Raw genomic sequence first — 57,671 nt, forward strand, 5'->3', positions numbered from 1 at the left:
TCGATAGTCATGCTCATCTCTAACTCGTGAGGGTCGTCGATGTCATCGGGCGTGACCACGCACGGGCCGAGCGAACAACAGCGGTCGTAGACCTTCGCCTGCGGCAGGTACAGCGGGTTTTCGCCCTCGATCGACCGACTGCTCACGTCGTTGCCAACAGTATAGCCGACAATTTCGCCGCGCCGCAGGACGATACCGAGTTCGGGTTCGGGGACGTCCCACTGGGAGTCGTCTCTGACGCCGATGGCGCCGCCCGGTTCGACGGTCCGAGAGGGGGTGGCTTTGAAGAAAATCTCCGGCCGGTCAGCGTCGTAGACGTCGTAGTACATGTCCGGCATGGAACTCTCTTGCTCGCGGGCCTGCTCGCTGATCTGGTAAGTGACGCCCGCCGCCCAGACTTCTTCGGCGTCGACCGGGACGGTCACGTGCTGGTCGACGAACTCCTCGTCGATCACGTCGGCGTTTTCGGTGAGTTCGGCGGCGAGTCTGTCAATTGGGATTCGGGCGATAGCGGCCACCCGAGCCAGGTCCCCGAACGTCCGGAGGTCCTCGTCGGCGCTCGTGAGGTCGTACGTCGTGGAGTCGCGAGTTGCCGTGAGACAGCGCTCTCCCGACACCTCAAGCTGGTGGTACTGCATTCGAATCCTGGTTTATAACCAAATCTAATAAAATTATGTTCTGTGGTGTCTTGCACCACACGTTGTCTCCGCAGTCCGGGGGACGAACGCTCACGTTCTGAATCACAGAATAAATTTGTCCCGAATCGTCGGCTCGGCGGAACCACCTGCAACGAACTGGCAGAAAATGTCGGCTGATGCTGAAAACTGCAGTTTCGTTGCACATCCGTAAACGCGAAATCGGCTATGGATGTTAGAACGAGCATACACACACTCTCTCCCATCGGATGGCGTGGGTCTGTTAGCCGTGTCTGTGTCCGGATGTCGTTGGTTCGCGCCGTTTATCGAACCGAACACCGGTGGTTAGAACTTGATAAGACATTCTTGATTTCAGAATGAAGTGTCCCGAAACCACGCTGATCTCCTCCGTGGCAGGTCTGAATGACTCCGTTTCTGAACCAAACCATTACAATCGTAGTATTGTACGAGAAGTCTCGTTCGAACTCACAACTGGCCGTGAAGAGCCTATAGAGGACCGAAAACTCCACTTTTTAAACGACGTTCTCTAGTTTGGAACACAATCTCGAATATCGGTGTCTGTCTGTCGACGGTCGAATCACGGATCACCCTACGTGCCCCGAAGGGAACGTTCCACTTGAGAGCCAATGGTGGCCTGTGCAAATTCGGCGACGAAGGACGCGGAGCCGAAGTCGGTAGCCAAGTGCGCGGTCCGAACTGTGTGCCTGTGCCGTTGAGTTACAGCCCACTTGAGGGTGGCCACCGCGGGGACCGTCTTCGACGCGGCGACGGCGCGGACATGGTGAAAGTGTTCCCCGCCGGCACGCTCGGACCGGGTTCGTCTCGGCGCTCGGCGGTCCCCTCGGTCACATCCCGACCGTCTCGACCGGCGGGGTCGGACTGGACAACGTCGGCGAGTTCGGCGTTATCGAAGCGAACGCCCGCGCGTTCAGCGCGGCCGTCGAGGCCGCCCGAACCAAGTAAATTCGGCCGGTTTCGAGGCCGTGGTTCGTTACTGCCTCGTCGGTGCGTCACGTTCGACTACAGTGGGTGCGACCGAGTTGCAGGGTATATCGACTGACACCTCTTCCATCTGCGGGTGAGGGAATTCCGACCGTGTTTGAGATATCACGGGTTGCAGTCTCTCTCCTGTTCGTGCCACCCAACCTGTGTTGGTGTCGTCCGAGGTGCAGGGAGAGCTCTCGATGGGTCTCTGCCCCATCTGAATTGTATATCCGTAGAAATATTGTAGCGCCATTCAGAAAATCTGAATATTCCAAATAATCTAGATACTCTAAACAATTTTGTATAGTGTGGCCCCACCGAGATTATCGCTTCATCGTGTTATTTCCATGTTCTATCTAGGACTAACTATTAATTTTTGGAAATCAATACAACTCAATCAGTTCGATTCGCCATCCGACTAGGAATCTTCCCCGAACTGTTATTGCATATTTTGAGCACAATCTGATGCGTGCCTTCGGAAGCGACTGTCCAAATTCTGACGTCGGCCGTCCTCGTCGGCAACGGTCTCCGACCCCGCACGTAACCGTCTCCGATACTATTTATACCAGAAGCAATATGGAAGTGACATGAGCCGACAGCGACAGCGCAGAGTCTCAGTCGACCCCGTCCGACCGCCGAACCGACCCTCCTCGGGGGGCCAACTATGTCGTTGACGGGGGCGTTCACGAACGCGATTCTCCCGATTCTCGGCGTCGCCGTCGTCGGCTATCTCCTAGCACGAACGACGGACATCGACGTCGGGCCGATAAACACGCTCGGATTATACGTTCTCATCCCGGCGTTGGCGTTCCACAGCATCGCCACGACGACCCTGGACGGCGGTGAAGTGCTCAAACTCGGCGTCGGCGTCGTCGGCTACGCGCTCCTCATGATTGCTATCGCGTGGGGCGTCGGCCGGCTCGCGGGCGAGTCGGGGCCGCTCCTCGGCGCGCTCATGCTGGCGGCGGCGTTCCCGAACTCGGGCTTCGTCGGCATCCCGCTGTCCGGGTTCGCGTTCGGCGAGGTCGGACGAACGACCGCCGTCATCTACCTCACCATCCAGAACCTCGTGGTCTACACTCTCGGCGTCTACATCGCGTCCAACGGCTCCGACAGCGGAGTTCTCGACGCAGTCACGGAGATATTCCGTCTCCCTCTCCTGTACGCCATCATCGCCGGCGTCATCGCCCGCGCGCTCGGTCTCGTCCCGCCGGCCGATTCGGCGCTCATGGAGACCGTCGGACTCGTCGGCGACGCGTCGATTCCGGTCATGTTGCTCATCCTCGGCATCCAGCTGGCGGAGACCAACGTGTCCGTGATATCGCGGTCGCTCGCGCCGACGGCGCTGAAACTCGTCGTCGCGCCGCTCGTCGGGTTCGGACTCGCGCTCGCGTTGGGGTTCAGCGACCCGACCGTCGCGAAGGTGTTCGTCCTTGAGTGTGCCACTCCCGCCGCGGTCATCCCGCTGGCGCTCACCATCGAGTACGCCGACGAGACGGCGGTCGACGGTATCACCGCCCCCGAGTACCTCAGCACGACCATCTTTACGACCACCGTCGCCAGCGTCGCCGTCCTGACCGTTCTCGTGGCGGTCTTGCAGGCGGGGGCGCTGTTCTGAGTAACCTCGGGACGGCGGTATTCGGGCCCGTTATCGACGAACGATCTAGATTCACATTTCGAAAGCACCGTTTCTGATACCCGGTCCACTTCTCGCGTGAACCTCGAACAAGGGTCTCGCGGCGCACCACGGAGTCGCGCTGGTTGTTGTCTCGTAAACGCGGCGAGCCGTAGCGGCAGTCGCTTCTCAGGTGGGTGTCAGGAGAGTGCCAGCGCCACGAAGCCGCTCGACACTACGCGGGACGGTACAGCGTAGAACTGACTGGTGACCCCACTGCGGTCTTCTCCACGTCTCGTAAACTGCGAACGATGGCACACTGGATTACAATCATATGCCTGTAATGGAATTGTTACAGATATACGCCTGTAATCTCGACTGAATATGCGGGTCGAGCGTCGACTCCGAGGGACACCGCACTCGCGTTTGTCCGCCTCTATTCTCGATATGAAAATGAGTGTTTAGCGGCCGCCCCGCTCGTCACCACGCGACTCACTCTCGATACGAGAACGACGGTCGTGTTACCGGTCGTAATCCGCATCGCCCGCGTGAGGCGAACAGTCTCCCGGGCTCAACGAGGCGGATAATCTCCTGTACCTCGGCCTGATTACGCTCGGTCTCGGGGGCGTTCATGGTTCGGTCACCGGTGGGGACGTTCACGCTCTGCTCGGCGATTATATTGATGTATTAATAATTTACAACACGCAAACGGAGTGGTCCGGCCACGCGGGTACTGACGGTTCGAACCGGAGTGAATCGGCGTTTGAGGCTATCTGTTGCCGGTTCTGTAGCGAAACTCGCTCATTTCGGCCCCACACCGTCGTTTTCCTCTCGAAAATGCTTGGGGCCCTCGTTGGCGCTCGCCGGGCTCTCTGACCGCGTTCCGACCACCAAAATATTTAATAATTGATACTGTTTGACTCAACACGTCATGGTATCCGAAAAGCGGTTCGTCCAGGCGGACGACGTAGAGACGATTCAATTGGACTGGGGCACGCTGAAGTGGATGAACACACCCGAGGTCACCGGCTCCGAGGGGTTCAGCGCCGGCGTCGTGTTGCTCGAACCCGGGAAGGGCCACGAGCGACACACCCACCCTGATAGCGAGGAGATACTGTACATCCTCGGCGGCGAGGGCGAACAGACCATCGAGGACGAGACCCGGACGGTCGGCGCGGGCGACATGGTTCACATCCCCAGTGGCGTCGAACACAGCACCATCAACACCTCGTGGGAGCCGCTTCGGTTCCTCGCTGTGTACTGCCCGCCCGGCCCGGAAGCCGTGATTCGCGAGGACGACGACGCGACGGTCTTCCCGCCCGGCGAGTTCCCGGACAACTGATTCGCGCGGACGAGCGACTTCGTATCGACGCCATTTCGGTCGGGTCGCTCGCCCGACGCCCGGCCGCCGGTCGATTCTTCCGAAATATTAAAGTCGTATGCGATGGCCTGTCAACTCGGATGAAGTATACTCGTGCTGAATCACTCGACCGTATCGAATCCACGATCGAATCCGGCGACCCCGTCATCGGCGCCGGTGCCGGAACCGGCATCTCCGCGAAGTTCGCGGAACGCGGCGGCGTCGACCTGCTCATCATCTACAACTCGGGGCGCTACCGGATGAACGGTCGGGGCTCGCTGGCCGGTCTCCTGCCGTACGGCGACGCCAACGAAATCGTCGTCGAGATGGGCCACGAGGTCATCCCGGTCGTCGAAGACACGCCGGTGCTCGCCGGCGTCAACGGGACCGACCCCTTCCGCGAGATGAGCGTGTTCATCGAAGACCTGCGCCGTCGCGGCTTCTCCGGCGTCCAGAACTTCCCGACCGTCGGACTCATCGACGAGGACAGCAGCTACCGGAAGAACCTCGAAGAGACCGGCATGGGCTACGACAAGGAGGTCGAGATGATTCGCGAGGCGAACGAGCAGGGTATGCTGACGTGCCCGTACGTCTTCACCGAAGAGCAGGCCAAAGCGATGACCGAGGCCGGTGCCGACGTCATTGTCTCCCACATGGGGCTGACGACCTCCGGCGACATCGGCGCGGAGACGGCGCTCGACCTCGACGACGCGGCCGAGCGCGTGCAGGCGCACCACGACGCCGCCAAGTCGATCCGTGACGACGTTCACGTCATCTGCCACGGCGGCCCCATCGCGTGGCCTGACGACGCGGAGTACGTCCTCAACAACACCGAGGGCGTCGTCGGCTTCTTCGGCGCGTCGAGCATCGAGCGCCTCGCCACGGAGGAGGCCATCGAGAATCAAGCGCGCAAGTTCAAGGAAATCGACTTCTGAGGGCTTTCGAGACGTTCTCGTTCGAGCGATTGCTACCGCTGCGGTGACTAGGTCGTCGCGGAGGCGGTCTCGCGTACAGTCGGACTACTCGACCGCGTACACCTTCGCGTCGGTTCCACCGAAGTACAGTCGCCCGTCGACGAGCGCCGGGCTGGACCCGACGCCCCGCCCGTCGATTTCCATGAACCACTCTTCTTGCCCGTCGGTCGTGATGGCGTGGACGCCGACCCCGTCGCCGTCCGACTGCCGGTGCGTCCCGACGTAGAGCGTGTCCTCCGTCAGGACGGGACTGCTCCCGACCTCCAGCGCGGGCGTCTCGAAGCTCCAGTTCTCGGCGCCGCTCTCGCGGTCGAAGCGGAACACCTTCGCGTGGTTCGTCGTCGGGTCGTCGAGCGTGTTGTACGGCGTGTGACCGACGTAGACGGCTTCCTCGCCGACCGCGACAGAGCCCGAGATGTATCGGCCCGCCGTGTCGGCGAGCCACTCTCGCTCGCCCGTCGCCGCGTCGGCGGCGTGGACGTTGCCGTTCCAGTCGGTGAAGTACACGGAGCCGTAGGCGACCGCCGGGCTCGACCATATCATGTCGCGGGTCTCGTAGCGCCACTCGACCTCGCCGGTCGAGCGCGACAGCGCGTACAGCGCCTCGTCCGAGGAGCCGACGTACACGCGGTCGTCCGTGACCGCCGGACTGCTGACGACCTCGTCTCCGACCTCGTAGTGCCACTCCGTCTCGCCGGTCTCCGCGTCGAGCGCGTACACCCAGCCGCTCTCCGAGACGTTGGCCTCCTCCGCGTACCACGCGCACGCGAGGTTGTGACAGCCGACGCCGGTGTAGACCGTCCCGTCCCAGACGGTCGGGCTCCCTCGAATCAATCCGTCGAACGCTCGGGACCAGCGTTCCTCGCCGGTCTCGGCGTCGATGGCGTACAGGTGTTTGTCGTACGACCCGATGTAGACGATACCGTCGGCGTAGGCCGGCGTCCCTTCGATTCGATGGCCCGCTTCGAAGGACCAACGGTCCTCGCCGGTCTCCGCGTCGAGCGCGTACAGGGAGCTATCGGCGCTCCCGATGTAGACGGTGTCGTCGGCGACGATTGGGCTTCCCCAGAACGCCCCGTCGGCCTCGAAGGTCCACTCGACCGAGGGTTCCGAGTCGAGCGGGGACACGTCGCCGATGTAGCCGGTGTTGTACCGCCCCCCGCGGAACGTCGGCCACGAGGTGACCGGTTCGGACACGGGGTGGCTCTGCGACGTAGACGCGACTGGAGGTCGCTGACACCCCGCGGCGAACGTGAGCGCGGACGAGGAGAACGCGGCGAGAAATCGTCGTCGGTTGGTCCGTTTCATGTCCCGTGTGTTCGAGTGTCACGAAATAATATTGTCGACTGACTGACGGCGACCGGGGCGAAGAACCGACTTCGAAATGCGAGACTGAGCGCCGGGGCAGGAACCGGAACGAGAGCGGAACGAGTGCCGCGGAGCAAATCGGAACGAGAACGGACCGAAACGGAAGCGAGGTGGGAGAAAAAGAGCGCGTCCGTCGCGCCGAGGGGCGCGCGTTCGGCGCGGTCAGACGACGAGGTACTCGTCGAGGTCTTCGGATTCGAGTTCGTCCACGGTCCCTCTGTAGACGATGTCGCCCTGGTCGAGCACGTAGCCGCGGTCCGCGATTCGGAGCGCCTCGCGGACGTTCTGTTCGATGAGGAGCACCGTCAGCCCCTGGTCGGCGATTTCCGCGACGGAGTCGCCTACCGCCTTGACGATTTGGGGGGCCAGTCCCTCGGTCGGCTCGTCCAGCAACAGCAGCTTCAGGTTCGGGAGCCTGAGCGTCCGCGCGATGGAGAGCATCTGCTGTTCGCCGCCCGAGAGCGTCCCGGCCTGTTGGGTCCGCCGCTCGTCGAGCCGCGGGAACAGGTCGTACAGCTCGTCTATCGACATCGTGCTCTCGCCGCCGCCGAGGCCGCCCCGGCGGATGGTGTTCCACCAGCCGCGGGTGATTTTCGACATCTCGAGGTTCTCCTCGACCGTCAGTTCGGAGAACAGCCGACGACCCTCGGGAACGACGCCGATGCCGCCCATGGCGATGTTGTCGGCCGGCCAGTCCGTGATGTCGTCGCCGTCGAACCGAATCGACCCGGACCGAATCGCCGGCGGTTCGGTCCCGGCGATGCTGCGGACCGTCGTCGTCTTCCCCGCGCCGTTGCGGCCGAGGAGCGTGACGACCTCGCCCTCGTCGATGCCGAGCGAGACACCGCGGAGGATGTGGCTCGGTCCGTAGTAGGCGTGCACGTCGTCGAGTTCGAGCAGGCTCATTGTTCCCCACCTCCGAGGTAGGCCTCGCGAACGGCCGGATTCTCCCGAATCTCCTCGGGGGTACCCTGCGCGATGAGCCGTCCCTGATGGAGTGTGAAGATGCGGTCGGACACGTCGAAGACGATGTCCATGTCGTGTTCGACGAGGAAGATGGTCATCCCCCAGTCGGCGAGGAGGTCGTGGATGAGGTCGACCGTTATCTCGGTCTCCGTCGGCGACATGCCGGCGGTCGGCTCGTCCATGAACAGCAGGTCAGGGTCGGTCGCGAGCCCGATGGCGACCTCTAAGCGCCGCTTGTCCCCGTACGGGAGCGAACCGGCTTCCATCCGGGCCTTCGAGTCGAGGCCGATGGTCTCCAGGATGTCGTTCGTCCGCGCTTGGACCTCGTCGAACGAGTCCCGCCGGCGGAAGAAGTTGACCCGGAACGAGCCGTGTTCGGCCGCGAACGACGCGACCTGCACGTTCTCGCGCACCGTGAGTTCCGGGAGAATCGACGCCGTCTGGAACGACCGGCCGACGCCGAGCTGTGCGATTTCGAACGGCTTCATGCCGACGAGTTCGTTCCCGGCGTAGAACACCTCACCCTCGGTCGGGCGCAGCCGACCGGTGATGGTGTTGATGAGCGTGGACTTGCCAGCCCCGTTGGGGCCGATGAGGGAGACGAGTTCGCCCTCTTCGACTTCGATGTCGACGCCGTCGAGCGCCGTGAGCCCGCCGAACTCCTTGGTGAGCCCGTGGGTTTCGAGCAGCGCCATCAGTTCTCACCTCCCGAGGAGTCGCCGGTCGAGTCGCCGCCCGTGAGGGAGTCAAGCAGTTCTCTGGGTTCGCGGAGCGCGCCGGTGAAGGCGGTCGTCATCCCCCAGATACCGTCGCGGTAGACCCACACGACCGTGGTAAACGAAAGCGAGAGCAGGAGCAGCCAGTAGTTGCCGAGCGTCGGGAAGCCGTTGACGATGCCCTTGAAGTAGAAGAACACGAACGTCCCGATGACCGGGCCGGCGAGCGTGCCGAGGCCGCCGAGAACGGTCATGACGACGACGTCGCCGCTGACGGACCAGTAGAGTCGCTCGACGCCCGCGAACTGGGTGTTGACGGCCATCAGGCCGCCTGCGAGGCCGACGATGGACGCAGAGAGGAGGAACGCCGCGAACTTGTAGCGCCAGACGTCGAGACCGACGAACGCCGTCCGCGTCTCGTTCTCGCGAATCGCCTTGAAGATGAGTCCGTAGGGCGACTTACGGATGCGCGTGATGGAGGCGACGACGGCGACGAAGAAGACGCCGACGAAGAGGTAGAGGTTGTTCACGACGAGTTCGCCGAGGAGGCCGCCGTACTGGTGTTCCAGTTCGAAGAACCCGAGGACGGGCGACCGCGGCACTTCGAGGCCGTTTATGCCCTTGGTTATCTCCACGAGCGGTTCTCGGGCGAGGAAGTAGAGGAACTGGCCGATAGCCAGCGCCACGATGGAGAAGTACACCGTGTGGAGACGCAGGAGAATCAGCGCCGCGACCGCACCGAGGGCGACCGCCGCCAGCGTCGCGACGACGATAACCGCCAGCGGGTCGTTGTACACGTGAATCGCGAACAGCGCCGCAGCATAGCTCGCGGTTCCGAAGAACATGGCGTGCCCGAACGAGAGGAGGCCGGTCTGGCCCAACAGGAGGTTGAACCCGAGCGCGAATATCGACCAGATGAGGATCGTAACCGCGAGTCCGTGATACCCCTGGAAGATGTCCGAAACGACCGGTGCGCGGCCGAACGCGTACGAGAACGTCAGGACGAACAGCACCGACGACAGGAGGACGAACGACTCGGTGTGTTTGATTCCGTCCCAGGTGTCCCAGCTAATCAACGACGATTCTTCGTCTACGGTCTTGTGGATGTTGTCCGTGCTCATTGTCCGACCTCCGCCGAGGGGAAGATACCGCTCGGCCTAATCGTCAGCACCACGATGGCCAGCAGATAGATACTGGCCTGCGTCATGCTCGGTTCGAGTTCCGTCGCCACCGCGAAGGTGAGCCCGGCGAGGAGCGCGCCGACAACGGTCCCGCGCAAACTGCCGACGCCGCCCATGATGACGATGACCAGCGACGGGATAATTATCTCCATGCCGATTTCGGAAGTCACGTTGAACAGCGACCCGCCGAGGACGCCGGCGAGTCCCGCGTAGGCGGCACCGACGGCGAATATCAGGAGGAACGGCCTGCCGACGCGGATGCCGAGCATCTGCGTCATCTCGGAGTCTTCGGTGCCCGCCCGCACGGCCAACCCGTAGTCGGTGTATTTGAAGAACGCGAAGATGCCGGCGACGAGCAACAGCGTGAGCGCGACGACGAGGACGCGTATCGTCGAGGCCGCGCTCATCCCCGGCGGCGTGCCGATGAGGGGAAGCGAAATCGCGCCCGTGAGCCACTCGGGCCGGGGGTAGATGGTCCCCGTCCGGCCGAAGAGGATGGCGACTAACTCTTGAGCGGCGATGAGGATTCCGAATGTCACCAAAAGCTGGTCGAGAAGTTCTCGCTCGTAGAACGGTTTTGCGATCCAACGCTCCATCGCGACGCCGAGGACGAAGATGACGACCGGCGTCAACACGAGCGCGGGTATGAACCCCCAATCGAGTCCGACCTGTCCGAAGTCGCTCAACAGTCCGCCGTACTGTTCGCTCGACGCGATGAGGAGCCCGATGTACGCGCCGCTCAAGTAGAGGACGCCGTGGGCCATATTCACGTATTTGAGCGACCCGAACACGATGGACAGGCCGACCGCGACGAGCAGGTACAGCGACGCGACGCTCAGCGCGATGAAGAGGAACCCGACGATGCTGTCGATATTCATCGTTTCCACCTCGGTACAGATGTGAGTAAGCACTTCATGGTGTGCACGATTATTCATGAATTCTTCAGTATGTTAATCTTGTGTTTCGCTGACTTCTGGCATGCCAGCGGGCCGCTCTCCGGGTTCGTCGGGGGCGGTCCCGGATGTCGGCGCGGCGCGAATGCAGTCGAGTGGGAGAATGGCGTGCGCGCGGCCGAGAACGCCGATGGCCGCTCGCGGATTATCGACTGCAGAAAATGGGAGTAAGGTACGTCGTATCGAGGCTTGGTCCGGCCGTTACTCGTCTCCGTACTCGTTGTCGCCCATGGCGCAGTTCGACGCCGGGAACTCGCTGCACTCGTAGACGAGCGGGTCGGTCGTCTCGACGATTTCCGTCCGGATACCGAGTTCTTCGGCGCGGTCGTCGCCGACGCCGCGGACCATGTACCACGGGCGCTCGACCTGGTGGTCGCAGGTCCGGTACGAGGAGTCGCCCCACGCGAGGCTCCACTCGAACTCTTCGAGCGTTCGAACCACCGTCGGCGGGTGGAACGTGCCGGCCTCTTCGACGGCGGCCGCGTACACCATCATCGATTCGTAGGTGTGCAGCGAACTCTGGTTGGGCGTCTCGTCGTACTCGGCCTGATAGGCTTCGACGAACGTCTGGCTCGCCTCGTTGTCGGCGTTCGGGTTCCACGGCTCCATGCCGAGGACACCTTCTGCGTCCGCGCCGAGCGGGTCGAGGGTGAACGCGCTGACGTGCGGGATGATGACGTCGATGTCGTCGGTCAGGCCGGCGTCTCGCAGTTGCGCGAGGCCGCTGGCGGCGAAGTTGCCGAAGCTGGAGAAGTACAGCGTGTCGGCACCGGAGTCTTCGAGCGCCTGAATCTGGGAGCTGTGGTCGGTCTCGCCCTCCGCGATGGCGGCACCGCCGGCGTCCTCCCACGGACCCTGTTCGGTGAGGTACTTGCGGGCGGCGTCGCGGTTCGACTGCCCGTAGGAGTAGTCCATGTAGATGTGGAACAGCGAGCGGTCCTCGCCGAGGACCGAGGGCGCGGCCTCGCCCATCGCCATCCCGATAATCTCCGCGTGGAACGTCGGGTGGAAGTAGTATCGCGAGCAGTTCTCCCCGGAGATGCCGGCGGACGTTGAGTTCCCGCCCATGAACGGAACTTTCTCTCGCTGGGCGACGTTCTGCATCGCCATCGTCACCGTACTGGACATGCCACCCGTCCAGAACTGGATGTTGTCCCGCTGAATCATCCGCTCGATGTTGTCCTGTGCCGTGTCGGCGCTCCCGGCGGTGTCGGCCTTCGTCGGCTCGACCTGGTAGCCCATGATGCCGTCGCCGCTCAGTCGGTCCCAGTAGTCGACGAGGCCGCCGCCCTCGTTCAGGTGTTTGACCGCGAGGTCGAAGCCCTTCTCTTGGTCTTGGCCGTCGGGGCCCAACGCGCCGGAAGTCGGCCCGTTGAATCCGATGCTCACGGAGCTTCCCTCGGGCGGGAAGTTCCCGATAGCCTCGTAGTCCTCGCCGCTGTCGTCGCCGCCGGACGTGTCCCCGCCAGAGGAGTCGTCGCCTCCGCCGCCGTCGGTGTTCTCGGTCTCGGAACCGCCCCCACCGGTACAACCCGCGAGACCGGCCGTGAGTCCGGCCGTCCCGATTGCTTTCAGATAGCGTCGCCTGGATTCGTCAGTTAGCGCTGGTTGATCAGTCATGTTTCTTCGGAACGCTGGTAGTGACATGGTGTCATGGTATAGTTAAACTTTGTGATTATCCGGGTAGAAATCAGGTCACCCGGCCGGCCCGCGAGCGCGAACTCCCCCTCGTCGGCGCTCAGCACGTCGTCGGCAGCGGGGGCGACCCCCGAGTCCCGTTCTCGATTCGGAAACGCCCGGGTTAGGCCGCCGCCCGCATGCGGCGGTCGATGGCCTTCGCGAGCGTGAGCGCGAACTCCTCGTCGTTGATGTTGGCCGACGACTCGATGACCTCCACGTGGTCGTCGAGGTGCTCGCGCAGCGCGTCGAACAGCGCCTCGTCGGCCTCGGGGTCGTAGAACTCCTCGCCTTCGGCGTCGAGCATCGAGACGCCGCCGAGCGGGAGCGCGAGCGTGGTCGGCCCGGTCGCGGTGTTGAGCTTCTCCGCGATGATTCGGCCGAGTTCGGCGTTCTCCTCTGGGGTCGTCCGCATCAGCGTCACCTGCGGGTTGTGGACGTGGAACTGCCGGCCGTCGAACTCGTCTGAGATGGAGTCTTTCGGCCCGAAGTTGACCATGTCGAGCGCGCCGGTCGAGACGACCTGCGGGATGCCGCGCTCGGCCGCGGCGTCGAGCCGGTCCGGACCCGCCGCCAGGACGCCGCCGACCAGTTCGTCGGCCCACTCGGTCGTCGTGACGTCGAGCACGCCGTCGATAACGCCCTCTTCGACGAGCGACTCCATCGCCCGGCCGCCGGTCCCGGTCGCGTGGAAGACGATAGTCTCGTACCCGCGCGCTTCGAGCCAGTCGCGCGCCGTCTGGACGCACGGCGTGGTGACGCCGAACATCGTGATTCCGATGGTCGGTTTGTCCTCGGTCTCGACGGCCGGCTCGTTCGACACCATGCCGACCATCGCGAGTGCCGCGTTGGAGATGACGGTCCGCGAGAGTTGGTTGAGCCCCTCGATGTCGGCGACCGAGTACATCATCGCGATGTCGTGGTAGCCGATGTACGGCTCCGTGTCCCCCGAGGCCATCGTCGAGAGCATCAGTTTGGGGACCCCCATCGGAAGCGCGCGCATCGCGGCCGTCGCGACCGACGTGTTCCCCCCGCCGCCCAGACCGAGGACGCCGTCGAGTTGGCCCTCCGCGTGGAGTCGCGATGTGACGACGGCCGCACCGTCGCCCATGGTTTCGATGGCCTTGCCGCGGTCGCCGGCCTCCCGAAGCGCTTCGAGGGTGCTGCCGCCCGCCTCGGCCACGGCCGCGGCGTCGGTGTCCGGTTCGATTTCGGGCGCTCCCATCACGCCGACGTCGACGAGGTGAACCTCGATTCCCTGCCCTTCGAGCACGTCGCGGGCGAACCCTATCTCCTCGCCCTTGGTATCGAGTGTGCCGACGATGACGACGCTCATCGGTCACCCGCGGTGGACCGCTCGCGTCGGGTCGGTCCGCACCCGTCGTTCGAAACCTCGACGCCGCGCGGCGTCGCCGCCGATGCGACTGATTGTGTGCATGCGCGGTTCATACTTGCAATCGTGGCAACACTACAGACTGTAATTAATATTGGGGTCAGTCCAACGTTCACCGGCTAGTGAAGCATCGAGACATGCGGACACGACTTGCCGCTGGACAGTACATTCAAGTAATGTTAGTTCATGAGATTTGGTAGCCCAAATCAATGAGCCGACGGGAATAATGGCTATACTTCCGTTACACCTCGCCTGTCAGTTGGGTGGGAACGCGGGAGTGAGAGCCGCCCGTTCGGCGAATTGGCCGGGTACACGGCTGGGTTGCGGTTCGCGAGAGCAGCGCAGTCCTGTAATCGCACGGTAACCAACGACGACAGCGGTCGACGCAACACACTATGACACACGACGACGACACGACACGGGAATCGAATCCCGACGACGGCGACAGCGAGGGACTGAACATCAACCGACGCAACTTCATGAAAGTGAGCGGCGTCGGGGCGGCGAACTTCCTCGGGGCCAGCGGCGTCGCACAGGCGAAACAGCTCACCACCGACGACACGATTCGCCTCGTCGCGACGGAGGGAGACATTCTCGCGGCGTACACGAACGAGGAGTCGGTTATCGAGGGTTCGGGTCTCGCCGACGCGATATCCGACTGGCGTCAGGGCGACCTGACGACGAACTCCCTGCTGAAGGGAATCAACAGTTGGCGCAACGGGACGGAGATAGAGACCTCGGCGGACTCGTTCTCGTGGGTCGCGACCGCGCCCTCCGAGATGGAGGATACGACCAACCCGACGCTCGTCATGCACGAGGGCGAGGAGTACGAAATCGAACTCTCGAACGCCATGGACGAGGACATCACGTTCATGCTCGCGGACCCGACCGGCGAGGTGATGGAGTCGTTCTCGACGATGCAGGGGTCTGGCGACTCACAGACGGTCAGCTTCACCGCCGAGTCGTCGATGGCGATGTACTACGCCGAAGAGCACCCCGAGGAGATGCGGGGGAGCGTCGAGATAACGCCGCCTCCGGCCGAAGACAACATCAGCGTCCTCATGATGGGCGGCCCGCAGGGCGGCAGTCACAACGCGCCGGCCCGGCAGGTCCAGCTCACCGAGTACATGCTGGACCGCGGCATCGAGGTCCAGTACACCGACCGGCTCGCCGACCTCGAACCCGACGTGCTCCACCGCTACGACGCGTGGATCATGATGGACAACCGCGGCGCGAACTACGGCCAAGAGCTGACTCCGGAACAGGAGCAGTCCATCGTCGAGTTCGTCGAGAACGGCGGCGGCTTCATCCCGATACACAGCGCTTCGGCGTGTTTCACCGGCTCGGACGCCTACATGAACCTCGTCGGCGGCCAGTTCGCCGCTCACAACTTCGGCGAGATGACGACGAGCTTCGCCCAGCCGAGCCATCCGATTCTGTCGACCCTCGACCCCATCACGGTCGAAGACGAGACGTACCGCCACATGAACCTCAACGACGATATCAACGTGCTCGCCTACGCGCAGTTCCCCGACGGCGACAGCATCCCCGAGTACGACGACGGCCGCGAACAGGGCGAGCCGTGGTCGTGGACTCGCACACAGGGCGACGGGCGCATCTTCTACACCGCGTGGGGCCACGGCAGAGCCCCGTGGGCGACCGACGGCTTCAAAGCGCTCATCGAGAACGCGATTCGCTGGGTCACGAAGAACGAAGACACCATCGCTGAGGACACCAAGGTCCTCAACGACCTGGAGTTCATCGACGCCGACATCCCGTACTATCCGCCGCCGGAGGGGAGCCTCCTGGCGCCGGAGGTCCCCGAGGAGGTCGGCAGCGGAACGAGTTGGAACAAGATGCAGCGGGCGTTGAACCCCAGCGAGACGGTCCGGCGGACGATTACGCCGGAAGGGTTCGACCTCAAGCCGTTCGTCACCGAGGGCGACCTACCTGACGACGCGAAGGGGAACATCCTCGACGCGAAGTTCGACGCGCAGGGTCGCGTCTGGCTGTCGGTCACCCGCGACTATCCGAACGAGCTAGGCCAGGACCGCGACAAAATCGTCGTCTGCGAAGACACGGACGGCGACGGACAGGCCGACGAGTTCACCATCTTCGCGGACGGCCTCTCGGTGCCGGTCAGTATGGTTGTCGTCGAAGACGGCGTCGTCGTCGCCGACCTCGACGACCCCAGCGAGAGCGGGAAGATGGTCCACCTCGTCGACACGGACGGGGACGGGCAGGCTGACGAGCGAAACGTCCTGTTCTCCGGGTTCGGTAACGGCGACACCCACGCCGGCCCCAACGAACTGGCCCACGGCATCGATAACTGGATTTGGGGACAGGTCGGGTACGGCGGTTTCAGCGGCAACATCGCCGGCGAGGAGCGAAACTTCAGTTCCTCGGTCTACCGATTCAAGTTAGAAGACGGCTCGGTCACCGACTTCGAAATCGTCGGCGCACTGCCGGGGAACCAGGCGGGCCTCGGTTTCACCGAGGAGGGTCTCGCCTTCGGTTCGGCCGCGACCTCCGGGCGACCGAGCAACTACTTCGCTATCCCGCATCAGTACTACGACCTCATCGAGGGAACGGGACCGAACGACTTCGGTGCGGCGTCTGATTCGAACCGGTTCCTCCCGGTCACCGACCGCGTCCGGCAGGTCGACCTCCACGGCGGGTACACCGCGGCGACCGGCCACACCATCTACACGGCGCGCGAGTACCCCCAGAAGTACTGGAACAACACCGGCTTCGTCGGCGACGGCACGGGTCACATCCTCGGGTCGTTCTTCCTCTCGCAGGACGGTGCGGGCTACAACACCCACTACGCCCACAACATCGCCGGCGGCACCGACGCGTGGTTCGCGCCGTCGTACTCCTCCGTCGGCCCGGACGGCATGCTGTGGTTCATCGACTGGTACAACTACATCTACCAGCACAACCCGACGCCCGGTGGCTTCGAGAACGGCCCCGGCAACGCGTACATGACCGAGGTACGCGACCACGCAACTGCCCGGCTCTTCCGCGTCGTCTACGGCGACGACGACGGCTACGAGCCGACCGACCTCGCGGACGCGAGCGTCTCGGAACTCGTCGACACGCTGTCGAGCACGAACATGTTCTGGCGGCGGACGGCCCAGCGGCTGTTGGTCGAACGCAACGAGACGGGCGCGCTCTCGTCGCTCGTCGACCTCGTCACGACGGAGACGCTCGACGAAATCAACCTCGACCCGGCGGCGATTCACGCGCTGTGGACGATGCACGGCCTCGGCGCGCTCGACGCCGACACTGGAAACAGCACCGCGATTCAGGCCGCACTCGGCGCGCTGACGCACTCTTCGCCGGGCGTCAGGCTCACCGCACTCCGCGTCCTGCCGTCGACGACGGACACGCGACAGGCGATTCTCGACAACGACCTCCTCAACGACGAGGACGGTCGGGTCGCCATGTGGGCGCTCGTCGCGCTCGCGCAGACGCCGTCCGACGACGCGTCCGGCGAGGCGGTCTACGAGATGATTAGCGCCGAATCGAACTATCAGGACACGGTCCTCGTCGACGCGGCGTCGCTCGCCGGCGCGACCCACGCCGACGGGTTCATCCCGGCGTACGAGGCCAACGAGGACACGAGCGACGGTGGGGACGACACCGGCGACCTGCCGAACCTCCTCGAAAACCCCTCGTTCGAGACGCCCGCCGGTGGCGACACCGGGGGTGACTCAGACCCGATGCCGGCCGGCTGGTCGACCACCCCGTACACCGGTTCACCGGAGTTCGCGTACGCCGAGACGGGCTACGAGGGTGACCGGAGCGTCCAAGTGTCGTCCACCGAGGGAGCCGACGCCTCGTGGAACACGACGGTCGCGGTCGACCCGAACACCGAGTACACTCTCTCCGCGTACGTCAAGACCGATAGCGTCCAACTCGTCGACGGTACCTCGATCGGTGAGGGCCCGCTCGGGGCGACTATCAGCGTCGAGCAGATAGCGAACACGGACTCGGGAACCCAGTGGGACACAATTCCGTCCGGACTGACCGGCACCAACGACTGGACGGAGGTGAGCATCACCATCAACAGCGGCGACCTCGAAGAACTCCAGATCAACTGCCTGTTCGGTGGCTACGGCGAGGCGACCGGCACGGCGTGGTTCGACAGCGTCTCGCTGACCGACCCCGACGGCACCGACGTGCTCTCGAACGGTTCCTTCGAAGAGAGCACCGGCAGCAGCGAGCCCGCGATGCCCGCCGACTGGACGACGAACACGTTCGCGGGCACCGCAGAGTACACCTACGCGGACGCGGGTCAAGACGGCAGCCAGAGCGTCCAAATCTCGTCCGCGGAGGGCGCGGACGCGGTCTGGCTCACCGACGGCATCTCGGTCCAGCCCGAGACGGAGTACACCCTCAGCGGCTGGATAAAGACCGAGAACGTCCAGGTGAGCGACTCGGCCCGCGGTGCGCTGTTCAACGTCCACAGTACGGACTTCGAGACGGGCCCGCTGACTGGCACCAACGACTGGACGGAGGTGAGCACCACGTTCACGACGGGTGCCGACACCACGACGGTCCAAATCAACTGCCTGTTCGGCGGCTACGGTAACGCGACCGGCACGGCGTGGTTCGATAACGTCTCGCTGACCGACCCTGACGGGAACAACGTCCTGCCGAACGCGTCGTTCGAAGAGGCCGCGAGCACCGACTCGTCGTCGGACCCCGAGGGCCCGGCGAACTGGGAGGGAACCACTTACGGCGGCACGGCTGAGTTCACCTACACCTCGGACGTGGCGCGGACGGGCGACTACAGCGTCCGGGTCGACTCAACGGAGGGTGCGGACGCGTCGTGGACGCAGTTCCGCGACGACCTCGAACCGAACTCCGAGTACCGCTTCCGAGCGTGGGTCAAGACCTCGGACGACTTCAGCAACTCCGAGGACGGCTTCGGTGAAATCGGAAGCTCCTACGGCGTCACCATCAACATCCACTCACTCGGACAGGGCTCCGTCACGGACTACTACACGGACCCCGTCGAGGACTGGCAACTGCTCGAAACGACGTTCTCGACCGGCGCGTCGCCCGGCGAGTTCCAGTTCAACCTGTTGTTCGGCGGCTGGGGCAACGCCACCGGTACCGCGTGGTTCGACGACACCGAACTCAAGCGCATCGGCGGCTCCGGCAACGGGCTGGAACTCGTCTACGACCGCGTCACCGAACACGTCGAGGCGACCAGTGGTGACGGGAGCGACGACGGCGGCAGCGACGACGGCGGCAGCGACGTCATCCCGTCGGGGTCGACCATCGAACTCGAAGCCGAGAGCAACGAGGGCTGGACCGGCGTCTCGCCGTCCGGTATCGCGGACGCGACGAACCCGACGCTCACCCTCGAAGCCGGCGGCGAGTACACGGTCACGTGGACGAACCGCAACGGCGCGCCTCACAACTTCGAGGTCGTCAACGGCGACGACACCGTCGTGAACGACATCTCCACGTCGTACCTCGCGACGCAGGGCGAGTCACAGAGCGTCACGTTCACCGTCACCGACTCGATGGCGGAGTACGTCTGTCGCGCCCACAGCTTCCGGATGCGCGGCACCATCGAAATCGCGAGCTCGGGAGGTAACTGAGCGGGCGAGACGCGTTCCGACCGCGGTCCGTGGCGTCTTTTCTTTCGTATCGAACTTGAGCCGAGCGACGCGGAAAATCAGCACTTCGGGCGCGTCGCGGCGATGCCCGGACTACACCTACACCTGCGGGCCGGCGAACAGCGACGGGCGCTCGAACGCGAGCGACACGTCGTCAGCGATGCCGAGCAGGTCCGCGACCGTCGGGGCGAACCGCCGGGCGTCGACGATTCGGTCGGACGAGCCGTCGGGGGCCGCCGGCCCGCCGAAGCCGTAGAAGCCGCGCGTCTCGGGGTCGACGCGACCGTGCGACCCGGACACCTTCGTCGGGTCGAGCGTCACGAGCCCTTCGTCGCCGAGAAACAGTTCGCACGGGTCGAAGCCGGGCTTGGCGTGGATGTCCATCTCCGTCGCGTACGACGGCGCGTCGGCGTCGTCGGTCCACCAGTAGTACTGGAACCACGCGTCCGCGTCGGCGACGGCGACGAGGTCGCCGGCGTTCGGGTGGTTCGCGTCGCCCCGCGCTTCGCCTTCGACCACGGCGTCGACGCCGGGGAGCGATTCGAGAACCTCTCGGGCGGCCGCCGGCCGGTCGGTGTACACGTGCGCGATTTGGTGGTCGACCATCGCGAACGCCGACGACGCGGCGATATCGACCTCCTCGCCGCCCTCGCCGTCGTCGCGCACCGAGAGCAGCCCCGCGTCGCGGAGCGCCCGGTTCGGGAACGCCGGCGTGTCGACCGCGTTGAAGCCGTACTCGTTGACGACGCCGACCGCCGTTTCGGACCAACGGGGCGTCGCTTCGAGCCAGTCGAGGAACTCGCCGACGAGGTCGTCGACGACGCCGACGGCCTCCCGAAGTTCCGGGGAGTCGGGACCGTGCCGCTGCGCGTCGTAGTCGAGGTGCGGCACGTACACCCACAGCAGGTCCAGGTCGTACCGCGCTATCGACTCCCGCGCGGTCGCGAGAATCCACTCGCTGCTGCGCTCGTCGGCGACCGGCCCCCAGTAGTTGTGCAGCGGGAAGTGGCCGTACTCCTCGCGGAGGTCGTCGTAGAACTCGTCGGGATTCGTCCAGCAGTCCATCTCCATGAGGTTGTTGTCCTCGTCTTCGATGGGCGACGGCGTGACGGCCACGTCGGCGCTCGTGCCGATGAGGTGTTGGAAGAACAGCGCGCCCGTCGTGAGGCCCGCCTCGTCGCTCGCGGCCTCCCACAGCCGCGTTCGCGTTCCTCGGTCGCGCTCCCAGAACTCGGCGACCTGTCGGTCGCGGTCGAACTCGCCGCTGGACACGTCGCCGTGGGCGGCGGGCGACTGCCCGGTCGAGAGAGTCGTCTGTGCGGGCACCGTGACGCTCGGAAACGGCGGTTCGAGCGCCCCGGACGGCTTTCCGGCAAGTAGGTCGGCGATATTCGGTGCCAATCCCTCGTCGAGATGTTCTTGTTGGAGTCCGACGACGTCGAGGACGACGACGCGCCCGGCACCGGACGTGGTCGCGTCCGAGGTCCTTCGAGCCGTCACGTTCCCTCCGCGTGGCGCTCCGCGTAGTCGTAGAGGAGTCGGAACTGTTCGGACAGTTCGTGTCTGTCGACGCCCTCGGGGGACTTGAAGAAGGACGCGAGGTGCGGCATCGTCCCGCCCTCGCCGCGCTCGTCGGCGAAGGCGGCCAGCCGGACCATGTCGAGGACGAGCGGGGCGGCGAGCGCCGAGTCGGCCCCCTCCCACGTGAACTGCATCTTCATCTTCGTCCCGAGGAAGCCCTCGAAGTGGACGTGGTCCCACGCGGTCTTCCAGTCGCCGAGCGACGGCGTGTAGTCGATGCGGACGGCGTTGTGGGTCTCGTACCCGAGGATGTCGTCCAGCAGGCTGCCCTTGCTCTCGATCTTCCCCGCCTTGTTGGCGTCGTCTTCGAGGACGAGACCGTCGCTGTTGCCGAGGATGTTGTGACCCTCCCACGAGAGGACGCGCAGGTTCCGCCCCGCGAACATCGGCCCGAGCGCGGACTTCATCAGCGTCTCGCCGGTTTTCCCGTCGCGGCCCATGTGCGGCACCTCGTTTCGCTCCGCGAGTTCGCGGAGCCCACCGAGCGAAGAGCCGGTACTGGGGGTGAAGTTGATGTACGGGTGGCCGTCGAGGAGCGCCGCGTACGCGTACAGGGCGCTCGCGGGGAGGTTCGGGTCGTCGCGCTCGACCGCCGTCTCGAACGCCGCCAGCGTGTCGTAGTCGCCGGGCGTCGGAATCGGCGGCTCGGTCGACGCGGCGTTCACGACGACCAGTCGGTCGACGTCCTGCGAGTCGGCGAAGGCGGCGTAGTCGGCCCGTATCTCCTCGACGATGTCGGCGACGGCCACGTCGTTACTCTCCGTCTCCGAGGACATCCCCTCGACCGCCTCGCCGCACCGGCGCGCGGTTCCGAGTTCGACGCGCTCGTCGATTTCGCGGAGGTCCTCGCGGACCGCGTCGAGGGTGTCGGGTGCCACGACGCCGCCGTGGCCCGCCATCTCCTCGGCGGTCTCCTCGATTCGCTGGGCCCGGATGTCGTGGCCCCCGAACACGAGGTCGTTGACGGCGGGGAGGTCCAGCGCGGCCACCGGTTCGTTGGCCGTCACCATCCCGGTCGTGTCCGCGACGCCGCGGGCGATTGCGCGCGCGCCGGTCATCGAGACGCTCGCGACGTTACCTCTGGCTCCGATAATCCAAACTCCGACTGTCATCGACTCACGATTGCGGTGTGCGATGAAGAATCTTGTCCTTCAATCATGTTGTTTCTGTGTCGGTCCCGGTTGGAGGGAACTCACCAGTCGCGGGAGGTGTCAGCGTCCCGTCTGTCGAGTTGGTCGCCGTGTTTGCTGAAGTCGAGGTTCCGGTCGAGGACCGTCTCTTCGGGGTGCCGCCACGTCTCGTCGCAGTCGACGCAGCGCCACTCCTCGTAGGGGCGACCCTCTTCGGGCGTGACGCGGTTCGATTCTATCGGCTCACCGCAGAACGGACAGTGTTCAGGCATGCGACTACGGAGTCTGCACGGACGAGTAAATAGCTGTCTCCGCCGTCGGTCGCGGCCGCTGCGGTCGGGCGGTGCGCGCTCGTCCCGCGGCCGTCACCGAATCCACCGAAACAATGATTAACTACCATCAGAGAGGTAGGTCACATGTCGATACCAATTATCGACCCGCACATGCACATGGTGTCTCGCTCGACGAGCGACTACGAGCGCGCCCGGCTTGCGGGCGTGGAATGTTGCGTCGAACCCGCGTTCTGGAGTGGGACGGACAAGCAGCACGCGGCGTCGTTCTTCGACTACTTCGAACAGATAATCGAGTTCGAGACCGACCGGGCCGAGCGTGCGGCGGGCATCGACCACTACGTCACCGTCGGCCTCGAACCGAAGGAGGCGAACTACCCCGAGATGGCGGAGGCCGTGATGGACGGGCTCCCCGAGTACCTCGACCGCGAGCACGTCGTCGGACTCGGCGAAATCGGACTCGACCAGGGGACCGAAGCCGAGGAGTACGCGTTCAGACGACAGCTCAGAATGGCGGAAGAGCGCGAACTGCCGGTCATCATCCACACCCCGCACACCCAGAAGCCAGAGGGGACCGAGCGACTCGTCGAGATGATTCAGGACGAAGACGTGACCGAAGAGCGAATCGTCATCGACCACAACACCGAGAACACGGTCGATATCTCGCTGCAGACCGACTGTTGGCTCGGCTTCACCCTCTACCCCGGAAAGATAGACGCCGAGACGACCATCGACATCCTCGAGGAGTACGGCACCGACAAGATGCTGCTCAACAGCGCCGCCGACTGGGACCCGTCTGACCCGCTCGCGGTCCCGAAGGCCCGAGACAAGATGCTCGACCGCGGCTGGGACCGAGACGAGGTCCGGAAGGTCGTCTACGACAACCCCCGGGAGTTCTTCGGCCAGTCGCCGAACTTCCACTACGAGGTGTGACCGATGGAGTTTGGCTTCTCGATGAACGCGTTCCGGCAGCGAACGCTTACCGAAGGCGTCGAAGCAATCGCCGACGCCGGCTACGACGGCGTCGAAATCCTGCTTGACGACCCGCACCTGTTCCCGGGGACGGCCGACGGCGACGACCTCGAACGCGCTCGCTCGCTCCTCGACGACTGCGGCATCGAAGTCAGCAACTGTAACGCCTTCATGCTCAGCGCCATCGAGCCCTCCGCGGAGAGTCGGGCGGCGACGTTCAACCGCGACACCGAGGCGTTCCACCACCCCTCGTTCGTCGAACTCGCGGCCGAGGACCGACAGGCGCGGGTCGACCACACGAAGAACGCGCTCGCCACCGCGGCCGCGCTCGGCTCGGAGAGCATCTCGATTCCGCCGGGTGGCCCGGTCCCGGAACGCATGTCGCGGGCGGACGCGCTCGACGCGTTCGTCTGGGGGCTCCGCGACGTCGCCGACGCCGCGGAGAAACTCGGCGTCGACGTGCTGGTCGAACCCGAACCGCACCTGCTCATCGAGACCTCCGAGGACTTCCTCGACCTCGTCGACCGCGTGGACTCACCCCGAATCGGCTGTAACTTCGACGCGGGACACTTCTACTCGGTCGGCGAGGACCCGGTCGAACTGGTGGAGCCGCTCGCGCCCCACACGCCGCACTACCACCTCGAAGACATCCCGGGCGACCGCACCCACGAACACACCCAACTCGGCGAGGGTGCGATGGACATCGACGGCTTCCTCGAAGCGGTCGAAGCGACCGGCTACGACGGCTACGTCACGGTCGAACTGTACCCCTACCAGGAGACCGCGGCGGAGACGGCCCGAACCGCGATGGAGTACCTCGAAGCCCATGGGTGGGCCTGACCGCGCGGGTCGGAAACGAGAGCCAGACCGACCGACGAACCGACGATGAACCGAACGAACGCGACACCCTCGACCGGCGGTCTTCGACGCTCGCTCGCGAGTCTCGCCAGACTCGTCCGCGTCCCGAACCTGTTCACCGCGCCGCCCGACGTCATCCTCGGGGCGGTGTTGGTCAGCGGCGGCCGCCCGTCGGTTCCGCTCTCGTCGCTCGCCGGCGTCGCGCTCGCCTCGGTGCTGCTGTACGCGGCCGGCACGACGCTCAACGACTACGTCGACGCCGACGAGGACGCGCAGTTCCGTCCGGAGCGCCCGATACCGTCGGGAGACGTGTCGCGCACGCGAGCTCGGAACCTCGGCGTCGCGCTCCTCTGTGCCGGCGTCGTCGTCGCCGCGGCCGCCGGGGGGCCGACCGCCGGCGTCGTCGCCGTCGTCCTCGGCTCGTTCATCGCACTCTACGACGGCGCGCTCAAGGGGACGCCGCTCGGCTTCGCGGCGATGGGCGGTTGCCGGGGAGCGAACGTCGCCCTCGGCATGGCGGTCGTGGCGGGAGCTCCCTCGTCGCTGTCGGCTCCGACGTGGGTCTACGTCGTGCCGGTCGTCGTCGCGCTCTACATCGCCGGCGTCACGTACATGGCCGAGCGGGAGACCGGCGCGGGCGACTCGGGGGCGGTGCTGGTCGGGATGGCCGGCGTCGGACTCGCCGTCGGGTCGGTCGTCGCGGCTGGCGCGGCCGTCGGCGTCGACTCGACCGACTCCGCGACGGTCGTCGTGGCCGGCGGACTCCTCGTCTGGTTCGCGGCGTGGACCGGCCGCGACCTCCTGACCGCCTACGCCGACCCCCGGCCGGGCACCATCGGCCCCGCGGTCGGCACGTGCGTCCTCGCGCTCGTCGTGTTGAACGCGGCGGTCGCCGGGCTTCTGAGTCCCGCGTGGGGTATTGTCGCGGCGGCGTTCGTCGCCCCCGCGGTCGGTCTCTCGTCCGCGTTCGACGTGTCGTGAACCGACGCGGCGCGTCGGTCCGTTGGCGCGTCGGGTTCCATCCCGAACGATTGGCAGTACCAAAACAATTATTCATGTGTGACTGTACCACGACGTATGGTACAGTTAGCCTTCTCTACGAACGCGTACACGCGTTTCGACCTGCCAGAGGCGATCAGGCGAATCGCCGACCACGGCTACGACGGGGTCGAGCTACTGGCGGACGTGCCGCACGCGTTTCTCGCCGACTTCGACGAGACCGACCGCGAGCGCGTCCTGACGGCGCTGGACGAGACGGGACTCTCCGTGTCGAACATCAACGCGAACACGACTTGCGGCTACTACGACGACGCGCCGCCGTCGGCGTTCTTCGACCCGACGCTCATCTCGGCCGACGAGGAAGACCGCCGGTGGCGCATCGAGTACACGAAGGCCGCCATCGACTTCGCCGCGCTGGTCGACGCGCCCGCGGCGTGCGTCGCCAGCGGGTCGTCGCTTCCCGGGACGCCGCCGAGCGAGGCTTACGAGTACCTGCTCGAATCGCTCGACGAACTCACGGCGTACGCCGAGGACGTCGGGGTCGACCTCGGCATCGAGTTCGAACCGGAACTCCTCGTCGAGTGCACCGAGGAGGTGTTGACGCTCATCGACGACGTGGGGAGCGACGCGCTCGGCGTCAACTTCGACGTCGGCCACTCGGCCGTCTACGGCGAGGACCCCGCCGAGAGCATCCGGCAGTGCGCCGGCCACATCACCGGTATCCACCTCGAAGACATCGAGGGCGGCCGCCGCGGGAAACACTACCACCTCATCCCCGGCGAGGGCGACATCGACTTCGAGCCCGTCTTCGGCGCGCTCGATGACATCGGCTACGACGGCTTCGCGACGTTCGAACTGTACACGTACCCCGACGAACCCGACGACGCGGCCCGGCGCGCGCGAGAAGAACTGGCCGAATACGCCCGCTGAAGCGCCGCGGTTCGGCAGGAATTCGCGACGAGAAGCGCACCGAACACCGCCGCTGACGGCATCGATTCCCGCGAGCGACGTCGCGTGAGTGGCCTCGCGGTCCGCACGCTCGGAAACGGTTCTCAGATAATCGTTAACTATTTGCATGGAGCTTTCGATTCACACGCTGATTGCATGCTTTCCAGCGAGAGCGAGCTATCCCCATCCAGAGGTAGCGCGCGCACGAGACGTCAGTCTCCTGTCCGACGAGTCGAACAGACACCGCCGGCGGTCGCGTCCCGCCGAGGCGAGGCGAAGCGGCAGACCGCCGCTTCGCGCTCCGTTCGCGGAACCACTGCTCCATCGAACTCCGACCTGACCACCGCGTCATGAGACCGAGCATACCACGTCCGGGGCGGTCGACGGAACTCCGGAACGCGCTCCCGGTCGTCGCGATGGCGGTCCTCTTGGTGCTCGGCTCGCTCGGTCTGGGCGCGGCTATCGCGCCGGTCGCCGCGGACGCCCACGGCGGGACGCTCACCCGGACAGTCGATGACACGACGCTCGCACCGGGCGAGTCCACCACCGTCACGGTCGAAGTGAACGCCTCCGAACGGGGGAACTTCACCGTGGTCGAAGAGCTGAGTCCGGGCTTCGAATCGGTCGAAATCGTCGACGCCGACGGCGCGGACTTCTCTGGCGTGCGGAACGCCGACGACGAACTGTTCGCCACCTACGGCGACCGCGAGAGCGTCACGCTCGTTTACGAGGTGACCACGGCCGACGACGCGAACGCGACGACCCACGAACTCACCGGATACGGCGACTTCGGCCTCGAAGACATCCGGGCCTCGACGACCGGTGACGGTGAAATCAACGTCTCGACCGACGACGGCGCGAGCGTGGTCCGTTCGGTCGACGACGCGACCCTCGCGCCCGGCGAGTCGGCGACGGTCTGGGTCGCCGTCGAACGGGACGAGGCGGCGAACTTCACGCTCGTCGAGGAGTTCAGCCCCGCCTTCGGCTCGGTCGAAATCGTGGACGCCGACGGTGCGGACTTCTCGGGCGTCCGTGACGCCAACGACGAACTGTTCGCCACCTACGGCGACCGAAAGCTCGCCACACTCGTCTACGAGGTGACCGCGGCCGACGACGCGACGACCGGCACGGTCTACGAGCTCGACGGCTTCTCGGACGCGAACGGCTCGCAGTCGGCGACTGACGGGACCAGCGAACTCAGCGTGCAGGAGTCGAGCGATGACGACCTCGCGGCCGTCCGGTCGGTCGACGACGCGACCCTCGCGCCGGGTGAATCGACCACGGTCCGGGTCGCCTTCGACCGCGACCGGGCGACGAACTTCACGCTCGTCGAGGAGTTCAGTCCGGCGTTCGGCTCGGTCGAAATCGTCGACGCTGACGGCGCGGACTTCTCGGCCGTACGCGACGCCAACGACGAGCTGTTCGCCACCTACGGCGACCGCGAGTTGGCCACGCTCGTCTACGAGGTGACCGCCGACAACGACGCGACTGCCAGTACGGTCTACGAGTTCGACGGCTTCTCGGACGTGAACGGCTCGCAGTCGGCGACTGGCGGGACCAGCGAACTCAGCGTCCAGGCGTCGGACGACGATGACTCCGGCGCGGTTCGTTCGGTCGACGACGAGACGCTCGCCCCGGGCGAATCCACCACCGTCACGGTCGAGGTCGACCGGGACGAGGCGGCGAACTTCACGCTCATCGAGGAGTTCAATCCCGCGTTCGCGTCGGTCGAAATCGTCGACGACGACGGGGCTGACTTCTCGGGCGTGCGGAACGCTAACGACGAACTGTTCGCCACCTACGGCGACCGCGAGAGCGTCACCCTCCAGTACCGCGTGACCGCCGGTGACGACGTGGACGCCGGAACGGCCTATCAGTTCGACGGCTTCACCGACGTGAACGGCTCGGAGGTGACGACCGGCGGCACCGACGAACTCGACGTTCAGAGCGAGTCCGACGACGACAACTGGGACCTCACCCGGTCGGCCGACGACGCGACACTCGAACCCGGTGAATCGACCGTCGTCTCGGTGGAAATCACCGGCAGCGAGGCGACGAACTTCACCGTCATCGAGGAGTTCAACCCCGGATTCGCGTCGGTCGAAATCGTCGATGACGACGGGGCTGACTTCTCGGGCGTGCGGAACGCCAACGACGAGCTGTTCGCCACCTACGGTGACCGCGAGAGCGTCACCCTCCAGTACCGCGTGACCGCCGGCGAGGACATGGACGAGGACGCCTCGTACGAACTCAGCGGATTCGCGCAGTTCGACGCCGACGACAAGGAGATGAGCGTCGACGGCCTCGAATCGCTCTCTGTCGGCGCTGACGGTGACAGCGGTGACGACGGTTCCTCCGACGACGGCAGCGACGACGGAGATGACGGAGACGACAGTAACGACGGCGACGGTGGTGATGACAACGACGGCGACGACGATGGTGATGACAACGACGGCGACGACGGCGACGATGGTGATGACAACGACGGCGACGACGGCGACGATGGTGACGACAACGACGGCGACGACGGCGACGATGGCGACGGTGGTGACGACAACGACGATAGCAACGGAGACGACGACGGCGACGACTCGGACGACGGAACGACCGAGACGACGACCGCCGACCCCAACACGCCCGCGACGACCACGACTGACACGCCCGTTCCCGGGTTCGGTGTCTCGGTCGCGCTCGCCGCGCTCGTGATGGGCTCGGTCCTCCTCGCGCGCCGGCGAACGACCTAACGAGGCGACTCGTCTTCCCGCAACCTCGAACGTCCTCGAATCCCCTCCGCTCCCGCTTTCGGCTCTAACTCGGTCATTCAGAAGATTTAATATAACAACTCCCAAGTCGTAGTTCAGGGTCCATCATGACAGACTGGTCTAGGCGGCGGTTTCTACAGACAGGCGCAGCCCTCGGCATCGCCGGAACGCTCCCGCAGACGACGACGAACGTGTCCGCGGCGTCACCGGCGTTGGATAAGTTCGTGCAACCGCTTCCGGTTCCATCGGTCCGGGAACCGGACGGGCAGCGAGACGGCGCGGACGCCTACGAGATATCGGTCACCGAATTCAGCCAACAGCTCCATCCGGACCTCCCGGAGACGACGGTCTGGGGGTTCGACGGGTCGTATCCCGGCCCGACCATCGAGGCGGACGCCGGGAGTCCGGTCCACGTTCGCTTCGACAACAGCGAACTCCCGAACGACCACCTGTTCACCGTCGACGAGCGAATCGGCGGCACGACCACGGAGAACCACGCCGGCTACGACGGTCCGGTCCCGGAAGTTCGGACCGTCACCCACTTCCACGGCCTCGAAATCGACCCCGCGAACGACGGGCAGTCCGACATGTGGACCTCGCCGAGCGGGGTCGAGGGGCCGCGGTTCGACTCGGAGTGGCAGGAGCTACCGATGGAGCAGGGTCGGACGACCTCGACGTACCACGACCACACGCTGGGCATCACCCGGCTCAACGCTTACGCCGGGCTCCTCGGTCTCTACTCGATTACGACCGACGCCGAGCGGGAACTCGGCCTCCCGTCCGGCGACTACGACATCCCGCTGTTGCTGCAGGACAAGGAGTTCAACGACGACGGCTCGCTGCACTACCCCGACGAGTTCGTCTCGGCGTTCCTCGGCGACACCGCCGTCGTCAACGGGGCCGTGTGGCCGTACGTCGAGGTCGAACCGCGGCGGTACCGCTTCCGCATCCTGAACGGCGCAAACCACCGGTCGTTCGACCTCCAACTGGAGAGCGAAAGCGGGTCGGGCGCCCCGACGATGTACCAGTTCGCCCCCGGTCACGGCTTCCTCGAATCAGTCGTTCCCATCGGTCCGGGCGGCGACCTCGACTCGCTCTTGCTCACGCCCTTCGAGCGCGGCGAACTCATCGTCGACTTCTCCGACCACGCGGGCGAGACGCTCACGCTCACCAACGGGGCCAACATGGGCCCCGAGTTGACCGACCTCGTCCAGTTCCGCGTCTCGGACCCCGAGACGCCGCCTGAGGACCCGAGCCCCGACCCGACGAACCTGTCGCTTCCCGCACCGACCTCGTACGACGAGAGCGACGCGCGGGTGACCCGCGAGATGACGCTGGGTACCACGGTCGACGTGGAAAACAACCTCATCACGCACACGCTGAACGGATACGTCTTCGGCGACGAGGACGCGCCCGTCTACCCGCAACTCGGGTCGACCGAGATATGGGAACTCCAGAACGAGTCGGGCGGGAGACACCCGATTCACCTGCATCTGGTCACCTTCAGGGTCATCGGCCGCGGCCCCGACGGAACGCAACCGCCGGACCCCAACGAGCTGGGGCCGAAAGACACCGTCCGCGTCGACCCCGACGAGCGCGTGCGGATAATCGTCAAGTTCGAGGGGTACACCGGGCAGTTCCCGTGGCATTGCCACATGCTCGAACACGAGGACAACAAGATGATGATTCCGTTCGTCGTCGAGAACCCCATCGCGGACTATGCGAACGAAAGCGACATCGTGGACGCGACGGGGCTGACGGACGCGGTCGGCGACTGGCGGAACGACGACCTCGAAACCGAGGTCCTCCTCGAAGTCATCGACCAGTGGCGAAGCGGCGACGAGGTCGCCTGACTCCGGTATCGCCGAGTTACTGCACCGGTTCGGCCGAGCGGTCCGAGAACCACCGACTCCGGACGACGTACGCGACGAGGACGACCGCGGTGGCGACGCCGATGATCGAGTACACGTCGACCTCGGTGAGCGACCGGGCGGCCTCGCCGAGATAGACCGCGAGCAGCGCTTCGATGGTGTACCGACCGCCGCGGCCGAGCACCGATGCCGCCAGATACGTCCGGAGGTCGAGGTCGAACACGCCCGACCCGATAGAGAGTAGTTCGTACCCCTCGGGAATCGGCGCGAACGCCCCGAACGCGACCGTCACGAACCCGGAGCGCTCGAAGTATCGCTCGACCTTGTGAACCCGCTCGCCGGCGAACCGCGAGTCCAGCGCGCGCCGGCCACCCTTCTTCCCCATGAGGAAGCCGACCAGCCCCGCCGACACCGACCCGACGGTCGCGACGGCCGCGTACAGGAGCGCGAACTCGGGGTTCGCCGCCGACAGCGGGACGAGCACCAAGTCCGGCGGGACAGGGAGCAAAAAGAATTCCAGGAACGCCACGAGCAGCAGCCCCGGCGCGCCGAGCGAGGCGAAAAACGCGGTCGATAGTTCGACAGTCTCCAGTACGTCTAGCATCGTCGTCTCTACGCAGCCGCTACTGTCAGTAATAAGTATCGCTGTTCGTGAATCTCGACTCCGCGAGCGGAGGGCTGCGAAACGAAGAGTCGCCGCGGGTGCAAAGCGGCGGGTTCGGTGGTGGTTCGCGGGTCGCGTCAGGTCGGTTGGTTCGTGAGTCGCGTCAGGCTATCGGCTGTCGGCTATCGGGTCAGTCGAGGGCTTCGGCCATCTTCTCGATGGGGTGCGGCGGGCGGGACTCGCCGGGTCTGTCGCCGAGTTGGGAGCGACACGACGCACCGGGTGCCGTGACGACGTCGCCGGGGCTCTCGTCGACCTGACCGAACAGGATTTCGCCGATGCCCTTCGAGAGTTCGTAGTGCTCTTCTTCGTAGCCGAACGACCCGGCCATCCCGCAGCAACTGGAGTCGAGCGGGTCGACGGCGTAACCGGAGCGACGGAGGACGCCCACCGCGTGGTGGTCCTTGTTCGTCGCCTTCTGGTTGCAGTGGCCGTGGTACGTCAGCGTCTCGGCGGGGGCGTCGAAGTCGAGGTGGTCGTCGGCGCGCGCGACGTCGAGGTACTCCATGATGCCGTAGGCCGACCCCGAGACGAGTTCGACGCCCGTCCCGTCGAGGAGGTCGAGGTACTCGTCTTGGAACATCACCGCGTCGGAGGGCTCGACGAAGACGACCGACCAACCGTCGTCGATGTAGGGGCGGAGCCGCCCGACGTTGTGCTGCGCTCGGTCGCGGGCCGTGTCGAGCATCCCCATCGAGAACGCGGCGCGGCCGCTCGCTTCGAGGTCACTCGGAATCCGCACGTGGACGTTCGCGGCTTCGAGGACCTCCACGGCGGCCTTGCCGGGTTCGGGGTAGTTGTAGTTGGTGTAGGTGTCGGGGAAGAGAAGCACCTTCCCTCGGGCGTCGGCGGGCGACACGGACGACCCGCCCCGAGCCTCGAACCACTCCTCGAGCGACTCGCTGCTGAAGCTCGGAAGCTCGCGCTCGCTGGAGATACCGAGGACCTTCTCCATCACGAGTCGGCTCCCCGGAAGCTCCGCGGCGGCGTTCGAAAGCGGGGCGAGTTTGCTCCCGATTTTCGACAGGGTGTCGATGTTGCCGAACACCCGCGAGCGGAGGCTGGTGCCTTCCTTCTGGTGGTACTGGTGTTTCACCTCGGACTTCAGCTTCGCCATGTCGACGCCGGTCGGGCAGTCACTCTTACAGCCCTTACAGCCGACACAGAGGTCCAACACCTCGGTCTGGAAGCGCTCGGAGTACAGTTCGTCCTCGGGGAGTTCGCCCGAGATGGCGGCCCGAAGCATGTTCGCGCGTCCGCGAGTCGTCTGGACTTCCTCCTTCGAGGCGCGGTAAGTCGGGCACATGGTGTTCGAGTCGGTCTGCCGGCAGGTGCCACAGCCGTTACAGAGCTCGACGAGGTGCGAGAAGCCGCCCTCGTCGTCGAAGTCGATGGCGGTCTGTGGCTCGACGGACTGGTAGTCCGGGCCGTACCGGAGGTTCTCGCGCATGTCCGCGCCAACGCCGCGGTCGCCCTCCGGACCCGGGTCGGAGGGGCCGTCTCGGTAGACGACGTTCCCGGGGTTGAACATCCAGTCGGGGTCGAACGCCGTTTTCAGCTCCTTGAACGCGCCCCAGAGTTCGGGGCCGTACATCTTCGGATTGAACTCGGTTCGGGCCATCCCGTCGCCGTGCTCACCGGAGAACGCGCCGTGGTGCTCGACGACGAGGTCGGTCACGTCGTCGGTGATGGAGTGCATCTTCTCGATGCCCTCGTTCTCTTTGAGATTCAGAATCGGGCGGATGTGGAGCGTTCCCGACCCGGCGTGGGCGAAGTACGCGGCGGAGGTGCCGTGGTCTTCCAGCACCTCCTCGAACTTCTGGACGTACTCCGCGAGTTCCTCGGGTGGGACGGTCGCGTCCTCGATGAACGGGTACGGTTTCGGGTCGCCTTCGAGGCTCATCAACAGCGGAATCGCCGCCTTGCGGAGCTTCCACAGTCGGCCCTGGCTCTCTTCGGAGTAGGCTTCGAGCACGTCGAACGCCGCGCCCGAGTCGACGAAGTGGGCGTTCGTGTCGGCGACTGCGGCTTCGAAGTCGTCGACGAGTTCGTCGTCCCACTCCAGCATCAGCGCCGCTTTCGCCCCTTCGGGGATGGGTTCGGCGTACTCGGCGTAGCCCTCCGACTCGCGGGCGAGTCGGAACACCTCGTCGTCCATGAGTTCGACGGCGCTGACTGGGAATTCGAGTGCCTCCGGGACGGCCTCCATCGCGTCCACGAGGTCGTCGAAGCAGTACAGCGCGAGCGCCGTCTCGTCCGGCTTGGTAACGAGCGAGACGGTGGCCTCGACGATGACGCCGAGGGTCCCCTCCGCACCGACGAACAGCTTCGAGAGGTTGATGACCTCCTCGCCGTCGTCGTTCTCGTAGATGACCTTCTGGAGGTTATACCCCGACACCGAGCGCTTGAGCGACGGATACTTGTTCTCTATTTCCCCCTCGTGGTTCTCGACGAGTTCCCGAACCGTCCGGTAGATGTTCGCCTCTAAGTCGTCTTGGGCGAGGATGGATTCGTGCTCGTCGCTGTCGAGGACGACTTCGCGGGTGTGTACCAGCGAGCCGTCGGCCAGAATCACCTGCAACTCCTCGGTGTAGGCGTCGGTGATGCCGTAGCGGACCGAGTGCGCGCCCGTGGAGTTGTTGCCGATGCCGCCGCCGACGGTCGAGCGATTCGACGAGGCGGGGTCCGGCGCGAACTTCAGTCCATGTTCCGCGAGCGCGGCGTCGAGGTGGTCCTGGACGCACCCCGGTTGGACGGTCGCGCGCTTCGCTGACGGGTCGATATCAACGATATCGTCCATGTACTTCGTGAAGTCGATGACGACGCAGCCCCGTCCGACGGTCTGGCCGCCCAACGAGGAACCCGTTCCGCGTGGCAGAACGGGGACGCCGTGGCTCGTCGCGGTCTCGACGGCGGCGCGGACGTCGTCTACGTCCCTCGGCAAGACGACCCCCGCGGGTCGCGCCTGATAGATACTGCCGTCGGTCGCGTACAGCACCTGCGCGTACTCGTCGAACTTCACCTCTCCGTCGACGCGGGAGCGTAACTCCGTCGCCAACGCCGAATACTCCGCGGCGTCCGGCCGGTCGAGGTCTAACGTCGTCGCCGATGTCTCTCTTCCCCGAGGGGAGTCGAGCGTGTCTTCGACTGCCATCATCATTGATACACATACGCACGGATTAAATGCTCTGGTGTTGCGACACGTCTCCGCCCCCGAACGGTCCGTCGCGACCGACGTGGGGATTTATATTCACGTCCTCGGTACGTAACGACATTCATGGTCAGGTCACCGAACTGGAATCAAACTGACGTGGCACGCGCTGTCCCGACAGCATCGGAAACGGAGGTCGACCAACTACTCGCGAGCCTCCAGCGACTGACCGGTATTGGCGTGTGGTCGTACGACGTCTCGCGCGAGGAACTGTGGTGGAGCGACGAGGCAAAGCGGATACACGGCTTCGACGCGTCGGCGACGCCAACCGTCTCGGACGTCGTCGAACAGTACGCCGAAGGCGACCAAGACGAGGTGCTCGCCTACCTCGCGGACGCAATCGAACACGGCGAGTCTTTCTCCGTCGACGTGCGGTACGCGAGCGAGCGGACGACCGAGCGCTCGATACGGCTGGCCTGTGAACCGCTGGTCGAAGACGGTCGGACAGTCGACCTCCACGGCGTCGTACAGGACGTGACCGACACCAAGCGTCAGGAACAGCGCATCGAGATTCTCCGACGGACGAGCCAGGAACTTCGGAACGCGAGTTCGAAGGCGGAAGTCGCCGAGATACTCGCCGACGCGGCGAAGAACGTCCTCGGCCTCGTCAACACGACCGTTCGGCTGGTCGACGAGAACCGGAGCATGCTCCAGACTATCGAGGCGACGGAGGAGTGTCTGGAACGCGCCGGCGACCGACCGAACTACTCGGTCAGCGAGGACACGCCGGCGGCACGGACGTACCGGACGGGTGAACCGGTCATCCACGCGAACCACGAGCACACCGAAGACGACCACAGTCGGGGGGCCCTCCAGTCCGGGCTGTACGTTCCCATCGGAAGCCACGGCGTGCTCAGCGCCGGCGACGTCGTCGTCAACGCGTTCGAAGAACACGACCTCGAAGCCGCGAGTCTCCTCGGCCAACTCGGCGCGGAGGCAATCACGCGCATCGGCTGGGTGAAACGGTCGCGGGCGATTTGACGCACACTGAACGCTCTCCTCGTCACGAAGTTCGACGCTGCCAGAGGCGAACCGTGAGTTCGCGACGCGCTGTTTGTTCCCGGGGTAGTCGGATAGAAACATATCCGAATTGACAGGGCTGGCTCGCCAGTTCAGTTGATTTACATTATGGCAACAGTTATCAACCATCAACATAATAGTTGAGGTATGATTGAGAACGTGACCGGGCGACGGCTCAAGACGACCCAAGCCTCGTTGGAGATTCTCAGCCTCATTTTGGAACACGACGGCCTCACGCTCGCCGAACTGGACTCCATGGTCGACAGTTCGAAGAGCTCCATCTGCAGTCACCTCAACACGCTCTTGGAGAGCCGATACTTGGTCAAGCGCGACGGCGTGTACCACGTCAGCTTCAGGGTGGCGCTGTTGGGCGAACGCGCTCGACACCGCTATCCGAACGACGAGGTCGTCGAGCGGGTCGTCGACGAACTGGCTCGCGCGACCGACCAAGAGGCGAACTTCACGATTTTCGAACACGGTCGGCTGCTCATGTGTTACGGGTCGTCGACCGAGGAGGGGAGAGACGCGAACGGCACGCGGTACCGGTCGGAGTATCACCTGCACAACACGGCCGCGGGGAAGGCCATCCTGGCGGAACTGGACCGCGACGAGGTCGAGTCGATAATCGACTACTGGGGCCTGCCGCGGGAGTCGGAGGGCACGATTACGAACCCCAACCAACTGTTCGACGCGCTGGACGAAATCGCGACCCAGAAGTATGCCGTCGTCGACGAGGAGTTCGCGCCGAACCTCATCGCCATCGGTGCGCCGGTCCACGACGGTGACGGGCGCATCGTCGGCGGGCTCAGCGTCGGCGGACCGAAGTATCAGGTGGACATGACGCGACTCGAACGCGAGTTCGCCGACAAGCTACTGAACGCCGTCGAGTCGCTGGAATCGACGCTCGCGTGACCGACACCGTCTCGCGGATCTCACGGGGTACCGAAGCTTTCGCTCGCGGTCGAGTCGGACGTCGCGCGAAAAGGACAGACGCGGTTGGTTGGACTTGTCTGGGTGGCTGACTGACCGGGTGCGTTAGTCGTCTGTCCCGACTGCCATCGCGCGCTCGACGATGTCGGTGCCGTACATCTCTTCGAGCGCGTCGTGTTGGTCCGGGCGGTGCTCGTACACGTCTTGGAACAGGGCGACGGGCGTCATCGCGGCCTGATAGGTCGCCTCGTCCCACATGCGGTCCTTGGCGATGTCGACTTCGACGCCGTCGATGACGAGCGTCGTCGCTTGCGTCATCGCAATCGCGCCCTTGCCGGCTTCCTTGGCCGCCTCGAACTCCTCCATGGAGTCGACGATGTCGTCCATGCTCGGGACGTAGGTGGTCAGGTCGAGGAGCTCCTCGTGGAGTTCCTCGCCGTCGAGTTCCTGTTCTTCGCCGTCGACGCGGAGCACGTAGCTGTCGTCGCCGACCTGTTCGAGCGAGAGTTCGTCGCCGTCGTACACCTCGGCCCCGTCCTCGGACGCGAGTTCGATTTCGTCGTCGTCGAGTTCGAGGAGCCAACTGCCGGTCTTCGGCGGCAGGGGTGCCTCGTTGGCGGTGACGACCTGTCCGGGCGTGAGCGCCCAGATGCCCGTCATCCCCATGGCGCGGTTCTCGACCATGCGCTCGCGGTAGCCTTCGACGTCGCGGATGTCGTCGTACGGGCCGTCGACGGCGATGCAGTTGGCGGCGCTCGCGCCGCGGGAGGTGTTGTGTCGCAGTTCGGCCCACGCCGGAAGCTCGCCGGTCGGCGTCATGGCGCGCATGTCCTTCGTGTAGTCGACCTGCCCGTCGACGAGGAGGAACAGCCGTTCGAGGTTGTTGGACGGCTTACCCTTCTCCGCGCGGAGGTCGCTCATCGCGAGTTCGGCTTCACCGCTCTCGATGATGACCGACATCGACAGGCTTCCCTCTTCGAGGCCGTGTTCGTTCTCGATGATGGTGAAGAACTCGTCGGCCTTCTTCCAGTCGTCGAGGTCGCCGACCTCGGGGATGACGAAGCCGTCGATGTGCTCGACCGCACCGTTTTCTGGGTCGGTGATTTCGAGCATCTGCTTGAAGCCCTCGTAGCGAGTCGAGGGGTCGTCGCGGTGCCACACGACGCGGGGGTGAATCTCGCCGGGGAAGTCGGCTCCGTGCTCGGAGACGACCTCGACGAGGTTCTGGACGCCCTCGGCCCGCATCGACGGCGCGGTGGCGTCTTCGTTGTCCGGAATCCAGGTGTCGGGGGCCTGCATCCCCCGCAGTTGTGCCGCGCTCTGCAACATCTTCGCCGAGTTCTCGCCGCCGACCGCCGTCGGCGAGGTGAAGAACGTACGTACGAACTCTCGTTCGTAGTTTCTGTCGCTACTCATATCGACAGTGGAAACGTCTCTTCCGAAACATATTAAATATTTAGACTCGCCCAATCGGAGGCTTGCGATTCGACGGTCGCCGGCGGTTCAGATATCGGAAGTCATCTCGCTGACCGAGGTCGGCGAACGTCTCCACCGATGGAGAGATGCTCCGGATATCACTAACTTACATTATGTAAATGACTGCAATGTCATGTGTTCACATTATACAGATATGTGGAATTAAATCGGTTTGTGTTACAGGCATAGCTCTGTAATTCTAGTTGGGGGTCACCCACAACAACACGCGACGTTCGGATTATGTAAATGAGCTCGCCGCCTCTCGGTTCTCACGGTCCTCTCGATATCGGAAATTCGTGAGCGTCGACCGTCGTCCGACAGCGCCCCGAAGTCCTTTCGTGTTCGACTCGGTTCGACGAGTTCGGATGGACACCGTGGTCAGTTATATCAGATGGTAATAATAGTTTGAATACTGGTATTTACTTGGTGGCTCTCTTTTCACTCATTACGTCCTGTTGTGTAGTTATTTATGAACGTCACCCGAGAAAAATTTTGCATTCTCTTGTTGATTTCGTTTAGAAATTCTAAGATAGGTGAGTTTGTATCGGTTCAGGTGGGCGGAGGTGTTCCTGAGAGATATCTACACTCCCGCGTTATACGCGGCTTACCGCTGGTATTGATGGAATATGTATTGGCACCTTCATCTCAGCGACCGACAAATAAATTAGTATTAAGAACATTCGATAAAATCATCTAATAACTGATAATTCTGGTTCGCCGCAATCGCGGCGTCCGCGCGTGGCTGCAGCGCCGTTCGGCCGCGGCCGGCCGGGGCTTTCGAGCCGTCGGTTACCACTCGTACGCTCGGTGAATCTGCCGGGCTTCCTCGTTCAGCACCGGGCCGACTACCTCGGTGACGCCGTCGAGAATCGCCGCCGACCGGACGCCGGGGCTCGAACCCGTGAACTCTCCGATTTCGTCGCCGCTGACGCCGTACACGACGCGCGCGAAGCCGGCGGTCGCCATCCCGCCGGCGCACATCGGGCAGGGCTCCGTGCTGGTGTACATCACCGTCTCCGCCCGCTCGTCGGGGTCGTACTCTCGGCATGCCCGATAGGCGAGCTGTAACTCGGGGTGCCGACGAATGTCAGACTCCGTCACGATGCGGTTCGAGTCGCGCATGACGACCTCGTCGTCGCGGACGAGGACGGAGCCGAACGGTTCGTCGCCGCGGGCGGCGGCCTCGCGGGCGAGTTCGAAACTCTCGCGCATGTGCGCCTCGTGGTCGAAGTCGTCGAGGTGAGTCGTCACGTCGCCTACGGTCTCCACGCCGAGCGGCTTAAATCGAACGACGACCGTGCCCTCGCGCGGTTACTCAATTGCCGTCCGTCGGTTGCGCATCGCTCCTCCGCAGTCCGGGCAGCGTAGCGGGTTGTGTTCGGTGAGGACGATACCGCCACACTCGAAGCATTCGTACGTTCCTTCCTCGCCGGGGGTGGATTCGACATCTCTCATGGTTCGCGAGCGCCGGTCGTGTCCCGGACGCTCTGCCCATGCGTAATAGGTGTACAAGGGAATATGAGGTAGTTACACACCAAACCAGTCGAGGGAATACCGGCTAGATAACGAACCTACCCGCCTCTTCCGGTGGCGGAACCGGAGTGCTCGTCGAACAGCGTCGCGAACAGTTTCCGCTGGACGGTCCGCACGTGTTTGTAGAACGCCGGCGGGGAGATACCGAGTGTCGCGGCGACGTCTTCGCCCGTGTTCTCCCGTGGCGATTCGAAGTAGCCGCTGTAGTAGGCCGTCTGGAGCACCTCGAGCTGTCGCTCTGTCAGCTTGTCGAGGAACCGCGAGAAGAGGTCGCGCTCGGTCGAGCGGTCGAGCGTCTGTTTGGTGCGGAGTTCGACGCCGGCGAACGCTTCGTCGACGAGGTGCGTGACGTTCCGAACGTCGATGCTCTCGGGGACGTCGACGACGAGCGTCGTCTCCTCGGGGGTCGCTCGCACCTCGCCGAGGACGGCACCGTGGTCCGCAAGCTCCGGTGCGAGAAACGGCTGGGTCAAGCGTAGGCGCAGGACGCCGGCGTCCCCGTCGGTGCTTATCCGTCGTACGTCGGCGACGGCGACCAGTTCGTCGGCCGCGGCCGCGACGGATTCGACCGCCCCGTCTTCGACGGTGACGAACACGTAGTTTCCTTCGGCGGACTGTTGGACCCCTCCACGGTAGGTGAGCGTGCACCCCGCGTCGCGGGCGAGTCGCGAGAGGACGAACGTGGGGTCGTCGACGGCGAACCCGACGCGGGTGACGGCCGTGGTGAGCAGTGCGTTCTTCCGTTCGAGGGCGCTCAGCGCCGACGCGATGGTCTCGCCGAGTTCGGCCAAGACGGCGGTCGCCGTCTCGTCGAAGGCGTCGTGCGTCGTCGCGTACACCGTCAACACGCCGTGCGAGAGGTCGTTATAGACGAGCGGGATGCTGAGCACCGACAGGTAGTCTCGGGTGAGCGCGCCCTTCCGCCAGGGTTCGTCCCGGAAACCGGACGCGACGTTGGGAACGGTAGTCACCTCTCCGGTCGCCGCCGTGCGTCCCGCCGGTTCGACCGACGACGCCGCGACTTCGAACGTCGTGCTGTCGAGATAGCCCCGTTCGTCGCCGGCCCACGCGCGGGGCTCGACAGTCTCGCCGATGGGGTCGACGGAACCGACCCACGCGAACGCGAACCGGTCGGCGGCGGTCAGTAGCTCGCAGACGGTGTAGTCTATCTCTTCGCGCGTCTGGGCTCCGACGAGCGCTTGGTCGATTTCGCGGATGGTCTCGTTGATTCGGTTTAGCTCGGTGAGCCGGTCGTTCTGTCGCTGGAGCGTCCGGTCTTGTTCGCGGAGTCGGGATTCGCGCGTGACGCGGTCGAGCGCCGCCTCGGCGGTCACCGCGAGCAGGTCGGTCAGTTCCCGCGCCACCGCGTCGAAGGCTCCGACCTCGGTCGAGCCGGCGACGAACACGCCGTGGTCTCCGAGTGGGACGTACGCGACGCTCCGGAGACCGGTCACGGAGTTCTCCAACCGGTCGGCCTCGTGCACGTCGTCGAAGTACAGCGCACTGTCCTCGACGAAACTGTGGCTCGGGAGCGTCTCCCCGTCCGCGGGCACTGTCGGGAGCGGGCCGTGGGCCTCGCGCATCGCCGGCGAGTACGCCGCCGGTCTGAGCGCGTTGGCGTCAGCGTCGAAGAGGTAGACGGCGCTCGCATCGAGCGCGAGCACGCCGGGCGTATCGTCGACGACGCGCTGGGCGATTTGTCGGTGAGTCCCCGTGTAGAGGAACTCGCGAGCCGTCTCGTGGAGCGTCGTCAGCGCGTCCTCGCGCTGCTTGCGCTTCGTGATGTCGCGGCAACTGAAAAGCAGCGTTCCGTCCCGAATCGAGACCTCACGGACGTTGACGAGAAGGGTGTGCTCGCGGCCGGCCTTGTCGGTCACCGTACTCTCGATGTTTTTCAGGACGCCGCGCTCCGCGAGTTCGTCGCGGTCGAAGAGGTCCTCCCCCAGCAGTTCGTCGATGGGGACCCGTTCGCGCAACTCGTCTGCGGTGTAGCCGAAGATGAAGTGGACGTTTGGACAGACGTAGGTGTAGGCCCCCGACTCGTCGGTGATGAGGACCGTATCGGTCATGTTGTTGAGCGTGACGCGGTGGAGTTCCTCGGAGCGGCGGAGGTCTCGTTCGAGGGACACCCGCGCTGTGATGTCGATACCCTCGACCACGACCGACGCGACCTCCCCACGCTCGTCGGTCACGGGGCGGACCGATAGCTCGACGATGCGTCGTCTTCCGGTCTCCGACGGCTGTGGGACCACCGCGTTCCCGGCCGTCCCTCCGAGCGCGTCCTCGACGAGCCGTCGCACGTCGTCGCTCGTCGGGTCGTCTCCGTTCGACCACCACGGGAGTGACCAGAAGGCCCCGCCGACGAGCGGGTCGACGGGCGCGTCGAGGAACTCCCGCGCCGTCCGGTTCGCCCGAGTCAGCGACCCCTCTCCGTCGAGCACCCACGTCGCCGTCCGTTCGTCGTCGAACATCGCGTCGAACTGCCTGGCGCGTTCGCGCTCGCCGGCCGACTGTCGCGCCGACCGGAGCGCCCGTCCGGTCCGCGCGAGGAGTGTTTCGACGTCCGGCGAGTCTGCGTCAAGCGCGACGTAGTCAGTCGCGCCCGCACCGAGGACCTCGCTAGCGAGGACGTCGCTCCCGCCGTCCGCGGCGACGACCACTGGAAGGGTCGCGACCGTCGAGCGAACGTCTGTGAGGAGGTCGACGACGGTCGCGTCCGCGAGGTCGGCGTCGACGACGACGCAGTCGACCTCGTCCGCTTCGACTGCGCGGAGTGCCGCCGCCTTCGTCTCGGCTTTCAGTACGGTGACGCCGGGTCGCGAATCGAGTCCCTCGGCGAACCGCGTCACCCAGTCGCTCTCGCCGACGACCAGCACGCTGCCAGAATCGGAGACACCGGACATGGCTAGAGACCAAACCCCCGTTGACAAAGGCGTTCGCTATCTTACCATCGCAACCTTGAGTAATTTAGATACCCTCGATTTTCCAAGTTCATCAGATTATGTGGATATTTTGAATATTCTAGATTTGTCAGGGAATGTGGGTTCTTCCAACTACGCAGGTTGTCCGCGGTCGCTCTCTCCTGTGCACCACGTGGAGTAGCCGAGTTGCTCAAACTATGTGTGTGTCTTCGACTATTCAACTAATCCAGATAATTTAGATTTCTCACACGTTGTCACCACCGCACGTTACCGACCTCACAGAGATTCTACGCGAGATGTGGATTATTCAGATAACCACGAGAATCTAAGCGACCCACACGACTCGGGTTCGGTGCATATGTGGATAACTGGAACTACGCGGGTAGCCTCGATAACGACGACTTTTCCACTAGCTGGAGCTCTCAGTACTGCGGTTACGGTGCTCTTTTGACCGTGTCTCTCCGTCGGATACAAGTGAGACAGCCCGTCTTCGACCGCTCCGAGGGTCGAACCAGACACAGTAAATAATCCACCTAATCTAAATTTCTCGGAGTGTGATGCTGTTCTGGGTCGTGCTTCTCGACGGCCATCTTCGCAGTACCGACATTGTTAGGATACTGTGAGTATCTTGACGAACCTCCATTACCAGAAGAACCCAGCAAATCTGAATTATCTGGAATATCTGGGTCACCTGAATAGTTCAATTAATATCAAATACGCCGCGTCAGTTCTCCGGCGCGGGGAGTCTGAGTTCGACCGTCGACCCGCCCTCGGCGCGGTCCAAGATAGACACCTCGCCGTCGAACTGCGTGACGAACCAGTGGACGGTCCACAGCCCCATTCCGCTTCCGTGCGTCAGGGGGGTCTCTTTCCCGCGTTTCAGAATCTCCCGCTCGGTCTGCGGGATACCGGGGCCGTTGTCCTCGACCGCGATTGCGACCCGCTCGCCTGAGAGGCGTCGCGACCAGACCGCGACGACGGGGCGGTCCCTGTCGTTGTGGACGATGGCGTTCTGTACGAGTTCGTCGAGCGCGAGGTACAGCGAGTGCGTGCTCGCGAGCACGGTCTGTTCGCTCGGTCCGATTTGAACCTCCGCCTCGGGGTGCTTCCGTTCGTACGTCCGTTTGAGATCGGCGAAGACGTCGCTGACGCCGACCGGGTGTCTGTCCGTGCTCCCCTCCACGGCGTTCTCGAACTGCCGGGCTTTCTCGCCGGTCGACACGAGGCTGTCGGCGTTCTCGATGATTCGGTCCGTCTTCGAGACCATCGCCTCCGTCGAGAATCGGCTCGCCGCGGCGACCAGCGTGTCGAGCGTCCGCAGTTCCGAATCGATACCTCTGGTCGTCTCGCTGAGTTTCGCCAGCGTCTCGTGCAACCGCTCGTAGTCGTCTTCGTCTATCGACGGGCTGTCGAGCGCTTCGAGGTCCCGTTTCAGCTCGCTCGCGTACCCGCTGACGACGTTGAGGTTGTTCCGAAGGTTGTGGCGAAGCACTCGGTTCAACACCATGAGCCGCTCTTCGCGCTCTTTCCTGTCCGAGATGTCGCGCACCGCGCCGCGGACGTTGGCGCCGCTGTCAGTCGGCTCACCGCGAACTTGCACCCATCGCGTTCGCCCCGTGGCCGTTACTACCCGCATTTCGACGTCAAAGGGGTCGCCGTTGACCCGCGCACTCTCGATGGCCTCGTCGATGACAGCGCGGTCGTCCTCGTGAAAGAAGTCCCCGAGTCCGTCGAGCGTCACCTCCGCGTCGGACGGGATATCGACCAGCCGTTTGGTCCCATCAGTCAGTCGTAGCTCGCCGGTCTCGTAGTCGACCTCCCATCCGCCGATGTCGGCCAGTTGTTCGGTGCGTTCGAGGCGGTCGCGGTTCCGCTCTAACTCCTGTCGGTACTCGTAGGTCTCGGTGACGTCTCGGACGATTTTCGTGAAGCCTCTGAGCTCCCCGTCGTCGCCGCTCAGCGCGCGGACGATTACGTGCGCGAGGATGCGCGACCCGTCCTTCCGGACCCGCCACCCGCGTTCCTCGTAGCTTCCCTCGGACTCGGCGATTGAGAGCACCGTCTCGGGAGACTCGCCGTCCCCGTCGGTGGGATAAAAGACAGACAGGTGACGACCGATAATCTCGTCTCGCTCGTAGCCCTTTATCCGTCTCGCACCCTCGTTCCACGTCGCCACGAACCCGTCCGCATCGAGGAGAAATATCGCGTATTCGGTCACCTCCTGAAAGAACTCTCGAAGAATGAGGTCGGACTCGATGTGTTCGAACAGTTCGCTCCGCTCACATGACATTACTGGTTGAGTACCATCCACATGCTGATAAACTGCTCGGCGATTCGGACGGCGAACGGACGAGAGAGCGTCGCTGCTCGGGCGGTGAGTCACCCGTCAACGAACCGACCGACGAGCGTCGTCTCGGCGACGAACGCCAGATAGCCAGCGAGCGCGACCGACCCGACGACGGGAATCGCCGGCACGACGACCGACGAGCCGAGGAACACCGAGACGCCGACGACGGCGAGGGCGAGCGTCACAAGTCCAACCGCGAGCGACAGCGAGAGCGCCGACACCAGGAGCAGGACGAGGTACTCGCGCGCTCGGTCGCCCGCGCGGTCGCCTTCTGTCCGGGCGTAGCCGGCGGCGGCACCGACGCACGCGGCCGCGACGATTCCGGCACCGCCATTGAGACTGTAGTTCGTCTGCGTCGCCAGAAGATACCACGAGTAGACGACGAAGCCGAACACCCCGACCAGCACGCCGGTACAGCCGCCCGCGGCCCCGCCGACGAGTCGGTTTCGCCGCTTTCGGTACCACCCCGCCTCGGCGCGGTAGGCGAGGAGCGACGCGCCCGCGAAGACCGAAAGCGCCGTGAGCGTCGGGAGGACGAAGTACGGGACCGTGAACAGACGCTCGTCGAGGACCAACTGAAACACAGCGGTCGGGACGATAGCCAGCGCCCAGCCGACGAACAGCGCCCCGACGAAAACGACCCGCTTGCGGTGTGCCGACGCCGACGCGGCCGATCGTCCACTCGTCACCCAGCGATAGCCGCCGAAGCCGCCGACGAGGAGGCCGAGTGGGGCGGCGAACTGAATCGAGACCACCCAGTCGGGTGGGAACGCGACACCCGTCGTCGCGCGGTAGTAGTTCCGAAGGAATCGGCCGAGTGTGTCGAGGACGAACGCTTGGACGAGTCCCCACTGGAAGGCGCAGAGCCACGCCTGCCTTCGGGTTGCGGAGCTAGTGGAGGGCGACATGTCCCGGCCATCTCACCCGCGAAGGGAGTAGCTATCGGTCCGCTCGGGTTTCGAACGCCCCCGTCGTCCAGAAGTATTTAGCCGTCGGCCCCCCGACACGCAGTCGAACTCCCTGTCAGAGTGCTCCCAGTATGACTCGCCCTCCACTCCGACCCAACCGACGTACACTCGCCGTGTTCGTGCTCGTCGCCGTCGCGCTCCCCGCGGTCCTCTGGACGACGGGCGGCGCGATAGGCGACGCGAGCCCCTCGGTCGACGCGAACGTAACCGAGCGCTACCGCGCAACCGACGCGCTCACCGGAACGCAGACGGTCGAGATTCGAACCGATGGAACGGTCACGTCTCGCACCGTCGCCGACGTGACGCTCGTCCCGGAGACGGAACGGAAGCGCGTTCACTTTCGGAACGCGGCGAACCGACAGTACGACCGGCAGGTCTCGAACGGCTCGACGCTCTGGCTTCACGACACTGACCGGGACACCGTGACCGCCATCGAGCTGACGGGCCCACCGACCGAGTCGCGGACGGCCGAGCGACTCCAACTCCTCGTCGCGGCCGCGGGGCTGACCGACGACGCCGGTCGCCCGCAGTCAATCGGCGTGTCGCCGCTACCCGTCGTACCGCGACATGCCGGTGCCGCCCCGCAGGCTGACGCGAATCACAGCTACGTCGTCGAATTCGTCGAGACCGACACCGTCGACGGGCGCGAGGCGTACGTCATCGATATCGCGCCCGAGGCGAATCGAAGCGAGGCGGGCTACCACCAGCGGCTGTGGCTCGACGCCGAGCGGTTCTACCCGCTTCGCAAACAGACGTCGTGGACGGCAGACGGGTCCCGACGCTCTGTGACGACCACGTACACGAACGTCACGTTCGATGCAGCCGTGTCGGCGGACGCGTTCCGGCCGGAAATCGGTGCGAACACGACCGTCGAGCGACCGAACACGCCGAACACGGAGTGGTTCCGGAGCAGGGCCGACCTGGAAGCGCGGAGTTCGGTTTCGGTCCCCGAGCCGACGGTCCCGCCCGCGTTCGAACTGGTCTACGCCACGCGGACCACCGGTCGCATCGACGGGGTCGGACTCCGCTACGCCGCCGGCGGCCGCGAACTCACGGTCGCGAAGTTCAACTACACGCTGGACATCGACGCCGACGAGCGCGACGCGACGGTGGGCGGCCAGCCGGCGACTATCGACTACGGTCCGACCACCTCGGTGTCGTGGAACTGCGACGGCTACGGCTACACCGTTCGCGGGACCGGCGTCGAGACGGACCGCCTCGTCGAAGTCGGTCGCTCGGTCGGCTGTCCCGCCTGAAACCGCGCGAGTTTCTGGGTCAGAAACTGGCCCCCTTTTTATATTATCTCCCGGCGCATCGGTTGAACTGCGATGGGCCCCGCCGAACCGACACCGTACTGCCCTCCCGAGCAGTACCGTTCTGTGCCCTCTGACAGCACTCCGGCACCCATCGCGGTCATCGCTGACGCGACAGTCCCTCCACAGCATCGCCGTACTGCCCCGCAGTATCCCCGCGCTAACCCGCAGCCCCACCGTGCTATCCCGACAGCCCCATCGTACACCCGTCCCGAATCGGTCGCCGCGACCAACAGGGGTGGAAACCCATGGGCCTATTAGTCCGACGAGCAGTCATTCGACCACCGTGAGTGAGGAACCGGCGCTGGGCGATATTCTCGACCTCCTCAGCGACGAGTACGCCCGGGACATCCTCGCAGCGACGAGTACCAAACCAATGTCCGCACAAGAGCTTGCCGACGAGTGTGAGATGTCCAAACCGACGGTCTACCGTCGGGTGGAACGATTACAAGCGTACGGACTCCTCGACGAACAGACCGAGATTCGAACCAGTAACAACCACTACAGCGTCTACGCCGCCACGCTCTCCGAGTTCTCCGTGGAACTAGACGACGGGTCGTTCGAGTCGTCGCTGACGCGCACCGACGACGAGTCGTTCCCCGGCCAGGTGGAGACCGACACCGCAGACCGGTTCAAACGGATGTGGGAGGACCTCTGAGATGACGACGCTATCCGCGGTCCTCGACTGGCTCATCGTCTCGCTCGCTCTCGGGTCGACGCTCGTCGGGAGCTACGTCGGCTATCAGGCCTATCGCGGCTACCGCCGTCACGACAGCCGGACGATGCGGTCGCTCTCCGCGGGTCTGTTCCTCCTCACGGCCGTCGCGTTCGGCGTCGCCTTCGTCGGGTCGGTGTTCCTGCGCGAGGGCTACATCGGCCTCCAGTACCAACAGCCGCTCACGCTCGTCACGCGGCTGTTTCAGTTCTGTGGCGTCGTGCTCATCGCCTACTCGTTACATTCGCGAGGGTAGTCCGTCCCCGGGTCGTCTCGGGCGGCCTCGTCGGGGCTCTACTCGTTCACTCACGCGTCTTCTTCTCCGCACTTTTTGGTTCGCTCACAAACCGCTCTGGTCGTCTCGCCTCACGAGTGCGCGAGCTTCCAGAACCCCTTGGGGACGATGGCGAAAACCGGGAACAGGAACAGCGCGGGCAACCAACTCGTGGACGGACCGAGCGGGGTGACAATCACGGTGACGACGCCGATCGCGGTGAGGACGACCGAAGCGATGGCGGCCCCGACGAACCGGCGGTCGAGCGGCGGGAGGTCGGTCGAGCCGACCGGGAGGTCGAGCGCTTCGACGAACGCCCCGGCGTCAGCAACAGGCCCGAGCGTGCGTTCCGTCTCGTCGTCGCCCCAGCCGACCGTCGCCGCGATGGTTCGCGTTCCGAGGTAGCGGTCGGTGGGTCGAGTCGCCACGACCTCGGCGTCGCGGAGGTCGCCGACCGCCGTCGCCCACTGCGACTCGTTCGTCAGGCGGTCGTGAACGACGAGGCGGTCGCCGAAACGTCGGTAGGTCAGCCACCCGCTCGCGAGCACGCTCTCGACGATATCGCCGACGAGCATGAACGCGAGGAGGCAGAGCCCGAAGAGACCGAACCCGACCCAGACCGCGAGCGAGGTGGTCCCCTCGACGACGAACGCGGTCCCGCCGATCCAGACCATCGCGGCCATGGTGACGTAGAACGGTCCCGTCGTGGTGACTGCGCGCCAGACCGCGGCCGCGACCACCGCGCGACGGTCCGCGTCGATTGCGACCGAGGGGCGGCCGCTGGGAACGTTGACCTCGTCGCGGGTCGCGTCGCTGTCGGGGCCGGAGAGCCAACTCGTAAGCCGGCCGCCGCCGCCCTGCTCTGCGCGGAAGCCAGACCACTCGAAGAGTACTTTCACGAACACGAACCCCACGAGCGCGACTGTCGCGCCGCCGAGGATGACGACGAACAGGAAACACGCGAGAAACATCGCTTGCCGGGCGGGAATCTCGACGAGGGCGTACGGAGAGCGCTCCGCGTATCGGTTCCCCCGGAGGAACGTGGCGGTGGTCTCGCCGGCCTGCCCGACGACGAGCGCGGCGACGCTGACGACCGCCTCCGGGCGGGCGAGTACGTCGAGCACCGAGATGACCTCCGAGAGCGGCGCGAGGAGGAAGACGCCGACCCACGCGCCGCCGCCGATGACGGCGGTCGAAAAGGGGACGTTACGCGGGTACACCGGCGGGAGCCGGTCGTGGATGGTGACGCTTCCGCGCTTGTCGATGAGGTCGTTTTCCGACAGGCTGAAGACGCCGTCCTCGCGGGACGAGGTCGGCGGCCGGCCGGCGAACAGCGCCTTCACGCCCGAAAGCGGGAACAAAAACAGCAGTTCGAGGACGTAGACCGCGAGGAGCGTCCCGGGATTCCAGCCGAACCACAGCACACCGGCGAGCGGGAGGAGATTTGCCGAGAGCACCGGGAGGAACCCGATGCCGGCGGATAGAGACGAAGTCGGGGCGTCGCCGTACCGTGGAGGGGCCATCGGATGTGTCGTTTCGGTCATCCGGTCATATATCTGATGAAACCCGTCCTCCAACCGCCTCGACGGCGCGCCACTACTCGGGGAGCGACTCGTAGTCGGCGACCGTGAGCGCCTGTCCGAAGAACATCAGACCGATTCCGGTGATTCCAGCCGGGACCGAGAGGGAGAGCAGCAGCGAGAAACTGAGCGCGCCGATGCCGCCCCCGAGCGCACCCCGCTTTCGGTCGCTCCAGCGTTGGTCTCCGAACCGGAAGAGTCGCTTCCACCCGTCGCGGTGACGGAGGACGAGCGCGGTCGTCGCCGCGTACAGCGGAGCGATTGCCACGGGAAACAATCCCGGCGCGTTGGGGGCCGAGACGGCCACACCGGCGACAACGAGGCCGACGACGAGGGAGGCGAGGTATCGAATGGAGGGACGCACGCGTTCTAGATAATTTGTTGACAACATCAATCTTTTTTCCGGGCGCGGAAACGCGGTTCCGACCGCCCGACGCGAGTCAGACCACCTAACTGCCCCGAGGGAAATGTCTCTCTATCAACAATGCTCACACCCAGCGAGAGACGACGAGCGAAGGTGGCGGTGTTGATGGCGGTCAACGCCGTCCCGCTCGTCGGCGTGCTCGCGCTCGACTGGTCGCTCGTGGCGCTGTTGGCGGTCTACTGGGTCGAACTCGGCGCGTGCCTCGTCGGTGCCGCGGTGAAAGCGCTGTTCGCGGAGGGCAAGCCGACTTACAACGCGGACGGCTTCTCGTGGCTCGTGTTCGGTGCCCTGTCGGAAAAGCGCGGGCGAATCAGTCTCCCCGTCCTACCGCTGTCGATTCAGGTCGCGAATCTCCCGGCCATCCTGATGACCCTCGCCATCGGCAGCGTGGGTTGGGCCCTCTTCGGTGCAATCGGGGTCGGCGGCGTCGGCGAGACAACGGGCGCGACGCTCACCGACGCCGAGTCGGTCTCCGTCGGGTTGGGCGTGCTCGCCGTCGTCGTCGGCCGGGCCGTGGACGTGGGCCGCTACCTCCTCGGCGGGGCCTACGCGTCGGTCCCGCCGCAGCAGCCGCTTCGGTCGGCGCTCACGTCGATGGCCGGGACCGGCTCGGCGCTCCTCATCGGCGGGGGGTTCGTCATCGCGGGTGCACCCCCGCCGTTCGTGCTGGCGTTCGTGCTCGCGGTGAAACTGCTCGCCGACATCGTCGGCGTCTACCGCGACCGACTGGAGGCGTTCGACGAGCGCACGTCGGTCGAACTCGGATTCGCTCCCGACACTCCCGAGTGGGAGCGAATCGAGAGCTCGCGGGACGGGTCCGAAATCGTCCGACCGAAGCCCGCGGCCGTCGTCGTGGGCGGGGTCGTCCGCGGGCTCCGCTCCCCGCTCGCGCTCGTACTGGGCGGGGCGCTGACGCTGTTCGGCCTGCTCAGTACCGCGACGACCGACGGCGTCGCGGTCGAACTGCTCGGTGGAGCGGTGGTAGTCGCTGGGGCGTTCACCGCGCTGGGCGTCTTCGACTGGTCGTTCCGGTATCTGGCGATGGAGTACCGCACCGCCAGCGAAGAAATCGGGGGTGAGAAACTCGTCGGCTACGACCGACTGCTCGGGCCACAATGGCGACTCTCCCGCGAGTCGCGCGCCGAGATGGAGCGCGCTCGGACCGTCACCGACCGACTGTTCGGAACCGAGACGCTCCGGGTGGAACGCGACGGTCGAGAGTACCGACTTCCCCACCTCCCGCCGGACGCCGCGGGAATTGGCGGGCAGTCGCCGAGTGTCGCCCGAGAGTTCCGCTTGGTGTCGGAGCCCTCGAAACCGCACGCGGGGAACGAGGGTCGGGGGTGAAGTAGATTAGTCAACCAGAAAATAATTAACAGTAGACATTTTTTGGTTACACGAATGCGGAACGTAGCCCTCCACCACAACTCCAAACGGCACCGTACGAAACAGGGTGCCGCGTTAGTCGCATCGACCGCTGAGTCCCCGAACTACCCCTCATCGAGAGGGAGTGTATGAGACGAACACGAGTCGTTTCGCTCGCGCTGCTGCTCGCCGTCGTCGTGAACGCCGGCGTCGCCTCCGTCGGTCTCACCTCGGCCGAGCAGGCGAAGGCGTCGATATCCGGCGCTTACGTCTCGACGGAGAACCCTTCGCCGGGACAGCAGTTCACCGTGACGACGAACGTCACGAACGTCGCGACGAGTTCCGATAGCATCACGCTGACCGACATGTACGTGCGCTCCGTCAGCGGCACGGAAGAACACGCTCGGGTCGAGGATGTCGGGTCGATATCTCCCGGGAACACGCTCTCCGTGCCCCTCTCGCTCTCGCTTTCGGACGTCGGTACCCACAATCTCCGGGTTCACGCCGTCGTCAGGTCCGACAGCGGTGACACCCAGCATCTGAAGTACCCGCTTTTGATCACCGTCACGAAGCGGAGTTCGGTCATGGTCTCGGTGCAGGCGTCCGAGCCGACGGCCAACACCGACACGCCGGTCAACGTGACGGTTGCCAACGGCGATTCCAACGCGATTTCGACCGTTCGGCTGCAGCTCTCCGGCAACGGGTCCGTCGTGGACCCCGAACGAGTGACCGGTTCTATCGACCCCGGTGTCGACCGGACGTTCCGATACAACGTGACGTTCGAAGAGGCCGGACCGAAGACGCTCAACGCGACGGCGACCTACACCACGAACGACGGGTCTCCGAAGACAGTCTCCGACGAAACCGTGTTCAGCGTGGTCAACGAGTCCAACGAGGACCAACTCGAAGGGAGAATCCAACTCGTCGGCGTCGAGACGTCGGGTGACGGCATCGTCACGATCCAGGGCGACGCCGCCAACGTCGGCGGGACGAACGTCAAGTCCGTCCTGTTGCGCGTCGAGGACACGGCGTCAGTGAGTCCGATGGGCGCGTCCGGCGAGTACTTCGTCGGCGCGGTCAACGACAGTAAATTCGATACGTTCGAGCTGATAACGCGAACGAAGAGCGACGCGACGGAGGTCCCGATTCGCGTTCGGTATCTCGTCGACGGCGAGCGCCGGACCGACACCGTGACAGTCAACCTCAGTTCGACGAGCGCCGGCGCGAGAGCCGCGGCGGGACCGGCTCCGAACATGGGCGGTCCGAATCAGGCAGGGGCTGGCCCTTCCGACAGACGTTCACAGCCACAGCCCCGGTCGGGTGGTGCGCTCGGCGGTCTCGGCGGGCTTGTCCTGCCTCTCGTCGCTGTTGTCGCGCTCGGCGGCGGCGCGTACGTCCTCTGGAAGCGACGATGAGCGTCATCGAACTCTCCGACGTCGTGAAACGATACAATAACGGGGACGAGGAGATAGCGGCGCTGAAAGGCGTTGACCTCGCGGTCAACCGCGGTGAGATGGTCGCGATTATCGGCCCCTCCGGGTCCGGGAAGAGCACGCTGTTGAACGTCATCGGCCTACTCGACACGCCGACTGAGGGCACAGTCACCCTCGACGGTCAAGACGTGACGGACCTCGGGACCGACGGACTCACCGACCACCGTCGGGAGAGTATCGGCTTCGTGTTTCAGGCGTACCACCTGCTTCCGATTTTCACCGCGGTAGAGAACGTTACTGTCCCCTCGATGTGGGACTCGACCGTCGACCGGACGGACCGAGCGAGAGAACTGCTCGACCGCGTCGGTCTCGGTGAGCGCCTCTCGCACAAGCCGAATCAGCTCTCGGGCGGCCAACAGCAGCGTGTCGCCATCGCTCGCGCCCTCGTGAACGAACCGCACATCATCCTCGCGGACGAGCCGACGGGCAACCTCGACCAAGACACCGGTGCGACCATCCTCGACGAACTGACCCGAATGAAAAACGAGGAGAACGTCGCCATCGCGGCGGTCACGCACGACGAACAGTTGACGAACTACGCCGACCGGACGGTCGAACTGGTCGACGGAGTCAGGCGGTGAGCTGAATGGACCCCAGACAGAGATTCCCGAGCGTCGTCATGGCTTGGCGGAACCTGTGGCGTAACAGGCTTCGGACCGTCTTAGCGGCGCTCGGAATCGTCATCGGTGTGGTCGCCATCGCCGGACTCGGTATCACCGGCTCGGCGCTCAGGTACGGGACGGCCCAGCAGTTCAGCGACATCACGAACCAGGCGACGGTCATGCCCGGAGAGGACGCCGACCAGCGACACCTGACGGAAGCGCAGGTCAGCGCCATCAGGGAGGTCGCCTCGAACGCGACGGTGATTCCCATCAAGGAAGGGAGCCTCCAAGCCTCGTCGCACACCGCCGAGACCTATACGAGAGTCGAGCAGGTGACCCATCCGAGCGACCTGTATAGCGCCCACCGAGGGACGATTCCACAGCCGTTCCGCACGGGCGTTCTGTTGAACAACGAGACGGCGGCGCAGCTGAACGTCACGGTCGGCGACCTCGTCATCGTCGGAGACCAGTCGTACAAGGTCCGCGCGATTCTCGCGGAGGGCGGCATCGGCTTCCGCTCCAGCGGCGTCGTGGTCTCGCCGCCGGCGCTCGACAAACAGGGCTACTCCTCGGTGACGATTATCGCCGAGGACGGCGACGCGGCCCAGCACCTTGCCAACGCGACGGAGGCCCGGTTCAACACCGGCGAGGAAGTCGTCCGAACGTCGTCGTTCGGTGGCCTCAATCAGCGCGTCGGCTCGCTGTTCAGCACTCTGAACCTGGTGCTTCTCGGCATCGGCTCGATATCGCTCGTCGTCGCCGGCGTGAGCATCCTGAACATCATGCTGATGAGCACTATCGAACGCCGGAGCGAAATCGGCGTGCTCCGCGCGGTCGGCGTCCGCCGACAGGACGTTCTCCGGATGATTCTCACGGAGGCGACGCTGCTGGGACTCATCGGCGGCGCGGTCGGTGCCGCGCTGTCGGCGCTCATCGGCGCGGTCCTGTACAACGCGCTCTACAGCTCGCCGATGCTCGTGTTCCGGTGGGCGAGCGCAAGATACCTGCTCATCGGCTTCGGGTTCGGCGCGTTCGCGAGCGTTCTCAGCGGCATCTATCCGGCGTGGAAAGCCGCCAACAAGCGCCCGGTCGAAGCGATTCGAAGCTAGCGCTAGCGGGTCGGTGCCGCGGTCGGACCGAGGTGACCGTGTCCTCGGCTTTTCGCCGTCCACAACCGCGTCTCTTGCCCCCGCGAATCACCACCTAACGAACGGAAGGTCCGGCGCGTCGAGCGCGACGAACTCCGAGACGAACTCGTTCGCCGGCGACTCGTATATCTCACGGGGCGTTCCGACCTGCTCGACGCGACCCTCGTTCAATACGGCGACCCGGTCGCACATCACCATCGCCTCCTCCTGGTCGTGGGTGACGTAGAGTCCGGTGACGTCCAACTCCGCCAGTAGCGCGCCGATTTCCGTCCGCAGGCGCGCCTTCAGTTGGGCGTCGAGCCCCGTCATCGGCTCGTCCAACAGGAGGATGTTCGGCTCGATAGCGAGCGCGCGCGCCAGCCCGACGCGCTGTTGCTGGCCGCCGGAGAGCTTCGTCGGGTCGCGGTCGCCCATCTCGCCGATGTCGAGCATTTCGAGCAGTTCCTCGGCCCGATTCCGCCGCTCGCGCTTCCCGACGCCTCGCATCTTCAGCCCGAACGCGACGTTCTCGGCGACGGTCATGTTGTCGAACAGGGCGTACTCTTGGAACACCAACCCGACGTTTCGGTTCTCCGGGGGGACGTTCGTCACGTCCTCGCCGTCGAACCTGACCGTCCCGTCGGTCGGCGTCTCGAAGCCGGCGACGGTTCGAAGCGTCGTCGTCTTCCCACACCCCGAGGGGCCGAGCACGCCCAGAATCTCGCCGTCCGAGACGGTGAGCGAAACGCCGTCCAGCGCCGTCGTGTCGTCGTAGTCCTTTCGGACCGCGTTTAGTGTCACGTCTGCCATTAGCTACCTCTGGTGTCGAATCCGCGGCGACCGACCCGCTGTAGGAGGAGGGTGACCGCGACGATGATGAAAAAGAACATCGACACGGCTGCCGCCGCCTTGGTGAACGAGCTGTTCGAGATGTGTCGCTGCAAGAAGAGCGCCAGCGGCTGGGTACCTTTCGCCCAGACGATGTACGAGAAGTTGAACTCCGCGGCCGCGAGCGCCCAACAGATAATGGCTCCCGAGACGATACCCGAGCGGGCGTTCGGTACGATGACCGTCAGAAACGTCCGCGGCCACGACGCGCCCAGCGAGCGAGCCGATTCCTCCAGTTGCCGCAGCGGCATCGACTCGAACTCGCTTTGGACTGCCATCACCATGAACGGCGCTTTCAAGAGCGAGTAGCCGACGATAAGTCCAAAACTCGTCGCCGAGAGGTCCGGGTACGCTCGGAGGAACGCGACACCCAAGATGACGCCCGGCACGAGCGGGAGCACGGAGACGGCGTTGACCCACTCTTTGCCCGGGAACTCGTAGCGGGAGACCGCGTACGCGATGGGAACGCCGACGACGAGGTTGATGAGGACGCCGCCGAGCGCCAGCCCGATGCTGAACGCCAACTCCGCCGGAACCAACACCGTCAGCCTCTCGCCGCCGAGCGGGAGGCTGAACAGGGGGCTCCATCCCATGCTGCGCTGTGAGCCAATCGTGTCCGCGAGCCCCAGCACCGCCCGCCAGTTCTCGAAGGTGACGAACCCGGAGGGGAGGACGCCGGTCCAACTCGTGGCGAACGAGGCAACGACGGTGAGGACGATGGGTGCGATGAGGAACGCGACCGTCGCGAACAGGGCCAGCGTCACGATAGACCGCCCGAATCGACGCGAGAGGGACAACGTCATATCCCGACCTCCGCGCTGGTGTACCGAAGTCCGAGAACGGTGAACAGGAACGTGAACGCGAAGTAGACGGTCGCCATCGCACCGGCGACCTGGACGTCGTAGCCGACGCCGAGTTCCCGCGAGAGCTGGAGCGTCCAAACGACGAGCGTCTGGATGACGACGAGCGTCCCGAAAATCGCTAGTCCCGTCCGGAACGTGAGAATCAGCGCGCCGGTGATGCCCGGTCGAATCTGCGGGAGCGTGACGTACCGAAACGTCTCGAACGGCGTCGCACCGAGCGCCTGGGCTGCCTCCTCGGCGGCCGAGTCGACCTCGGCGTACGTCCCGCGGAGGATGAGCGTCGCGCGCGGCACCATCGAGTACACGAAGGCGACGAACAGTCCCGGGACGCTGACCGCGAACGCAAGGTCGGTGGGTCGAGCCCCGGTGAGGGCGGCCGTGACCGCGGTGACGACGCCGTTGTTCCCGAACAGCACCAGAATCATGAACGCGGCGACGATGCCGGGGAGACTGATGGGAAACGAGACGAGCGTGACGAGGAGGTCCTCGCCGGGGAGGTCATATTTTTCGAGGGCGTGCGCGATGGGGACGGCGAGTCCGACCGAGACGAGCGTCGTCCCGGTGGCCAGCCACAGGGAGTTGAACGCCACCTGTCGGTAGTAGGGGTCGCCGAACAGCGTCGCGTAGGCGTCGAGCGAGAACCCGACCGACCGGTACTGGGCCGTCGAGACGCTGATGCGAACGACTTCGGAGAGGGGATACAGGCCCGCGACGAGCAGAAGCACCGAAAACGGCGCGCACAGCGCGACGATGCGGCGGTACTCGCGCTCTCGCTCGGTGACGGGGTTCGCGACGGTCTCGAACGCGCCGACCACCCGCGCCGTGAGCGCCTGGAGCGTCGAGAGTGGACTGTTCTCGGCGTGTCGGTCGGACATCCTCAGATGTTCGCGCCGCGCGTTATCTCTCGGATGATGTCCTCCTGCCGGTCGACCAACTGACTGTAGTCGACTTGGAACTCCGTCCGGTCGTACTCGGCCGGGTCGATGAACTCGTCGGGAAGCTCCAGCTCCGAGGAGCGAATCGGCCTGACGTAGGCGTCGAGGAACTGCTGTTGGCCCTCCAGCGAG

44 protein-coding genes and 1 pseudogene (1 of these 45 running past the window's edge) are annotated in these 57,671 nt (G+C 64.9%); 20 read left to right on the forward strand and 25 right to left on the reverse strand.

Annotation, left to right across the window (positions count from 1 at the left end):
* On the reverse strand, nucleotides 1-638 hold a 638-nt coding region (locus BN984_RS15155), incomplete at its 3' end, for a fumarylacetoacetate hydrolase family protein (RefSeq protein ID WP_049968639.1).
* Between the two features lie 787 nt (nucleotides 639-1,425).
* Between BN984_RS15155 and BN984_RS20000 the strand changes: the two are divergent.
* From BN984_RS20000 to BN984_RS15170, 4 genes and pseudogenes are all read left to right on the forward strand, one after another.
* Nucleotides 1,426-1,619, forward strand: a pseudogene (locus BN984_RS20000) (bifunctional 4-hydroxy-2-oxoglutarate aldolase/2-dehydro-3-deoxy-phosphogluconate aldolase); the annotation flags it as partial.
* 685 nt (nucleotides 1,620-2,304) lie between these two features.
* Entirely contained in the window at nucleotides 2,305-3,258 is a 954-nt protein-coding gene (locus BN984_RS15160; protein ID WP_004971734.1) for an AEC family transporter, read from the forward strand.
* 928 nt (nucleotides 3,259-4,186) lie between these two features.
* The gene (locus BN984_RS15165) at nucleotides 4,187-4,597 is read left to right on the forward strand and encodes a cupin domain-containing protein (protein WP_008096728.1); all 411 of its coding nucleotides are present in this window, start codon (nucleotides 4,187-4,189) and stop codon (nucleotides 4,595-4,597) included.
* Between the two features lie 119 nt (nucleotides 4,598-4,716).
* A complete protein-coding gene (locus tag BN984_RS15170; RefSeq protein ID WP_008096729.1) occupies nucleotides 4,717-5,550 on the forward strand; it encodes a phosphoenolpyruvate hydrolase family protein in 834 nt (277 codons plus the stop codon).
* Nucleotides 5,551-5,634: 84 nt separating this feature from the next.
* Here the strand turns inward: BN984_RS15170 and BN984_RS15175 are convergent, their stop codons facing one another.
* The 7 genes from BN984_RS15175 to BN984_RS15210 all read right to left on the reverse strand — a co-directional run bounded on the left by BN984_RS15175 (nucleotide 5,635) and on the right by BN984_RS15210 (nucleotide 13,786).
* Nucleotides 5,635-6,897, reverse strand: coding sequence for an outer membrane protein assembly factor BamB family protein (locus BN984_RS15175; RefSeq protein ID WP_008096730.1), 1,263 nt, complete (start codon nucleotides 6,895-6,897; stop codon nucleotides 5,635-5,637).
* A gap of 222 nt (nucleotides 6,898-7,119) precedes the next feature.
* Nucleotides 7,120-7,863: an ABC transporter ATP-binding protein gene (locus BN984_RS15180; RefSeq protein ID WP_004971743.1), complete on the reverse strand. Its 744-nt coding sequence runs from the start codon at nucleotides 7,861-7,863 to the stop codon at nucleotides 7,120-7,122.
* Entirely contained in the window at nucleotides 7,860-8,618 is a 759-nt protein-coding gene (locus tag BN984_RS15185; RefSeq protein WP_004971745.1) for an ABC transporter ATP-binding protein, read from the reverse strand. Before BN984_RS15185 ends, BN984_RS15180 begins: the two co-directional genes overlap by 4 nt.
* Nucleotides 8,618-9,760 carry a branched-chain amino acid ABC transporter permease gene (locus tag BN984_RS15190; RefSeq protein WP_008096732.1) on the reverse strand — a complete coding sequence of 381 codons (1,143 nt, stop codon included), beginning with the start codon at nucleotides 9,758-9,760 and terminating at the stop codon, nucleotides 8,618-8,620. Before BN984_RS15190 ends, BN984_RS15185 begins: the two co-directional genes overlap by 1 nt.
* Nucleotides 9,757-10,698, reverse strand: a complete 942-nt coding sequence (locus tag BN984_RS15195; RefSeq protein ID WP_008096734.1) for a branched-chain amino acid ABC transporter permease — start codon at nucleotides 10,696-10,698, stop codon at nucleotides 9,757-9,759. Before BN984_RS15195 ends, BN984_RS15190 begins: the two co-directional genes overlap by 4 nt.
* A gap of 276 nt (nucleotides 10,699-10,974) precedes the next feature.
* Nucleotides 10,975-12,393 carry a substrate-binding protein gene (locus tag BN984_RS15205; RefSeq protein ID WP_008096737.1) on the reverse strand — a complete coding sequence of 473 codons (1,419 nt, stop codon included), beginning with the start codon at nucleotides 12,391-12,393 and terminating at the stop codon, nucleotides 10,975-10,977.
* Between the two features lie 181 nt (nucleotides 12,394-12,574).
* Nucleotides 12,575-13,786 (reverse strand): Tm-1-like ATP-binding domain-containing protein, encoded by a 1,212-nt coding sequence (locus BN984_RS15210; protein WP_008096739.1) that lies wholly within the window; start codon nucleotides 13,784-13,786, stop codon nucleotides 12,575-12,577.
* Between the two features lie 452 nt (nucleotides 13,787-14,238).
* Here BN984_RS15210 and BN984_RS15215 point away from each other — a divergent pair, with 452 nt between their 5' ends.
* Entirely contained in the window at nucleotides 14,239-19,461 is a 5,223-nt protein-coding gene (locus tag BN984_RS15215; protein WP_049968640.1) for a PVC-type heme-binding CxxCH protein, read from the forward strand.
* 117 nt (nucleotides 19,462-19,578) lie between these two features.
* Here BN984_RS15215 and BN984_RS15220 read toward each other — a convergent pair whose 3' ends face one another.
* The 3 genes from BN984_RS15220 to BN984_RS15230 all read right to left on the reverse strand — a co-directional run bounded on the left by BN984_RS15220 (nucleotide 19,579) and on the right by BN984_RS15230 (nucleotide 22,462).
* Nucleotides 19,579-20,979, reverse strand: coding sequence for an alkaline phosphatase family protein (locus tag BN984_RS15220; protein ID WP_049968641.1), 1,401 nt, complete (start codon nucleotides 20,977-20,979; stop codon nucleotides 19,579-19,581).
* The gene (locus BN984_RS15225) at nucleotides 20,976-22,172 is read right to left on the reverse strand and encodes an inositol-3-phosphate synthase (RefSeq protein ID WP_049968642.1); all 1,197 of its coding nucleotides are present in this window, start codon (nucleotides 22,170-22,172) and stop codon (nucleotides 20,976-20,978) included. The genes BN984_RS15220 and BN984_RS15225 overlap by 4 nt, the downstream gene beginning before the upstream one ends.
* 80 nt (nucleotides 22,173-22,252) lie before the next feature.
* A complete protein-coding gene (locus BN984_RS15230; RefSeq protein WP_008096745.1) occupies nucleotides 22,253-22,462 on the reverse strand; it encodes a hypothetical protein in 210 nt (69 codons plus the stop codon).
* Nucleotides 22,463-22,633: 171 nt separating this feature from the next.
* Here BN984_RS15230 and BN984_RS15235 point away from each other — a divergent pair, with 171 nt between their 5' ends.
* The 6 genes from BN984_RS15235 to BN984_RS15260 all read left to right on the forward strand — a co-directional run bounded on the left by BN984_RS15235 (nucleotide 22,634) and on the right by BN984_RS15260 (nucleotide 30,872).
* Nucleotides 22,634-23,413 (forward strand): TatD family hydrolase, encoded by a 780-nt coding sequence (locus tag BN984_RS15235; RefSeq protein ID WP_004971771.1) that lies wholly within the window; start codon nucleotides 22,634-22,636, stop codon nucleotides 23,411-23,413.
* Between the two features lie 3 nt (nucleotides 23,414-23,416).
* Nucleotides 23,417-24,292 (forward strand): sugar phosphate isomerase/epimerase family protein, encoded by an 876-nt coding sequence (locus BN984_RS15240; RefSeq protein WP_049968643.1) that lies wholly within the window; start codon nucleotides 23,417-23,419, stop codon nucleotides 24,290-24,292.
* A gap of 45 nt (nucleotides 24,293-24,337) precedes the next feature.
* Nucleotides 24,338-25,291: a UbiA family prenyltransferase gene (locus tag BN984_RS15245; protein WP_049968644.1), complete on the forward strand. Its 954-nt coding sequence runs from the start codon at nucleotides 24,338-24,340 to the stop codon at nucleotides 25,289-25,291.
* A 96-nt stretch (nucleotides 25,292-25,387) separates the two neighbouring features.
* Nucleotides 25,388-26,239: a sugar phosphate isomerase/epimerase family protein gene (locus BN984_RS15250; RefSeq protein WP_008096749.1), complete on the forward strand. Its 852-nt coding sequence runs from the start codon at nucleotides 25,388-25,390 to the stop codon at nucleotides 26,237-26,239.
* Between the two features lie 368 nt (nucleotides 26,240-26,607).
* Nucleotides 26,608-29,001, forward strand: a complete 2,394-nt coding sequence (locus BN984_RS15255) for a PGF-CTERM sorting domain-containing protein (protein ID WP_181950715.1) — start codon at nucleotides 26,608-26,610, stop codon at nucleotides 28,999-29,001.
* A gap of 209 nt (nucleotides 29,002-29,210) precedes the next feature.
* Nucleotides 29,211-30,872 (forward strand): multicopper oxidase family protein, encoded by a 1,662-nt coding sequence (locus tag BN984_RS15260; protein WP_049968821.1) that lies wholly within the window; start codon nucleotides 29,211-29,213, stop codon nucleotides 30,870-30,872.
* A 16-nt stretch (nucleotides 30,873-30,888) separates the two neighbouring features.
* Here the strand turns inward: BN984_RS15260 and BN984_RS15265 are convergent, their stop codons facing one another.
* Both BN984_RS15265 and BN984_RS15270 read right to left on the reverse strand, forming a co-directional pair.
* Nucleotides 30,889-31,494 (reverse strand): YqaA family protein, encoded by a 606-nt coding sequence (locus BN984_RS15265; RefSeq protein WP_004971785.1) that lies wholly within the window; start codon nucleotides 31,492-31,494, stop codon nucleotides 30,889-30,891.
* 190 nt (nucleotides 31,495-31,684) lie between these two features.
* Nucleotides 31,685-34,708 carry an FAD-binding and (Fe-S)-binding domain-containing protein gene (locus tag BN984_RS15270; RefSeq protein WP_049968645.1) on the reverse strand — a complete coding sequence of 1,008 codons (3,024 nt, stop codon included), beginning with the start codon at nucleotides 34,706-34,708 and terminating at the stop codon, nucleotides 31,685-31,687.
* 156 nt (nucleotides 34,709-34,864) lie between these two features.
* On the opposite strand from BN984_RS15270, the gene BN984_RS15275 reads away from it, so the two are divergent.
* Together BN984_RS15275 and BN984_RS15280 are read left to right on the forward strand one after the other, a co-directional pair.
* Entirely contained in the window at nucleotides 34,865-35,746 is an 882-nt protein-coding gene (locus BN984_RS15275) for a GAF domain-containing protein (RefSeq protein ID WP_049968822.1), read from the forward strand.
* 186 nt (nucleotides 35,747-35,932) lie between these two features.
* Complete coding sequence (locus tag BN984_RS15280; protein WP_049968646.1) at nucleotides 35,933-36,697, forward strand: IclR family transcriptional regulator; 765 nt, start codon at nucleotides 35,933-35,935, stop codon at nucleotides 36,695-36,697.
* A 123-nt stretch (nucleotides 36,698-36,820) separates the two neighbouring features.
* Here BN984_RS15280 and aceB read toward each other — a convergent pair whose 3' ends face one another.
* The 6 genes from aceB to BN984_RS15305 all read right to left on the reverse strand — a co-directional run bounded on the left by aceB (nucleotide 36,821) and on the right by BN984_RS15305 (nucleotide 45,900).
* A complete protein-coding gene (gene aceB, locus BN984_RS15285) occupies nucleotides 36,821-38,131 on the reverse strand; it encodes a malate synthase AceB (RefSeq protein WP_008096759.1) in 1,311 nt (436 codons plus the stop codon).
* 849 nt (nucleotides 38,132-38,980) lie between these two features.
* Nucleotides 38,981-39,442 carry a nucleoside deaminase gene (locus tag BN984_RS15290; RefSeq protein ID WP_222114937.1) on the reverse strand — a complete coding sequence of 154 codons (462 nt, stop codon included), beginning with the start codon at nucleotides 39,440-39,442 and terminating at the stop codon, nucleotides 38,981-38,983.
* Nucleotides 39,443-39,502: 60 nt separating this feature from the next.
* Nucleotides 39,503-39,646 (reverse strand): rubrerythrin-like domain-containing protein, encoded by a 144-nt coding sequence (locus tag BN984_RS19490; protein ID WP_004971811.1) that lies wholly within the window; start codon nucleotides 39,644-39,646, stop codon nucleotides 39,503-39,505.
* 116 nt (nucleotides 39,647-39,762) lie between these two features.
* Nucleotides 39,763-42,627: a bacterio-opsin activator domain-containing protein gene (locus BN984_RS15295; RefSeq protein ID WP_008096763.1), complete on the reverse strand. Its 2,865-nt coding sequence runs from the start codon at nucleotides 42,625-42,627 to the stop codon at nucleotides 39,763-39,765.
* 742 nt (nucleotides 42,628-43,369) lie between these two features.
* Complete coding sequence (locus tag BN984_RS15300; protein WP_049968647.1) at nucleotides 43,370-44,935, reverse strand: PAS domain-containing protein; 1,566 nt, start codon at nucleotides 44,933-44,935, stop codon at nucleotides 43,370-43,372.
* 89 nt (nucleotides 44,936-45,024) lie between these two features.
* Complete coding sequence (locus BN984_RS15305; protein WP_008096766.1) at nucleotides 45,025-45,900, reverse strand: hypothetical protein; 876 nt, start codon at nucleotides 45,898-45,900, stop codon at nucleotides 45,025-45,027.
* A gap of 131 nt (nucleotides 45,901-46,031) precedes the next feature.
* Here BN984_RS15305 and BN984_RS15310 point away from each other — a divergent pair, with 131 nt between their 5' ends.
* The 3 genes from BN984_RS15310 to BN984_RS15320 all read left to right on the forward strand — a co-directional run bounded on the left by BN984_RS15310 (nucleotide 46,032) and on the right by BN984_RS15320 (nucleotide 48,244).
* Nucleotides 46,032-47,216, forward strand: coding sequence for a LolA family protein (locus BN984_RS15310; protein WP_049968648.1), 1,185 nt, complete (start codon nucleotides 46,032-46,034; stop codon nucleotides 47,214-47,216).
* A gap of 343 nt (nucleotides 47,217-47,559) precedes the next feature.
* The gene (locus tag BN984_RS15315; protein ID WP_049968649.1) at nucleotides 47,560-47,931 is read left to right on the forward strand and encodes an ArsR/SmtB family transcription factor; all 372 of its coding nucleotides are present in this window, start codon (nucleotides 47,560-47,562) and stop codon (nucleotides 47,929-47,931) included.
* A gap of 1 nt (nucleotide 47,932) precedes the next feature.
* Nucleotides 47,933-48,244: a DUF7521 family protein gene (locus BN984_RS15320; protein ID WP_049968650.1), complete on the forward strand. Its 312-nt coding sequence runs from the start codon at nucleotides 47,933-47,935 to the stop codon at nucleotides 48,242-48,244.
* A gap of 110 nt (nucleotides 48,245-48,354) precedes the next feature.
* Here BN984_RS15320 and BN984_RS15325 read toward each other — a convergent pair whose 3' ends face one another.
* Together BN984_RS15325 and BN984_RS15330 are read right to left on the reverse strand one after the other, a co-directional pair.
* Entirely contained in the window at nucleotides 48,355-49,785 is a 1,431-nt protein-coding gene (locus BN984_RS15325) for a DUF6498-containing protein (protein ID WP_049968651.1), read from the reverse strand.
* Nucleotides 49,786-49,858: 73 nt separating this feature from the next.
* A complete protein-coding gene (locus tag BN984_RS15330; RefSeq protein ID WP_049968652.1) occupies nucleotides 49,859-50,206 on the reverse strand; it encodes a hypothetical protein in 348 nt (115 codons plus the stop codon).
* A gap of 120 nt (nucleotides 50,207-50,326) precedes the next feature.
* Between BN984_RS15330 and BN984_RS15335 the strand changes: the two genes are divergently transcribed.
* The 4 genes from BN984_RS15335 to BN984_RS15350 all read left to right on the forward strand — a co-directional run bounded on the left by BN984_RS15335 (nucleotide 50,327) and on the right by BN984_RS15350 (nucleotide 54,835).
* On the forward strand, nucleotides 50,327-51,613 hold the full coding sequence (locus BN984_RS15335; RefSeq protein WP_222114938.1) for a DUF6498-containing protein: 1,287 nt from the start codon (nucleotides 50,327-50,329) through the stop codon (nucleotides 51,611-51,613).
* A 167-nt stretch (nucleotides 51,614-51,780) separates the two neighbouring features.
* A complete protein-coding gene (locus BN984_RS15340) occupies nucleotides 51,781-53,046 on the forward strand; it encodes a COG1361 family protein (RefSeq protein WP_049968654.1) in 1,266 nt (421 codons plus the stop codon).
* A complete protein-coding gene (locus tag BN984_RS15345) occupies nucleotides 53,043-53,705 on the forward strand; it encodes an ABC transporter ATP-binding protein (protein ID WP_049968655.1) in 663 nt (220 codons plus the stop codon). Before BN984_RS15340 ends, BN984_RS15345 begins: the two co-directional genes overlap by 4 nt.
* Nucleotides 53,706-53,710: 5 nt before the next feature.
* Nucleotides 53,711-54,835, forward strand: coding sequence for an ABC transporter permease (locus BN984_RS15350; RefSeq protein ID WP_008096778.1), 1,125 nt, complete (start codon nucleotides 53,711-53,713; stop codon nucleotides 54,833-54,835).
* An 87-nt stretch (nucleotides 54,836-54,922) separates the two neighbouring features.
* Here BN984_RS15350 and BN984_RS15355 read toward each other — a convergent pair whose 3' ends face one another.
* The 4 genes in view from BN984_RS15355 to BN984_RS15370 are tightly spaced (at most 2 nt apart) and all read right to left on the reverse strand, a layout consistent with a single transcriptional unit that may run on beyond the window.
* Complete coding sequence (locus BN984_RS15355) at nucleotides 54,923-55,663, reverse strand: ABC transporter ATP-binding protein (protein WP_081909237.1); 741 nt, start codon at nucleotides 55,661-55,663, stop codon at nucleotides 54,923-54,925.
* Nucleotides 55,663-56,544 carry an ABC transporter permease gene (locus BN984_RS15360; RefSeq protein ID WP_049968656.1) on the reverse strand — a complete coding sequence of 294 codons (882 nt, stop codon included), beginning with the start codon at nucleotides 56,542-56,544 and terminating at the stop codon, nucleotides 55,663-55,665. Before BN984_RS15360 ends, BN984_RS15355 begins: the two co-directional genes overlap by 1 nt.
* Entirely contained in the window at nucleotides 56,541-57,479 is a 939-nt protein-coding gene (locus BN984_RS15365; protein ID WP_049968657.1) for an ABC transporter permease, read from the reverse strand. The genes BN984_RS15360 and BN984_RS15365 overlap by 4 nt, the downstream gene beginning before the upstream one ends.
* A gap of 2 nt (nucleotides 57,480-57,481) precedes the next feature.
* On the reverse strand, nucleotides 57,482-57,671 hold the 3' end of the coding sequence (locus tag BN984_RS15370; RefSeq protein WP_081909238.1) for an extracellular solute-binding protein. Its footprint extends 914 nt past the window's final position; the window shows 190 of its 1,104 coding nt (coding positions 915-1,104); its start codon lies off the right edge, out of view; the stop codon is at nucleotides 57,482-57,484.

Origin of the sequence: Haloferax prahovense, from assembly GCF_000723845.1 — an archaeon.
Taxonomy (GTDB): Archaea; Halobacteriota; Halobacteria; order Halobacteriales; family Haloferacaceae; genus Haloferax; species Haloferax prahovense.

Coding starts and splice junctions, on each gene's coding strand:
- BN984_RS15160 (WP_004971734.1), top strand. CDS start 2,305: ATGTCGTTGACGGGGGCGTTCACGAACGCGATTCTCCCGATTCTCGGC.
- BN984_RS15165 (WP_008096728.1), top strand. CDS start 4,187: ATGGTATCCGAAAAGCGGTTCGTCCAGGCGGACGACGTAGAGACGATT.
- BN984_RS15170 (WP_008096729.1), top strand. CDS start 4,717: ATGAAGTATACTCGTGCTGAATCACTCGACCGTATCGAATCCACGATC.
- BN984_RS15175 (WP_008096730.1), bottom strand. CDS start 6,897: ATGAAACGGACCAACCGACGACGATTTCTCGCCGCGTTCTCCTCGTCC.
- BN984_RS15180 (WP_004971743.1), bottom strand. CDS start 7,863: ATGAGCCTGCTCGAACTCGACGACGTGCACGCCTACTACGGACCGAGC.
- BN984_RS15185 (WP_004971745.1), bottom strand. CDS start 8,618: ATGGCGCTGCTCGAAACCCACGGGCTCACCAAGGAGTTCGGCGGGCTC.
- BN984_RS15190 (WP_008096732.1), bottom strand. CDS start 9,760: ATGAGCACGGACAACATCCACAAGACCGTAGACGAAGAATCGTCGTTG.
- BN984_RS15195 (WP_008096734.1), bottom strand. CDS start 10,698: ATGAATATCGACAGCATCGTCGGGTTCCTCTTCATCGCGCTGAGCGTC.
- BN984_RS15205 (WP_008096737.1), bottom strand. CDS start 12,393: ATGACTGATCAACCAGCGCTAACTGACGAATCCAGGCGACGCTATCTG.
- BN984_RS15210 (WP_008096739.1), bottom strand. CDS start 13,786: ATGAGCGTCGTCATCGTCGGCACACTCGATACCAAGGGCGAGGAGATA.
- BN984_RS15215 (WP_049968640.1), top strand. CDS start 14,239: ATGACACACGACGACGACACGACACGGGAATCGAATCCCGACGACGGC.
- BN984_RS15225 (WP_049968642.1), bottom strand. CDS start 22,172: ATGACAGTCGGAGTTTGGATTATCGGAGCCAGAGGTAACGTCGCGAGC.
- BN984_RS15230 (WP_008096745.1), bottom strand. CDS start 22,462: ATGCCTGAACACTGTCCGTTCTGCGGTGAGCCGATAGAATCGAACCGC.
- BN984_RS15235 (WP_004971771.1), top strand. CDS start 22,634: ATGCACATGGTGTCTCGCTCGACGAGCGACTACGAGCGCGCCCGGCTT.
- BN984_RS15240 (WP_049968643.1), top strand. CDS start 23,417: ATGGAGTTTGGCTTCTCGATGAACGCGTTCCGGCAGCGAACGCTTACC.
- BN984_RS15245 (WP_049968644.1), top strand. CDS start 24,338: ATGAACCGAACGAACGCGACACCCTCGACCGGCGGTCTTCGACGCTCG.
- BN984_RS15250 (WP_008096749.1), top strand. CDS start 25,388: ATGGTACAGTTAGCCTTCTCTACGAACGCGTACACGCGTTTCGACCTG.
- BN984_RS15255 (WP_181950715.1), top strand. CDS start 26,608: ATGAGACCGAGCATACCACGTCCGGGGCGGTCGACGGAACTCCGGAAC.
- BN984_RS15265 (WP_004971785.1), bottom strand. CDS start 31,494: ATGCTAGACGTACTGGAGACTGTCGAACTATCGACCGCGTTTTTCGCC.
- BN984_RS15270 (WP_049968645.1), bottom strand. CDS start 34,708: ATGGCAGTCGAAGACACGCTCGACTCCCCTCGGGGAAGAGAGACATCG.
- BN984_RS15280 (WP_049968646.1), top strand. CDS start 35,933: ATGATTGAGAACGTGACCGGGCGACGGCTCAAGACGACCCAAGCCTCG.
- aceB (WP_008096759.1), bottom strand. CDS start 38,131: ATGAGTAGCGACAGAAACTACGAACGAGAGTTCGTACGTACGTTCTTC.
- BN984_RS19490 (WP_004971811.1), bottom strand. CDS start 39,646: ATGAGAGATGTCGAATCCACCCCCGGCGAGGAAGGAACGTACGAATGC.
- BN984_RS15295 (WP_008096763.1), bottom strand. CDS start 42,627: ATGTCCGGTGTCTCCGATTCTGGCAGCGTGCTGGTCGTCGGCGAGAGC.
- BN984_RS15300 (WP_049968647.1), bottom strand. CDS start 44,935: ATGTCATGTGAGCGGAGCGAACTGTTCGAACACATCGAGTCCGACCTC.
- BN984_RS15305 (WP_008096766.1), bottom strand. CDS start 45,900: ATGTCGCCCTCCACTAGCTCCGCAACCCGAAGGCAGGCGTGGCTCTGC.
- BN984_RS15310 (WP_049968648.1), top strand. CDS start 46,032: ATGACTCGCCCTCCACTCCGACCCAACCGACGTACACTCGCCGTGTTC.
- BN984_RS15320 (WP_049968650.1), top strand. CDS start 47,933: ATGACGACGCTATCCGCGGTCCTCGACTGGCTCATCGTCTCGCTCGCT.
- BN984_RS15325 (WP_049968651.1), bottom strand. CDS start 49,785: ATGGCCCCTCCACGGTACGGCGACGCCCCGACTTCGTCTCTATCCGCC.
- BN984_RS15335 (WP_222114938.1), top strand. CDS start 50,327: ATGCTCACACCCAGCGAGAGACGACGAGCGAAGGTGGCGGTGTTGATG.
- BN984_RS15340 (WP_049968654.1), top strand. CDS start 51,781: ATGAGACGAACACGAGTCGTTTCGCTCGCGCTGCTGCTCGCCGTCGTC.
- BN984_RS15345 (WP_049968655.1), top strand. CDS start 53,043: ATGAGCGTCATCGAACTCTCCGACGTCGTGAAACGATACAATAACGGG.
- BN984_RS15350 (WP_008096778.1), top strand. CDS start 53,711: ATGGACCCCAGACAGAGATTCCCGAGCGTCGTCATGGCTTGGCGGAAC.
- BN984_RS15355 (WP_081909237.1), bottom strand. CDS start 55,663: ATGGCAGACGTGACACTAAACGCGGTCCGAAAGGACTACGACGACACG.
- BN984_RS15360 (WP_049968656.1), bottom strand. CDS start 56,544: ATGACGTTGTCCCTCTCGCGTCGATTCGGGCGGTCTATCGTGACGCTG.
- BN984_RS15365 (WP_049968657.1), bottom strand. CDS start 57,479: ATGTCCGACCGACACGCCGAGAACAGTCCACTCTCGACGCTCCAGGCG.